This window comes from Pseudomonas sp. (genome assembly GCF_030698175.1).
Lineage (GTDB): Bacteria > Pseudomonadota > Gammaproteobacteria > Pseudomonadales > Pseudomonadaceae > Aquipseudomonas.
In genome coordinates this window covers 1-56,544 of record NZ_JAUYNT010000022.1, presented here as the reverse complement: position 1 = coordinate 56,544, position 56,544 = coordinate 1, and the positions used below count along the sequence as shown (strand labels likewise).

At 60.0% G+C, this 56,544-nt stretch carries 52 protein-coding genes, 1 pseudogene and 1 riboswitch; of the genes and pseudogenes, 22 read left to right on the top strand and 31 right to left on the bottom strand.

The features are described 5' to 3' along the window. Positions 1-110: 110 nt before the first annotated feature. Entirely contained in the window at positions 111-1,454 is a 1,344-nt protein-coding gene (locus Q8R10_RS11760; RefSeq protein WP_305653969.1) for a DUF1329 domain-containing protein, read from the top strand. Positions 1,455-1,512: 58 nt separating this feature from the next. On the opposite strand, the gene Q8R10_RS11755 is transcribed toward Q8R10_RS11760, so the two are convergent. The 12 genes from Q8R10_RS11755 to Q8R10_RS11700 all read right to left on the bottom strand — a co-directional run bounded on the left by Q8R10_RS11755 (position 1,513) and on the right by Q8R10_RS11700 (position 10,913). Further along, the gene (locus Q8R10_RS11755) at positions 1,513-1,767 is read right to left on the bottom strand and encodes a hypothetical protein (RefSeq protein WP_305653968.1); all 255 of its coding nucleotides are present in this window, start codon (positions 1,765-1,767) and stop codon (positions 1,513-1,515) included. A 55-nt stretch (positions 1,768-1,822) separates the two neighbouring features. Then, positions 1,823-2,146, bottom strand: coding sequence for a DUF3392 domain-containing protein (locus Q8R10_RS11750; RefSeq protein WP_305653966.1), 324 nt, complete (start codon positions 2,144-2,146; stop codon positions 1,823-1,825). A gap of 32 nt (positions 2,147-2,178) precedes the next feature. Further along, a complete protein-coding gene (gene hemW, locus Q8R10_RS11745; protein WP_305653964.1) occupies positions 2,179-3,357 on the bottom strand; it encodes a radical SAM family heme chaperone HemW in 1,179 nt (392 codons plus the stop codon). After that, positions 3,354-3,947: an RdgB/HAM1 family non-canonical purine NTP pyrophosphatase gene (gene rdgB / locus Q8R10_RS11740; RefSeq protein ID WP_305653963.1), complete on the bottom strand. Its 594-nt coding sequence runs from the start codon at positions 3,945-3,947 to the stop codon at positions 3,354-3,356. The genes hemW and rdgB overlap by 4 nt, the downstream gene beginning before the upstream one ends. Beyond that, positions 3,944-4,363, bottom strand: a complete 420-nt coding sequence (locus Q8R10_RS11735; protein ID WP_305653962.1) for a DUF4426 domain-containing protein — start codon at positions 4,361-4,363, stop codon at positions 3,944-3,946. Before Q8R10_RS11735 ends, rdgB begins: the two co-directional genes overlap by 4 nt. Before the next feature lie 25 nt (positions 4,364-4,388). Then, complete coding sequence (gene metW / locus Q8R10_RS11730; RefSeq protein WP_305653960.1) at positions 4,389-5,012, bottom strand: methionine biosynthesis protein MetW; 624 nt, start codon at positions 5,010-5,012, stop codon at positions 4,389-4,391. A gap of 12 nt (positions 5,013-5,024) precedes the next feature. Further along, the gene (locus tag Q8R10_RS11725) at positions 5,025-6,164 is read right to left on the bottom strand and encodes a homoserine O-acetyltransferase (protein WP_305653959.1); all 1,140 of its coding nucleotides are present in this window, start codon (positions 6,162-6,164) and stop codon (positions 5,025-5,027) included. A gap of 111 nt (positions 6,165-6,275) precedes the next feature. Then, a complete protein-coding gene (locus tag Q8R10_RS11720; protein WP_305653957.1) occupies positions 6,276-8,258 on the bottom strand; it encodes a dynamin-like GTPase family protein in 1,983 nt (660 codons plus the stop codon). Positions 8,259-8,445: 187 nt separating this feature from the next. Next, on the bottom strand, positions 8,446-8,742 hold the full coding sequence (locus tag Q8R10_RS11715) for a DUF167 domain-containing protein (protein ID WP_305653955.1): 297 nt from the start codon (positions 8,740-8,742) through the stop codon (positions 8,446-8,448). Beyond that, a complete protein-coding gene (locus tag Q8R10_RS11710; RefSeq protein WP_305653953.1) occupies positions 8,742-9,332 on the bottom strand; it encodes a YggT family protein in 591 nt (196 codons plus the stop codon). The genes Q8R10_RS11715 and Q8R10_RS11710 overlap by 1 nt, the downstream gene beginning before the upstream one ends. Before the next feature lie 10 nt (positions 9,333-9,342). Continuing rightward, positions 9,343-10,161, bottom strand: a complete 819-nt coding sequence (proC, locus tag Q8R10_RS11705) for a pyrroline-5-carboxylate reductase (protein WP_305653951.1) — start codon at positions 10,159-10,161, stop codon at positions 9,343-9,345. Then, the gene (locus Q8R10_RS11700; protein WP_305653949.1) at positions 10,158-10,913 is read right to left on the bottom strand and encodes a YggS family pyridoxal phosphate-dependent enzyme; all 756 of its coding nucleotides are present in this window, start codon (positions 10,911-10,913) and stop codon (positions 10,158-10,160) included. Before Q8R10_RS11700 ends, proC begins: the two co-directional genes overlap by 4 nt. A gap of 63 nt (positions 10,914-10,976) precedes the next feature. On the opposite strand from Q8R10_RS11700, the gene pilT reads away from it, so the two are divergent. From pilT to Q8R10_RS11680, 4 genes are all read left to right on the top strand, one after another. Continuing rightward, a complete protein-coding gene (gene pilT / locus Q8R10_RS11695; RefSeq protein ID WP_305653948.1) occupies positions 10,977-12,011 on the top strand; it encodes a type IV pilus twitching motility protein PilT in 1,035 nt (344 codons plus the stop codon). Positions 12,012-12,059: 48 nt separating this feature from the next. After that, a complete protein-coding gene (locus Q8R10_RS11690) occupies positions 12,060-13,205 on the top strand; it encodes a PilT/PilU family type 4a pilus ATPase (RefSeq protein ID WP_305653946.1) in 1,146 nt (381 codons plus the stop codon). Continuing rightward, complete coding sequence (locus Q8R10_RS11685) at positions 13,177-13,404, top strand: hypothetical protein (protein ID WP_305654060.1); 228 nt, start codon at positions 13,177-13,179, stop codon at positions 13,402-13,404. Before Q8R10_RS11690 ends, Q8R10_RS11685 begins: the two co-directional genes overlap by 29 nt. A 110-nt stretch (positions 13,405-13,514) precedes the next feature. Continuing rightward, positions 13,515-13,928, top strand: a complete 414-nt coding sequence (locus Q8R10_RS11680; protein WP_305653944.1) for a TM2 domain-containing protein — start codon at positions 13,515-13,517, stop codon at positions 13,926-13,928. Between the two features lie 78 nt (positions 13,929-14,006). Here the strand turns inward: Q8R10_RS11680 and Q8R10_RS11675 are convergent, their stop codons facing one another. The 7 genes from Q8R10_RS11675 to gshB form a co-directional block, all read right to left on the bottom strand. Further along, positions 14,007-15,278, bottom strand: a complete 1,272-nt coding sequence (locus Q8R10_RS11675) for a dihydroorotase (protein ID WP_305653943.1) — start codon at positions 15,276-15,278, stop codon at positions 14,007-14,009. Further along, complete coding sequence (locus Q8R10_RS11670; RefSeq protein WP_305653942.1) at positions 15,278-16,288, bottom strand: aspartate carbamoyltransferase catalytic subunit; 1,011 nt, start codon at positions 16,286-16,288, stop codon at positions 15,278-15,280. The genes Q8R10_RS11675 and Q8R10_RS11670 overlap by 1 nt, the downstream gene beginning before the upstream one ends. Positions 16,289-16,299: 11 nt before the next feature. Next, the gene (pyrR, locus tag Q8R10_RS11665; protein ID WP_305653941.1) at positions 16,300-16,809 is read right to left on the bottom strand and encodes a bifunctional pyr operon transcriptional regulator/uracil phosphoribosyltransferase PyrR; all 510 of its coding nucleotides are present in this window, start codon (positions 16,807-16,809) and stop codon (positions 16,300-16,302) included. Next, positions 16,806-17,258 carry a Holliday junction resolvase RuvX gene (gene ruvX, locus Q8R10_RS11660; protein WP_305653939.1) on the bottom strand — a complete coding sequence of 151 codons (453 nt, stop codon included), beginning with the start codon at positions 17,256-17,258 and terminating at the stop codon, positions 16,806-16,808. Before ruvX ends, pyrR begins: the two co-directional genes overlap by 4 nt. Then, positions 17,258-17,827 carry a YqgE/AlgH family protein gene (locus Q8R10_RS11655; RefSeq protein ID WP_305654055.1) on the bottom strand — a complete coding sequence of 190 codons (570 nt, stop codon included), beginning with the start codon at positions 17,825-17,827 and terminating at the stop codon, positions 17,258-17,260. Before Q8R10_RS11655 ends, ruvX begins: the two co-directional genes overlap by 1 nt. 41 nt (positions 17,828-17,868) lie before the next feature. Beyond that, positions 17,869-18,765, bottom strand: coding sequence for an energy transducer TonB (locus tag Q8R10_RS11650; protein WP_305653937.1), 897 nt, complete (start codon positions 18,763-18,765; stop codon positions 17,869-17,871). 73 nt (positions 18,766-18,838) lie between these two features. Further along, positions 18,839-19,801 carry a glutathione synthase gene (gene gshB, locus Q8R10_RS11645; RefSeq protein WP_305653935.1) on the bottom strand — a complete coding sequence of 321 codons (963 nt, stop codon included), beginning with the start codon at positions 19,799-19,801 and terminating at the stop codon, positions 18,839-18,841. A 241-nt stretch (positions 19,802-20,042) separates the two neighbouring features. On the opposite strand from gshB, the gene pilG reads away from it, so the two are divergent. From pilG to Q8R10_RS11605, 8 genes are all read left to right on the top strand, one after another. Further along, complete coding sequence (gene pilG, locus Q8R10_RS11640; protein WP_305653933.1) at positions 20,043-20,450, top strand: twitching motility response regulator PilG; 408 nt, start codon at positions 20,043-20,045, stop codon at positions 20,448-20,450. 46 nt (positions 20,451-20,496) lie between these two features. After that, positions 20,497-20,862 carry a twitching motility response regulator PilH gene (gene pilH / locus Q8R10_RS11635; protein ID WP_305653931.1) on the top strand — a complete coding sequence of 122 codons (366 nt, stop codon included), beginning with the start codon at positions 20,497-20,499 and terminating at the stop codon, positions 20,860-20,862. 44 nt (positions 20,863-20,906) lie between these two features. Next, the gene (locus Q8R10_RS11630; protein WP_305653929.1) at positions 20,907-21,443 is read left to right on the top strand and encodes a chemotaxis protein CheW; all 537 of its coding nucleotides are present in this window, start codon (positions 20,907-20,909) and stop codon (positions 21,441-21,443) included. Positions 21,444-21,527: 84 nt separating this feature from the next. After that, positions 21,528-23,576 (top strand): methyl-accepting chemotaxis protein, encoded by a 2,049-nt coding sequence (locus tag Q8R10_RS11625; protein WP_305653927.1) that lies wholly within the window; start codon positions 21,528-21,530, stop codon positions 23,574-23,576. 60 nt (positions 23,577-23,636) lie between these two features. Beyond that, positions 23,637-24,503: a protein-glutamate O-methyltransferase gene (locus Q8R10_RS11620; protein ID WP_305654054.1), complete on the top strand. Its 867-nt coding sequence runs from the start codon at positions 23,637-23,639 to the stop codon at positions 24,501-24,503. Between the two features lie 11 nt (positions 24,504-24,514). Continuing rightward, entirely contained in the window at positions 24,515-32,128 is a 7,614-nt protein-coding gene (locus Q8R10_RS11615; RefSeq protein WP_305654053.1) for an Hpt domain-containing protein, read from the top strand. Next, positions 32,121-33,140 (top strand): chemotaxis protein CheB, encoded by a 1,020-nt coding sequence (locus Q8R10_RS11610; protein WP_305653925.1) that lies wholly within the window; start codon positions 32,121-32,123, stop codon positions 33,138-33,140. The genes Q8R10_RS11615 and Q8R10_RS11610 overlap by 8 nt, the downstream gene beginning before the upstream one ends. Positions 33,141-33,162: 22 nt before the next feature. Then, on the top strand, positions 33,163-33,642 hold the full coding sequence (locus Q8R10_RS11605; RefSeq protein WP_305653924.1) for a chemotaxis protein CheW: 480 nt from the start codon (positions 33,163-33,165) through the stop codon (positions 33,640-33,642). Between the two features lie 76 nt (positions 33,643-33,718). Here the strand turns inward: Q8R10_RS11605 and Q8R10_RS11600 are convergent, their stop codons facing one another. Both Q8R10_RS11600 and Q8R10_RS11595 read right to left on the bottom strand, forming a co-directional pair. Beyond that, the gene (locus tag Q8R10_RS11600) at positions 33,719-34,438 is read right to left on the bottom strand and encodes a 16S rRNA (uracil(1498)-N(3))-methyltransferase (protein WP_305653922.1); all 720 of its coding nucleotides are present in this window, start codon (positions 34,436-34,438) and stop codon (positions 33,719-33,721) included. A gap of 192 nt (positions 34,439-34,630) precedes the next feature. Beyond that, a complete protein-coding gene (locus tag Q8R10_RS11595) occupies positions 34,631-36,037 on the bottom strand; it encodes an adenosylmethionine--8-amino-7-oxononanoate transaminase (RefSeq protein WP_305653920.1) in 1,407 nt (468 codons plus the stop codon). Between the two features lie 154 nt (positions 36,038-36,191). Here Q8R10_RS11595 and Q8R10_RS11590 point away from each other — a divergent pair. Next, positions 36,192-37,652 (top strand): annotated as a pseudogene (locus tag Q8R10_RS11590) (flavin monoamine oxidase family protein); the annotation flags it as partial. A gap of 9 nt (positions 37,653-37,661) precedes the next feature. On the opposite strand, the gene Q8R10_RS11585 reads toward Q8R10_RS11590, so the two are convergent. Next, positions 37,662-39,320, bottom strand: coding sequence for a SulP family inorganic anion transporter (locus Q8R10_RS11585; RefSeq protein ID WP_305653918.1), 1,659 nt, complete (start codon positions 39,318-39,320; stop codon positions 37,662-37,664). A 240-nt stretch (positions 39,321-39,560) separates the two neighbouring features. On the opposite strand from Q8R10_RS11585, the gene Q8R10_RS11580 reads away from it, so the two are divergent. Further along, positions 39,561-40,133 (top strand): cytochrome b, encoded by a 573-nt coding sequence (locus Q8R10_RS11580; RefSeq protein ID WP_305653916.1) that lies wholly within the window; start codon positions 39,561-39,563, stop codon positions 40,131-40,133. 12 nt (positions 40,134-40,145) lie between these two features. Then, entirely contained in the window at positions 40,146-40,724 is a 579-nt protein-coding gene (locus Q8R10_RS11575) for a YceI family protein (protein WP_305653915.1), read from the top strand. Between the two features lie 77 nt (positions 40,725-40,801). On the opposite strand, the gene Q8R10_RS11570 is transcribed toward Q8R10_RS11575, so the two are convergent. From Q8R10_RS11570 to ahcY, 5 genes are all read right to left on the bottom strand, one after another. Then, positions 40,802-42,712, bottom strand: coding sequence for a DEAD/DEAH box helicase (locus Q8R10_RS11570; RefSeq protein ID WP_305653914.1), 1,911 nt, complete (start codon positions 42,710-42,712; stop codon positions 40,802-40,804). 219 nt (positions 42,713-42,931) lie between these two features. Beyond that, a complete protein-coding gene (locus tag Q8R10_RS11565) occupies positions 42,932-43,651 on the bottom strand; it encodes a DUF3142 domain-containing protein (RefSeq protein WP_305653913.1) in 720 nt (239 codons plus the stop codon). 2 nt (positions 43,652-43,653) lie between these two features. Next, on the bottom strand, positions 43,654-45,930 hold the full coding sequence (locus Q8R10_RS11560) for an outer membrane assembly lipoprotein YfiO (RefSeq protein WP_305653911.1): 2,277 nt from the start codon (positions 45,928-45,930) through the stop codon (positions 43,654-43,656). A 35-nt stretch (positions 45,931-45,965) separates the two neighbouring features. Further along, positions 45,966-46,811 (bottom strand): methylenetetrahydrofolate reductase [NAD(P)H], encoded by an 846-nt coding sequence (gene metF / locus Q8R10_RS11555; protein ID WP_305653909.1) that lies wholly within the window; start codon positions 46,809-46,811, stop codon positions 45,966-45,968. Positions 46,812-46,964: 153 nt separating this feature from the next. Further along, entirely contained in the window at positions 46,965-48,371 is a 1,407-nt protein-coding gene (ahcY, locus tag Q8R10_RS11550) for an adenosylhomocysteinase (RefSeq protein WP_305653908.1), read from the bottom strand. Positions 48,372-48,396: 25 nt separating this feature from the next. After that, positions 48,397-48,531, bottom strand: a riboswitch (S-adenosyl-L-homocysteine riboswitch). A 191-nt stretch (positions 48,532-48,722) separates the two neighbouring features. Here ahcY and Q8R10_RS11545 point away from each other — a divergent pair. The 3 genes from Q8R10_RS11545 (at position 48,723) to Q8R10_RS11535 (ending at position 50,328) form a co-directional block, all read left to right on the top strand. After that, positions 48,723-49,109 carry an MAPEG family protein gene (locus Q8R10_RS11545; RefSeq protein ID WP_305653906.1) on the top strand — a complete coding sequence of 129 codons (387 nt, stop codon included), beginning with the start codon at positions 48,723-48,725 and terminating at the stop codon, positions 49,107-49,109. A gap of 225 nt (positions 49,110-49,334) precedes the next feature. After that, on the top strand, positions 49,335-49,784 hold the full coding sequence (locus Q8R10_RS11540) for a cytochrome c (protein ID WP_305654052.1): 450 nt from the start codon (positions 49,335-49,337) through the stop codon (positions 49,782-49,784). 58 nt (positions 49,785-49,842) lie between these two features. After that, complete coding sequence (locus Q8R10_RS11535; protein WP_305653904.1) at positions 49,843-50,328, top strand: GNAT family N-acetyltransferase; 486 nt, start codon at positions 49,843-49,845, stop codon at positions 50,326-50,328. 57 nt (positions 50,329-50,385) lie between these two features. Here the strand turns inward: Q8R10_RS11535 and Q8R10_RS11530 are convergent, their stop codons facing one another. From Q8R10_RS11530 to Q8R10_RS11515, 4 genes are all read right to left on the bottom strand, one after another. After that, positions 50,386-51,189, bottom strand: coding sequence for an ABC transporter substrate-binding protein (locus Q8R10_RS11530; RefSeq protein WP_305653902.1), 804 nt, complete (start codon positions 51,187-51,189; stop codon positions 50,386-50,388). A gap of 102 nt (positions 51,190-51,291) precedes the next feature. Beyond that, on the bottom strand, positions 51,292-52,968 hold the full coding sequence (gene ligB / locus Q8R10_RS11525) for an NAD-dependent DNA ligase LigB (protein WP_305653900.1): 1,677 nt from the start codon (positions 52,966-52,968) through the stop codon (positions 51,292-51,294). A 664-nt stretch (positions 52,969-53,632) separates the two neighbouring features. After that, positions 53,633-53,914, bottom strand: a complete 282-nt coding sequence (locus Q8R10_RS11520) for a pyrimidine/purine nucleoside phosphorylase (RefSeq protein ID WP_305653898.1) — start codon at positions 53,912-53,914, stop codon at positions 53,633-53,635. 138 nt (positions 53,915-54,052) lie between these two features. Continuing rightward, complete coding sequence (locus Q8R10_RS11515; protein ID WP_305653897.1) at positions 54,053-54,604, bottom strand: exonuclease domain-containing protein; 552 nt, start codon at positions 54,602-54,604, stop codon at positions 54,053-54,055. Between the two features lie 93 nt (positions 54,605-54,697). Between Q8R10_RS11515 and Q8R10_RS11510 the strand changes: the two genes are divergently transcribed. The 3 genes from Q8R10_RS11510 to Q8R10_RS11500 all read left to right on the top strand — a co-directional run. Further along, positions 54,698-55,570, top strand: coding sequence for an NAD(P)-dependent oxidoreductase (locus Q8R10_RS11510; protein WP_305653895.1), 873 nt, complete (start codon positions 54,698-54,700; stop codon positions 55,568-55,570). Between the two features lie 124 nt (positions 55,571-55,694). Then, positions 55,695-55,955, top strand: a complete 261-nt coding sequence (locus Q8R10_RS11505; protein ID WP_305653893.1) for a YkgJ family cysteine cluster protein — start codon at positions 55,695-55,697, stop codon at positions 55,953-55,955. Between the two features lie 76 nt (positions 55,956-56,031). Next, positions 56,032-56,544 (top strand): START domain-containing protein (locus tag Q8R10_RS11500; RefSeq protein ID WP_305653891.1); only part of this gene is annotated, 513 nt, incomplete at its 3' end.

Here is a 56,544-nt window from a genome sequence, read left to right as displayed (position 1 = left end):
AACTCGGCACAAGAATGGACTCTTGCTTTGGCATTGATTAATGCTCGACCGGAAACGGTTGTCGGCATTCACGGAGTGTTGCAGTGCTTGCGCGTTGCGAGGAGATAACTGTGTTGAGAAAGTTTGCAATTCTGCTGCTAGCCGGTTGTGCGTTACAGGCACAAGCGAAGGTTGATGCGATTCAGGCTGCGCGCCTAGGCGTCGAGTTGACACCGTTTGGCGGTGAGCGTGCCGGTAATGCGGCAGGCACTATCCCGGCCTGGGATGGCGGTATTACCACGGCCCCTGCGGGTTATCAGCCGGGCATGCATCACCCCGATCCCTATGCCGGCGATGCGGTGCAGTATGTGATCAACAGCAAGAACCTTGGGCAATACCAAGCGTTGTTGCCCGAAGGCGTGCAAGCCTTGCTGAAAAAGCAGCCCGAGTACTTCTTGCGAGTGTTTCCGACCCATCGCAGCGCCTCGGCGCCGCAGCGGCTCTATGACGCGGCCAAGCAAAACGCGCAAAGCGCCGAGTTGATTGCCGACGGTAATGGGGTTGATGGCGTGGCCGTAGGCACGCCTTTTCCGATCCCCAAGGATGGCCTGGAAGCCATCTGGAACCACATCATGCGTTACCGTGGCGACCAGATTCACTTCGTCACCAATCAAGCGGCGGTGCTTAGCAACGGCAGTTACAACCTGCTCAAACTTGATCGCAATATTTACTTTGTCTACGGCCGTGACGGCATGACGACCAAGGATCTGTCCAACACGTTGTTCTACTACAAGTACCAGGTGGTAGCGCCGGCCAAGCTCGCCGGCTCCGCATTGGTGGTGCAGGAAACCCTTGATCAGGTCTTGGCGATTCGCAAGGCCTGGCGCTTTAACCGTGGCGAGCGCCGGGTGCGACGTTTGCCAATGCTGGCCTTCGACACCCTGCAGCCGGACACTAATGGCATGGCCACCGCCGACATGGTCGACAGTTTCAACGGTGCGCCAGAGCGTTACGAGTGGAAGTTGCTCGGCAAGAAAGAAATGTTGGTGCCGTACAACAGCTATGCCGTGCACCAGGAAGGTATCCCCTACGAGACCATCCTCAAGGATAAAACCGTTAACCCTGAGCTGCTGCGCTACGAGCTGCACCGGGTTTGGATTGTCGAAGCGAGTGTGCGCAAAGGCTTTAGTCACCCTTATAGCAAGCGCCGGTTTTACCTCGACGAGGACAGCTGGCAAATCCTGGCGGCCGACCTGTATGACAAGAACGGCGCCTTGATTGGTCTGCAAGAAAGCCATGCGATCAATTATTACGACGTGCCGATGTTTGGCAGCACCCTGGAAACCGTTTACGACTTCCCTGGTGATCGTTATTTTGCCGATGGTCTGGACAACAACGAACCGATGTACGACTTCAAGGCCAAACTGGCGCCAGTGGACTTCACGCCACAGGCACTGCGCCGCGAAGGTAACTAACGGGTTTCGGACGCGCATAAAAAAACTGCTTTCGAGCGGTTTTTTTATGCGCGGCGAGTCAGTCGATTAATTCGGCGCCAAGAATGGTGGTTTCCGGTATGGACTGCGGCGCCGGGCAGACCTGCAGGTACTTGATGCTCTCGCGCGGGATCAGTAGCAGATCGCCATCCACTTCGATGCTAATAAAAGGCGACTCCAGCTGCATGCGCAACAAGCGGGCAATCTGTGCCGGGTCACCCTGCTGTTGCGGGAAGCGCATGGCCAGGCGCTGGCCATCTTGAAAGTACAGGTACAGATGCTTGGTCGGTTTCATCGGCTCTTCTCGGCGTTATGGCAAGGCTGCCGGCGCGCCGTGAAGACCGCAGCACTCAGCTACGGTCGGCCAGTACACCGATCACGAAGAAGACTAGTAGCAATACCGGCGCCAGGGTGTAGTTATTGAAAGAGCCCAGCGCCTGGGTCAGATAAGGCGTTAAGAAAATAATCGCCAGGCCGTAGACCACCGCGCAGAGCAACACGAATATCAGGGTGCGAAACACAAAGTTCAGGCTGCCAATCGAGCGTTGCACCCAGGCATTCAGGCCGGGGCCGAACAACACGAACAGGGTCGCCATCAAGGCCAGGGAAATGTCGCCCAGATGGCTGCGGCTCCAGCGCGACAGGGTGGCGATTAGGTCGAGAACTAAATCCATGAAAGGTCCTTAGGCGTGGTGCGTGGCGGGGCTCAGGGCAGAAAATACTGCAGCAGATCGTTAAGAAACAGTTGGCCTTCGCGGCTGGCGGTCAGTCGCGCCGGGTCTTGCAGCAGCAAGCCACGCTGCTCGGCTTGGCTGCGCGCCCCGGCCAGCAAGCTCAGCGGCAGGCCGGTGCGTTGCGTAAACAACTGGCTGGCGGCGCCATCGTTGAGGCGTAGCACGTTGATCAAAAACTCAAAGGGCAGCTCGCCGGGCGTGAGGTTTTTTTGCCCCGCGAGAAAGTTTTTGCTGGGGTCGAGATAGTCTTTCGGCAACCGGGTTTTCCAGCTGCGGATGATCTGCCCGCTGGGGCTACTGAGCTTGGCGTGGGCGCCGGCGCCGATGCCGAGAAAGTCGCCAAAGCTCCAGTAATTGAGGTTGTGCCGCGCCTGCCGACCGTCGCGGGCGTATGCCGAGACTTCGTACTGGGCGTAACCGTGCTCGGTCAGCAGTTGCAGGCCGGCCTCCTGGATGTCCCAGAGAATGTCGTCTTCGGGCAATTGCGGTGGCTGGCTCCAGAACACCGTGTTCGGCTCCATGGTCAGCTGATACCAGGACAAATGGGTCGGCTGCTGGGCGATGGCGGTGCGCAGGTCGAACAAGGCGTCGTCGATGCTCTGATCGGGCAGGCCGTGCATCAGGTCGAGGTTGAAGTTATCGAAGCCGGCTTGACGCGCCATATCGGCGGCGCGGATCGCCTCGTCACCGTCGTGGATGCGGCCCAGCGCCGTGAGCTTTTGCTGCTGAAAGCTCTGCACGCCAATCGACAGGCGATTGATGCCCAGCTGGCGATAGGCGGAGAACTTGGCCTGCTCGAAGGTGCCGGGGTTGGCTTCCAGGGTGATCTCGATGTCGGCGGCAAAGCCGATGCGTTGTTCTACGCCGGCCAGGATGCGGCCCAAGGCCGGCGCGCTAAACAAGCTGGGCGTGCCGCCACCGAAGAAAATCGAACTCAGCTGGCGGCCATGCACATGCTGTAAATCGGCATCCAGATCGGCCAGCAAGGCGTCGACATAGGCGGCCTCCGGCAGATTTGGCCCGGCGGCATGGGAGTTAAAGTCGCAATAGGGGCATTTGCGCACGCACCAGGGAATGTGGATATACAGCGACAAAGGCGGTAACTCGAAACCGGCTGGGGCGATCTGCAGGTCGCTGTTTTGGCGACTCATAGCCCCAGGCGCTGCTTGAGCAAGCGCATGGCGATGGCGCGATGGCTCAGCTGGTTTTTCTCAGTGGCCGGCAGTTCGGCGCTGGCGCAGTTGCGTTCGGCCACCCAAAACAGCGGGTCGTAACCAAAGCCTTGGCTGCCGCGCGGTTCGCGCAAAATACTGCCGTGCCAGAGACCTTCGCAGACAATCGGTAGTGGGTCGTCGGCGTGCCGCACCAGCGCCACGGCGCAGACAAACTGCGCGCCGCGCTCGTCGTCCGGCACATCCTTGAGGGCTTCGAGCAGCTTGGCATTGTTGGCCGCATCGCCCTGACCCTCGGCGTAACGGGCCGAGCGGATGCCCGGTGCGCCGCCGAGGTAGTCGACCGCCAGGCCTGAGTCGTCGGCCAATGCCGGCAGGCCGGAAACACGCGCCGCATGGCGGGCCTTGAGAATTGCGTTCTCGATAAACGACAGGCCGGTTTCGTCTGGCTCCACCAAGCTGAAAGCGCTGACGGCCTGCACCTTGATGCTGTCGCCGAGCATGGCTTGCAGCTCTTTGAGTTTGCCGGCGTTATGGCTGGCCAATACCAGTTCGGTTAGGGCTTTCATTGGTCGGGGAAGAATTCTTGGCTGAAGTCGAAGCTGTGCGGCACGCCGTCAGCGCCTTTGACGTTAAGGGTGAAACGCAGCATTTCTTGTTGTTCGAAGGGAAACTGCGCCAGGTAGTAAATCGCCGTGCCTTCTTTGACTTGCTTGAAGGTCAGCGGGCTGATTTGCCCGAGCAGGTTTTTTACCTCGCCACTGACTTGGCCGGTGCTGGCTAAGCCTGCTTGCAGCAACGCGACATTGACCACGCCTTGGCTCTTGCTGCGCACCAGGCCGACTGCAGCGGCGACCTCGGGCTGCAAAAAGCCGGAGTTGAAGGCGCTGTAATGCACATCCAACTCGCCATAGCTTTGTTTCTGTTCGGCCATGGCGGGCAGTGCCAGGCAAAAAGCCAAAAGCAGTAGGGCTAAACGTTGCATGGTGATTCTCCTCTGGTTGCGCTGATTATTCAGTTCGCGCGGGCGGCTGCATGGGGCTCGGGCCGCTGACGCGATAGATACCAATCTCACCAAATAGATTAGGCCATATCTGATTGCTAAAGCTGTGTCGATGCAGGCGATCTACCGCTAGGCGGTCGAGCACCTGAACCTGGCGCTGGTGGCAAAGCTCCTCGAAGTCGAGGAAGGTGCAGAAGTGAATGTTTGGCGTGTTGTACCAGGTGTAAGGCAGGAACTCGGAGACCGGCATCTGACCTCTGCGCAGCAAGTCCCAGCGGCAACGCCAATGGCCGAAGTTGGGGAAAGTGATGATGCATTGACGGCCGATGCGCAACATCTCTTCCAGCAGCCGGTCGGGGTACTGCACGGCTTGCAGGGCCTGGGTCATCACCACTACATCGAAGCTGTTGCTGGCGAAGTTGCTCAGGCCCTGGTCGAGGTCTTGCTCGATCACGTTGATGCCCTTGTGCAGGCATTGGGCAATGTTGTCGGCGTCGATTTCCAGGCCATAACCGCTGACCTGTTTGTGGTCGCGCAGCCAGGCGAGCAGCTCGCCGTCGCCGCAGCCGAGGTCGAGCACCCGGCTGCCGGTCGGGATCCAGTCTTGAATGATGTCTAGGTCGGCTCTCATGTCAGGACGGCCTCAAACGCTAATGCGCTGCATATAGGCGTCGAAGGCCTGCAGGTAGCGTGGAATAGGGATCAGGAAGGCATCGTGGCCTTGCGGGGCGTCGATTTCCAGGTAGCTGACGTTTTTGCCGGCGGCCATCAGGGCATCGACCAGCTCGCGCGAGCGGGCCGGCGAGAAGCGCCAGTCGGTGGTAAAGGACATCACGCAAAAATCCGCATGAGCTGGCGCTAGTGCCTTGGCCAGATCTCCGCCTTGGCTGGCGGCGGGGTCGAAGTAATCGAGCGCCTTGGTCATCAGCAGATAGGTGTTGGCGTCGAAGCGTCCGGAAAACTCTTCGCCCTGATAGCGCAGGTAGCTTTCGACCTGAAATTCGACACTGTGAAAGTCGTAATTGAGCTTGTCGCTTTTCAGGTCGCGGCCGAATTTTTCGCCCATGGCGTCATCCGACAGGTAGGTGATATGGCCGACCATGCGCGCCAGTATCAGCCCGCGCTTGGGGATGACGCCGCGCTCCTGAAAGTGCCCGCCGTGAAAGTCCGGATCGGACAGAATCGCCTGGCGTGCCACCTCGTTAAAGGCAATATTTTGCGCCGACAGCTTGGGCGCGCAGGCAATGGCCAGGCAATGGCGCACGCGCTCGGGATAGCTGATGGTCCATTGCAGCGCCTGCATGCCGCCCAAGCTGCCGCCGACCACTGCCGCCCACTGACTAATGCCGAGGCGCTCGGCCAGCAGCGCTTGGCTATGGACCCAGTCTTCCACCGTCATCATCGGGAAGTCGGCGCCGTAAGGCTTGCCGGTTTCGGGGTTGAGGCTGGATGGCCCGGTCGAGCCATTGCAGCCGCCCAGATTGTTCAGGCTGACGACAAAGAATTTGCGCGTATCAATAGGTTTGCCTGGGCCGATACAGCTGTCCCACCAGCCCGGTTTGCGCTCGTCGACACTGTGATAACCGGCGGCATGATGATGGCCGGACAGTGCGTGGCAAATCAACACGGCGTTGCTGCCCGTGGCGTTTAGCTGGCCATAGGTTTCATACACCAGTTGGTAATTGGCCAGACTGCGCCCACAAGCCAGTTGTAAGGGCTCAAGGAACTGTTCGATCTGGGGGCTGACGAGGCCAACGGAATCTTCTGTAAAGACGCTGGGCATTGAGCCTGCTCGCACTTAAATAAGGTCGTCAGTCTAAAGAGCGAGGCCCCCTGCGGCAAGCGCAGGGGGCCTCGGGTGTGCCTAATTACTGCGCAGATCAAGCACTTGGGTTTATTCGACGGCGCTCAGGCCGCGCCCGGCGCCGGGCAGGCTGACGACTTTGCCTTGGCGCTGCACTGGCGCCGGACGGCGCAGTACGCGCAGCATGTCGTTGGCTTGGGCGAGCTGTTGCTCCAGCTCGCTGTTGTAACTGGCCAGGTGCTGGCTGCGCTGATGGCTTTGCTGGGTCTCTTGGGCCAGGGCTTTGAGGCGTAGCATATGGGTTTCGAGCAGTTGCTTATTCTCCAGGCAGTGCTGCATCAGTGGCGTCAGGGCATCGCTGGCCCATTGCTCGGTGTCTTGGCGCAGGCGCTGATGCAGGCCAATAACTTCCTGCACCAGGGTGGCGAAGAAACGTCGGCTGAGGGTGCTTTGATTGGTCAGGATGGTTTTTAGGTGCAGGCGAAATTGGTCGGCTTGCACTTGCAGTTGCTTCAGCTCGCGCAGCGGCCGCTTGAGGTTAAATAACGGTGCGTCGATGCCGTGCAGCGGATTGTCTTGGTTATGCCGGCGGTAGATGGCGGAAACCATTTTGTTGGCCAGCTCGGCTTCATGGCCGAGGTTGTGCAGGTCGGCTTCCAGCGAGCGGAAGAAGTGCAAAATGGTCTGGTTGATGCCGAAGGTGGTCCAGCTACCGGTGAGGTTTTTACCCAGCAGTTCGAGGTGTCTGTCGAGCTGCTCGCTGCGCACCGAATTGCGCAGCAGGTCGCCTTGGCGCTTGAGCAGGCGCTGGTTGGTTTTTAAACCGAGCAGGCGCTTGTGGTGCTGGCCGTGGTCTTCTTTGGTTTTGGCGGTCAGTTCAAGCAGCAACTGGCCGTTATCCTGCTGGTGGGTGGACAGTAGCTCATGCTGTTCGCGCACCTTGCCCAGGCGCAGGTTGAGTATGTGTTGACTGTTTTGCAGCAGGCCCAGCACCTGGCTGACCACCCGATCCTCGATCAAGCGTTCTTTCTGCGCAACTATGCGCTCACAGAGCAAGGTTTCCAGGTCGGCCAGCTGGCTGCGGTCGAGCAGCGCCTGGTCCTTGCGGACCTTGGCCAGCAGCGCTTGCTTGGCCGAGACCGGCAGCACGTTTTCGTTGGCAATACCCAGTTGCTTGGCGGTGGCGCTGCGGATTTTTTCGATGGCGTGCTGCACAAAAGTCTCGCCGGCGAGATCATCCCAGAGCACGTCAATCTTGTTCAGTACGGCCAGCAGGCAAACCGGATTTTCTTCATCCAAATGCAAAATGTGTTGCTGCCAAACGGCCATGTCGCTGGCGGTAACGCCGGTGTCGGCCGCGAGCAGAAAAATAATCGCCTGGGCGCTGGGCAGCATCGACAGGGTTAACTCAGGCTCGCTGCCCAGGGCGTTTAGCCCGGGCGTGTCGAGAATCCGCAGACCTTGGCGCAGCAAGGGGTGGTCGAAATTGACGATGGCATGGCGCCAGGCGGGTACCAGCACTATGCCGGGCTTGCCGGCGCTTTCGAGCATGTCCGGGTGAAAACCGAGCTGAATCGCCTGGGCGACCGGCATGGGCTTGGTTTTGGCCACTTGAGTGAAGGCCTGCACCATATTGTCGGGATCGCTGAGGTCCAGCGGGATATTCACCCAGTGGCTGGGGATGCGCTTGAACTGGGCCACGCTGGCTTGCGCTGCGCGGGTTTCAATCGGCAACAGGCGTATATAGGAGCGCTCGGAGCGCGGATCAAAAAACAACTCAGTCGGGCACATGGTGGTGCGCCCGGCGCGGGAGGGCAGCATGCGCTGGCCATACTCGGAGAAGAACAGGCTGTTGATCAGCTCGGTCTTGCCGCGTGAGTACTCACCCACGAATGCCAGGGTGATGTGGTCGGTGCGCAGCAGTTTCAGCGCGCGCTCAAGCTTGGCCTCGACGGCGTCAGAGCTTAGGTGGTTGTGCGCCAGCCAGCTGCGGTAGCGGGTGATCTCGCGCATTAACTGACGCTTCCAGGCAACGTAAGCCGTTACCTGTTGACTGAGACGCTCCATGCTCATGTTGTTGCTCCTCTGCTAACTGCATCCTGCTGGTTGGTCGGCAAGATCAATGGGGACAGCGGCTAATCTTAACGAGCTGTTAGTGGCGCACAGCGGCGGGCAGATAGTGTCCATTTGATAGCATGCATTATGACGAACTGGCCTTTAGCGTCAAACGGTTAGCGCCATAATCCCACCTTAAGGTCAGTCAAGGTGTCCGAGCGGTCAGTCCGGGTAATTCGGGCAGCTTTTTCGGTTGACGAATGCGTACCCGTTTTTGCCGATTGAGCTCGCCACTGAGCAGCTCGACCTGGCTTTTCGCTACCCCAAAAGCCGCGCCCAAAAAGGCCAGCAGGTGGGCGTTGGCTTTGCCTTCGACAGGGGGCGCGGTGAGGCGGATTTTCAACCGTTCACCGTGCAAGCCGGCAAACTCATCGCAGCTGGCCTTGGGTTGCAGGTGGCAGTCGAGGATCAGGTCTTCGCCGTCCCAGCGGAAATAGGTCATTACATCAGCATGCGCAGCACGTCAGGCATGCCAGTCATTTGCGCCAGGTTATTAATCACCAGCATGTCCAGCAGCTTGATCGCGATAAAGGCGAAGATCGGTGATAGATCCAGCCCGCCCATATTCGGCAAGAGCTTGCGGAACGGCATCAGCAAAGGCTCACAGAGCTGATTGACCAGCAGGGCGGCGGGATTGTGACTGCCTTGGGCGACCCAGGAGAGGATCACGCTGATGATCAGGGCATAGAAGAAGATATTGATAAACAGTGCGGTAATGCCAATCAGCGACCAGATCAGCAGCTGGATTGGGCTGCCGGTAGTGCCATAGGCCAGCAGCATGGTCAGTGCCATCAGCACCAGTTGCACCAGCAAAGCCAGCACCAGGGAGGCGATATCCAGCCCGGCGATGCTTGGGATAATGCGGCGCAGCGGCTTGAGCAACGGCTGGGTGGCACGCACGGCGAACTGGCTGAGCGGGTTGTAGAAATCGGCGCGCACCAATTGCAGGATAAAGCGCAGCAGCACGATCATCAGGTACAGGCTGCCGAGGGTTTGCAGGACGTAGAGTGCTGCTTGATTTAATTGATCCATGCTGTGCTCCTTATTGACCCAGTTCTTCGGCAAGTGTGGCCGAGCGTGCGGCGGCGGCGTTGAGCGCTTGCTCGACCAAGGCTTCGAAACCGCCGGCTTGGAAGGTGTTGATCGCCGCCTCGGTGGTGCCATTCGGCGAGGTCACGCGGCGGCGCAGTTCGCTGGCATCGACGTCGCTGGCCAGGGCCATGCGCGCGGCGCCGAGGGCGGTTTGCTGGGTGAGTTTGAGGGCGGTCGCGGGCGACAGACCGAGTTTTTCGCCGGCGGCGACCATCGCTTCGATCAGTAAAAAGAAATACGCCGGACCGCTGCCAGACACCGCAGTCACCGCATCGATCTGCTGCTCATTATCCAGCCATAGGGCCAAGCCGACGGCCGATAACAGCTGCTCGGCTTGCTGGCGTTGCGGGGCCGACACCTGGGCGTTGGCATACAAACCGCTGACGCCTTCGCGCAGCAAGGCCGGGGTGTTGGGCATGCAGCGCACGATGGCGCGGTTACCCAGCCAGCGTTCGAGGCTGGCGCAGCCGATGCCGGCGGCAATCGAGACAATCAACTGACCAGGCTTAAGGTTGTTGACCAGCTCCAGGCAGACGGTTTTCATCACCTGGGGCTTGACCGCCAGCACCACCAGATCGGCGCCCTGTATGGCGTCGGCGTTATGAGCAAAGACTTGGATGCCCAGTTCGGCGGCAACCTTGCCGCGTTGCTCGGCCCCAGGCTCGCTGGCGCAGAGGGCGCTGGCGGCCACGCCCTGTGCCCGTAGACCGCCAATCAGGCTGGCAGCCATGTTGCCGGCGCCAATAAAGGCAATACGTGTGCTGCTCATAACGGGGTTTCCTTAATAAATGCGGGGGCCGCGTCGGCGGTTGTCGAGGCTGGCGAGGACTGGCCGTAGTCGCGGGCGCCAAACAGCGCGCTGCCGATGCGAACCCAGGTCGAGCCTTGGCTGATCGCCGCTTCCAGGTCGTCGCTCATGCCCATGGAGAGGCTGTCGAGATCGAGCTTGAGGCTAATATTTAAACTGTCCTGCAGTTCGCGCAGGCGGGCAAAGGCGGCGCGCTGCGCGTTGACGTCGGCGGTTGGCTCGGGAATGGCCATCAGTCCGCGCAGCTTCAGGTGTGGCAGTTGCGCGATGGCGGCGGCCAGTAACGGCAATTCCTCGGCCGAGCAACCCGCCTTGCTGGGCTCGGCGCTGACATTGACCTGCAGGCAGATATTCAGCGCCGGCAGCTCGCTGGGGCGTTGCTCGGACAGGCGCTGGGCCACCTTCAAGCGCTCGACCGAATGCACCCAGTCGAAGTGCTCGGCAATCGCCTTGGTCTTGTTGGACTGAATCGGGCCGATGAAGTGCCAGGTCAGGGCTAAATCCGCCAGCTCGCGCTGTTTCTCCAGGGCCTCTTGCAGATAGTTCTCACCGAAGTCGCGCACGCCTGCCGCGCAGGCTTGACGCACGGCGCTGGCCGGCTTGGTTTTACTCACCGCCAGCAGGCCAATGCTGCTTATATCTCGCCTGGATGCTTGCGCCGCCGCACGGATGCGCGCACCGACCTTTGCAATATTCTCTGCTATCGTGGACATTACCTGCGCTCGCCGCTTAGGGTCTGCGGCATTCTACCTGCTTACTAGTTTTTGGGGAGTTCCATGGATATCACTGAGTTGCTTGCCTTCAGCGCCAAGCAAGGCGCTTCAGACCTGCATCTCTCGGCGGGCTTGCCGCCGATGATTCGCGTCGATGGCGATGTACGCCGGATCAACCTGCCGCCCTTGGATCACAAGCAAGTGCACGCGCTGATCTACGACATCATGAACGACAAGCAGCGCAAAGACTTCGAGGAATTTCTCGAAACCGATTTCTCCTTTGAAGTGCCCGGCGTGGCGCGTTTTCGGGTTAACGCCTTCAATCAGAATCGTGGCGCTGGCGCGGTGTTTCGGACCATTCCCTCCAAGGTCTTGAGCATGGAAGACCTAGGCATGGGCGAAATCTTCAAGAAGATTTCCGATGTGCCCCGTGGTTTGGTGTTGGTCACCGGACCGACCGGTTCGGGTAAGTCGACCACCCTGGCAGCGATGCTCGACTATATAAACAGTAACAAATATCACCACATTCTCACTGTGGAAGACCCGATCGAATTCGTCCATGAATCGAAAAAATGCCTGATCAACCAGCGTGAAGTGCATCGCGATACTCTGGGCTTCTCGGAAGCCTTGCGCTCGGCCTTGCGGGAAGACCCGGACATCATTCTGGTCGGCGAAATGCGCGACCTGGAGACCATTCGTTTGGCCCTGACCGCGGCGGAAACCGGGCACTTGGTGTTCGGCACCTTGCACACCACCTCTGCGGCGAAAACCATCGATCGGGTGGTCGACGTGTTCCCGGCCGAAGAGAAATCCATGGTCCGCTCGATGCTGTCGGAGTCGTTGCAGTCGGTGATTTCCCAGACCCTGATCAAGAAAGTCGGTGGCGGCCGGGTGGCGGCCCACGAAATCATGATCGGCACAGCGGCGATTCGTAACCTGATCCGTGAAGACAAGGTGGCGCAGATGTATTCGGCGATTCAAACCGGCGGTTCGCTCGGCATGCAGACCCTCGACTCGTGCCTCAAGGGCCTGGTTGCCAAGGGTGTGATTACCCGCGAGAACGCCCGCGAAAAATCCAAGACCCCAGAAAACTTCTGATTACGGCCAGCGTCGTTATTGCACTGCCATTAATAGGCGAGAGAGCACATGGAATTCGAAAAGCTGTTGCGTTTAATGGTCGAAAAAGGCGCCTCGGACCTGTTTATTACCGCCGGTGTACCGCCATCGATGAAGGTCAACGGCAAAATCATGCCGGTGACCAAAACCGCCATGTCGCCGGAGCAAACCCGTGAAACCGTGCATTCGGTGATGAACGAGCAGCAGCGCCGCGATTTTGCCGAAAGCCATGAGTGCAACTTCGCCATCAGCGCCCGCGGCGTTGGGCGCTTCCGGGTTAGTGCCTTCTATCAGCGCAACCTGGCTGGCATGGTGCTGCGGCGGATCGAAACCAATATTCCAACGCTCGAAGACCTGAAGCTGCCGGAAATACTCAAGCAGCTGTCGCTGACCAAACGCGGCCTGGTGTTGTTTGTTGGGGCCACCGGTACCGGTAAGTCGACCTCCCTGGCGGCGATGATTGGCTACCGCAACAAGAACAGCAGCGGCCACATCATTTCGATCGAAGATCCGATTGAATATATCCACCAGCACCAGAGTTGCATCGTCACCCAGCGTGAAGTGGGTATCGATACCGAGACGTTTGAGATCGCGTTGAAGAACACCCTACGCCAGGCGCCGGACGTGATCATGATCGGTGAGGTGCGCACCCGCGAGACCATGGATCACGCCGTGGTGTTCGCCGAAACCGGCCACCTGTGTTTGGCCACCTTGCACGCCAACAACGCCAACCAGGCGTTGGACCGGATCATCAACTTCTTCCCGGCCGACCGTCAGCAGCAGGTGTGGATGGATTTGTCGTTGAACCTTAAGGCCATCGTGGCCCAGCAATTGGTGCCAACCCCGGATGGCAAGGGCCGCCGTGCGGTGATTGAGGTGTTGATTAACACCCCGTTGGCCGCTGACTTGATTCGTAAGGGCGAGGTGCACGAACTCAAAGCCTTGATGAAGCGCTCCACCGAACTGGGCATGCAGACCTTCGATCAGGCGCTGTATAACCTCTACAGCCAGGGCGAGATAACCTATGAGGACGCCTTGTCCCATGCCGATTCGACTAACGATTTGCGCCTGATGATCAAGCTGGGTTCGGAAACCGATGGCGAGCACTTGAGCAGTTTGTCGCAAGGTTTGTCGCTGGAAGCGAATGATGATGGTCCAGGACGACGCTTTAGGTAAGCTTAAGCTGTTGCCAAAACCCGCCGCTGCAGGCCGTGTGAAAACTACTGCGCTCGGTTATGCGGCGTTAAAAACAGGCTCGGAATGCTCATTTACAACCCGTAAACTGCGCTTCCTCGCCTGTTTTGACTGCGCTTCGCTTGCCCTGCGGGCCAACCTTCGGTTGTTACTCTGCTTCGCTGCGTTGCGCCTTGCCTAACCTTCGCTCGCTACGTTTTCACGCGGTCTGGCTGTGCGGGTTTTTCATTTGCGCGGGTGGCTACGCAAGCCCGCTGGCATTGAATCGATATCAGTCTGCAGGAGTTCAGTATGCAAGTTGTTCAAGATACGCACAGCAAGGCCATTGGCTACCTGTTGTGGATTTTCGGTTTTCTCGGCGCTCATCGTTTTTATTACGGCAAGCCGGTGACCGGCACCCTGTGGTTCTTTACCCTGGGTTTGCTCGGGATTGGCTGGATCATCGACTTGTTTCTGATCCCCTCGATGGATCGCGAGGCGGATTTGCGCTTTAACGCAGGCCCCTTGGATTACAACCTGGCGTGGATTTTATTGGTGTTTCTTGGGCTGTTTGGTGTGCATCGGATGTATCAGGGCAAGTGGATCAGCGGGATTTTGTATTTGTTTACCGGCGGGTTTTTTCTGCTTGGGGTGCTCTATGACTTTTGGACACTGAACGATCAGCTTTCGGTCGGCAATGCCGAGAGTTCGCGCTTGGCGTTGTAAGTTTGCAGTTAGCAAGACAGCGCTGTTGTCTTTAGCAATCAGGCCCGCCCATTGGCGGGCCTGATCGTTTGTGGCGCTTTAACCTTGGAAGCTGATACGGCCATCGACCAAGGTGTAGCGCACCGCTCCTGGCAGGCAGTGACCGATAAAGGGGCAGTTGGCGCCTTTCGATAGCCAACGTTCACCGGCCAGGGTCGAGCCTTGTGGGTCGAACAACAGCAGGTCTGCCGGTGCTCCCACCGCGAGACGGCCGACCGGCAAGCGCAGGGCCTTGGCTGGGCCGGCACTGAGGCGGGCGAGCAGGGTGGGCAGGTCGAGCAGGCCGTCCTGCACCAGGGTCATGGCCAGCGGCAGCAGCAGCTCGACGCTGCTGATACCGGGTTCGGTGGCGGCAAAGGGCGCCAGTTTAGCGTCTGCTTCGTGGGGCTGGTGATGGCTGGCGATGGCTTTAATCACCCCTGACTTAACTGCGGCGCGCAAACCGTCGCGGTCGGCGTGGGTGCGCAGTGGCGGTTGCACATGATAGAGGCTGGAAAACTCGGTCAGCGCCTCATCGGTCAAAATCAGTTGATACAACGCAACGTCGGCAGTCACCGGCAGGCCGCGGGCCTGGGCCTCGGCGATCATCTGCGCGCCACGGGCGGTGCTGAGCTGGCTGAAGTGCGCGCGTACCCCGGATTGCTCAACCAGTAACAAATCGCGGGCCAGGGCTACGGTTTCGGCGCTCTCTGGAATCCCGGCCAGGCCAAGAAAACTGGCGGTCGGGCCTTCGTGAGCAATGCCTCCAGCGGCAAGGTCACGGTCTTGGGAGTGAAAAATCACCGTCAGGTTGAAGGTGGCGGCATATTCCAGCGCCCGGCACAGGGTGCGGTTGTTGCTGAAGCTCTGCAAGCCGTTGCCGAAGGCCACGCAGCCGGCGTCGCGCAGCGCCACCAGTTCGGCGAGCTGTTCGCCTTCGAGGTTTTTGCTCAGGGCGCCAATCGGAAAGACTTTGCAGTGCCCGGCTTCGCGGGCGCGATCGAGGATCAGTTCGGCCACCGCCGAGGTATCCAGCACCGGCTTGGTCTGCGGCGGGCAGCACAGGCTGGTAACGCCGCCGGCCGCGGCGGCGAGGGTTTCGCTGGCAATTGAGCCCTTGCGGCTGTAGCCCGGCTCGCGCAGGGCCACGGTCAGGTCGACCAGGCCTGGGCTGGCCACCAAACCCTTGGCGTCGATGCTGCGCTCAGGGACAAAACCGCTCGGTGCTTGGCCGAAGGCGGCGATCTTGCCGCCCTCCAGAAACAGGTCGGTGATCTGGTCCAGACCGCTGGCCGGATCTATCACTCGCGCGCCGATGATATGGGTACGCATCAGCGCTGCTCCTGGTTGTCTTGATTCAGTTGGCGCTGGGCGGCCTGGCCGCTCATGGCCATCGACAGCACGGCCATGCGAATCGCGATGCCATAGGTGACCTGATTGAGAATCACCGATTGCGGCCCGTCGGCGACGGCCGATTCGATTTCAACGCCGCGATTGATTGGCCCCGGATGCATCACCAGTGCGTCCGGTTTGGCCAGCGCCAGGCGCTGGGTGGTCAGGCCGTAGGTGCGGTAAAACTCGCCGGCGCTGGGCAGTAGGCCGCCGTGCATGCGTTCGGTTTGCAGGCGCAGCATTATGATGACGTCGACATCCTTGAGGCCTTCGGTCAGGTCGGTGTAAACGCTGACGCCGTATTGTTCGATGCCAACCGGCAGCAGGGTTTTCGGCGCAATCACGCGAATATCCGGGCAGCCAAGGGTTTTCAGCGCTTGCATATTGGAGCGGGCGACCCGCGAATGGAGGATGTCGCCGACAATCGCCACTGAGAGGTTCTCGAAGCCGCCCTTGTGCCGGCGGATGGTCAGCATGTCGAGCATGCCTTGGGTCGGATGCGCGTGGCGGCCGTCACCGCCGTTGATGATGGCGACGTTGGGGCAGACGTGTTCGGCAATAAAGTGCGCTGCGCCAGAGTCACCATGGCGGACCACGAACATGTCGGCGGCCATGGCCTCAAGGTTGCGCAAGGTGTCGAGCAGGGTTTCGCCCTTGCTGGTCGAGGAAGTCGAGACATTCAGGGTGATCACATCGGCCGACAGCCGCTGAGCGGCCAGTTCGAAGGTGGTGCGGGTGCGGGTGGAGTTCTCGAAGAACACATTGCAGACGGTCTTGCCGCGCAGCAGCGGGACTTTTTTCACGGCGCGGGCGCCGACTTCGAGAAAGGAGTCGGCGGTGTCGAGGATTTCCGTCAGTAACTCGCGGGATAGCCCGTCAATCGAGAGAAAGTGGCGCAGTTGGCCCAGGTCATTGAGTTGCAGCGGGCGCTTAGCGGCAGTCGGCGTCATCGCGATGGGTCTCAGTTGGGGGCAATAGTCTGGCGCTCAAGCATGAGCGGGGCCGGGCCGAGCAATTTTACCCGCTCGGTGGCGGTGAGCGACAGGCTGGCGCCGACCACGTCGGGGCGAATCGGCAATTCGCCGGCGTTCAGGTCCAGCAGGCAGACCAGGGTCACGCTGGCCGGGCGGCCATAGTCGAACAGTTCATTGAGGGCGGCGCGAATGGTTCGGCCGCTCATCAGCACGTCGTCAATCAGCACCAGGTGCTGGCCTTCGATCTCAAACGGCAAGGCCGAGGGGCGTACCTGCGGGTGCAGACCGCTTTGGCTGAAGTCGTCGCGGTAGAACGAGACGTCCAGAGTGCCCAGTGGCGCCTGCAGGCCGAGGTGTTGCAGCAGCGCCTCGGCAACCCAGATGCCGCCGGTGCGAATGCCGATAAAGCGCGGTTCGCTGATCTGCCGCTGTTGCAGGTGCGCCGTGAGGGCTGCGGCCATTTGTGGCAGTAGCGTGGCGGGGTCGGGCAGGTTCATTGGCGCTCCTCGTTGGTCTTGTTCTCGCTATAGGCGGCGAGCCAGCTTTCCAGCAGTAGCGCGGCGGCGAGCGCATCCACCGGGTTGTCGCGGTAATTGCCGCGTTGGCCTTCGCTTAAGCGTTGGCCCTTGGCCTCGTAGGTGGTCAGGCGTTCATCCTGCATGTGCACAGGTAGGTTGTAGCGGCCATTCAGGCGGCGGGCGAATTTCTCGGCGCGCTCGCTCATGGCGCTCGGCGTGCCATCCATGTTCAGCGGCAGGCCGACCACTATGGCGTCGGGTTGCCATTCGCGGATCAGCGCTTCGACCTTTTGCCAGTCGGGAACCCCATTTTGTGCCTTGAGAATGCACAGTTCGCGGGCCTGACCGGTGATGAGCTGGCCAACCGCGACGCCGATTTGCTTAGTGCCGTAGTCAAAGCCCAGCAGTAATTTCAGTGCTGCGGCCATTAGGCGTGGCCCACTTGGTTGCTCAGCAGGCTGAGGTTGACCCCCAGGCTGGCGGCGGCAGCGTCCAGCCGTTGTTCGGCTGGCAGGTCGAACAGAATCTGCGGGTCGGCCGGGCAGGTTAGCCAGGCATTGGCGGCCAGTTCGGCCTCCAGTTGGCCGGCGTCCCAGCCGGCATAGCCGAGGGCGATCAGGTGCTGACGGGGGCCATGGCCCTGGGCGATGGCGAACAACACGTCTTGGGAGGTCGAGAGCCCGAGCGGGCCCAGCTCCAGGGTGGCCTGAAATTGCGGGCCGCTGGGGTGCAGTACGAAGCCGCGTTCGGTCTGCACTGGGCCGCCAGAGAAAATCGGCAGGTCCTGGCAGGTGCTACTCGGCTCAAGCTCGGGATTAAGCTGCTCAATCACGTCAGCCAGGCTCAGGCCGCTGGGGCGATTGATAATCAGGCCCATGGCGCCGCCGGCATTGTGCTCAACCACGTAGGTGACGGTCTGCGCAAAGCTCGGATCGCTCATGTGCGGCATGGCAATCAGGAAATGGTGTTTGAGGTAGCTTGGGCTGGCATCTTTCATGGGCATAGTGTGTCGCTCGCGGGGCGCGCTGACAAGCCAGCTCACTGGCTGGAGAGGTGATCGCTGCGGTCAAAACGCCAGGTGCGGATGATTTCCAGACGGTCAAACTCGGCCAGGTCTTTATTAAATGGGGCGAAGGGGGCTGCGAGGCGAACGATGCGCAGGGCGGCTTGGTCGAGCGTGTCTTGGCCGGACGACTCAAGCAGTTGGACTTCGTAAAGGCTGCCGTCGCGATTGATCGAAACCAGCAAGCGCAGGCTGCCGTAGATGCGCTGTCGACGGGCTTCGTCGGGGTAATTAAGGTTGCCGATGCGTTCGACCTTTTTGCGCCACTCCTCTTTATACCAAGCGCCCTTGTCGCGCATGGTGGAGGCGGCATTAAGACGCTGAATTTTCGGGCGCTTGGCGTAGAGCTGTTGCTCTTGTGCCAGTTGCGCTTCGAGGCTGGCGATTTCGCTCGACAGCTGGCTGCTATCAAATACCGGGGCCGGACGTGATTGTTCTTCGGGCTTGGCCCGTGCGCTCTTGACTGGGGTCTTTTCGGTTTGCGGGGCTTTGGTGGCGACCGCAGCTTTCGGTGCTTCTTTTTTGCGGGTGCTGGCCGGTGGCGCGGCGGGCGGGGTAACCCGCTTGACTTGGGTGTCCTGGAACAGTGCGCGTTCAGTGGTTTTGGGCGCGGCTTTTTTGTCTAGGGTGCCGCTGCCTTGCTGGTTGTCTTGGGCAAGAAAGTCCGCCTGCTTGGGTTTCTCTGCGCTTTTAAAGGTCGATAAGGTGATTTCCAGGGTCTTACTGATTTGCCCGGGTTCGGCCAGGCTAAAGCTCAGGCCGAGAATCAGCGCCGCATGCAGGGTGGCGGCCAAAAACAAAGTAAAGCCCAGCCTGTCCGCCGGGCGTACTCCGGCGGCAACAAGCTGAGTGGGTTGGCTAGCAGTTTTCATAGTACGGCGCGACGCTCTGGAAACTCGAGGCGTTCAAAGTTGCGCGCAGTCTGCCCAGCACCAGAATAAAAGTCTATGAAGCACTGCGCGCTGTGAGTTGTTCGGTGATCGCTTGCATCAGTTGTTCGGCGATGCGAGTGCCAAAGGCATTGTCGATCTCGCGAATGCAGGTCGGGCTGGTGACGTTGATTTCGGTGAGGTAATCGCCAATCACGTCCAGGCCGACAAACAGCAAGCCTTTCTCACGCAGGGTGGGGCCAACTTGGGCGGCAATCCAACGGTCACGCTCGGTCAGTGGGCGGGCCTCGCCGCGTCCACCGGCGGCCAGGTTGCCGCGGGTTTCGCCGGCCGCCGGGATGCGCGCCAGGCAGTAAGGAATGGGTTCACCATTGATCATCAAGATGCGTTTGTCGCCCTCCTTGATCGCCGGTATATAGCCCTGTGCCATGATTTGCTGGGTGCCGTGGGCGGTTAAAGTCTCGAGAATAACCGAGAGATTCGGGTCGCCTTCGCGATGCCGAAAGATCGACGCTCCGCCCATGCCATCCAGCGGTTTGAGAATGATGTCACGCTGCTCAACGGCAAACTCGCGCAGAATGTCGGCCCGGCGACTGACCACTGTCGGCGGTGTGCACTGTGGAAATAACGTGGCAAACAACTTCTCGTTACAGTCGCGCAGGCTTTGTGGCCGATTGACTACCAGTACGCCGGCTTGCTCGGCTTGCTCAAGCAGATAGGTTGAGTAGACAAACTCATTGTCGAAGGGCGGGTCTTTACGCATCAGGATGACATCAAGCTCGCTGAGGGCGATGTCTTGCTCGTCTTGCAGTTCGAACCAGTGCTGGGGATCTTCGAACACTTTTAGCTGGCGAGTACGGGCGCGGGCGATGCTGGTTTTCTGGTAAAGGTCTTGTTGTTCCATATAGAACAACGACCAGCCACGGGCCTGCGCCGCCAGTAGCATGGCCAGCGAGCTGTCCTTTTTGAAGGCGATGCCCGCAATTGGATCCATGACAATTCCCAGGCGTATGCCCATGGTTGATACTCCGCATTAAAATCGGCAGCGCTAAGCTGGCGTGGCTAAACTACAAGGCTTAAGGGTGGCGTGAGCGTGGTTTGCGGTCAAGGCGCGCGTTGTGATCCTGGGGTTATAGATTGCGTTAGGAGAGTGTGCTAAAAAGGCCTGACGATTTGGGTGTAGCCCATCGGTGACAGGGCCTTTAGCGCGCTGGTAGAAAGCCAAAATAACGACTCACCGAAGCGATGGTAGGGCAAACATGGAACAGCATTCCGAAGGCTTGAGGGTGATGGTAATCGACGACTCGAAGACGATTCGTCGCACCGCCGAAACCTTACTGAAGAAAGTCGGTTGTAATGTCATTACGGCAGTCGATGGCTTTGATGCTTTGGCAAAAATTGCCGATACGCATCCCAGCATCATTTTTGTCGACATCATGATGCCGCGGCTCGATGGTTATCAAACCTGCGCCCTGATCAAGAACAACAGCGAATTTAAATCTACCCCGGTTATCATGCTGTCCTCAAAGGATGGTTTATTTGATAAGGCCAAGGGTCGTATCGTCGGTTCTGATCAGTACCTCACCAAGCCCTTCAGTAAAGAAGAGTTGCTTGGGGCGATAAAGACCCATGTGCCAGACTTTGTTCCGGTGGAACAAGCTTCTTGATGTCCGGCCGTCAGGCTGGTGATATCTATTGCGTATGGGGAACACCATGGCTCGTATTTTAATTGTTGATGACTCTCCGACTGAAATGTACAAATTGACGGCGATGCTGGAAAAGCATGGCCATCAGGTGCTCAAGGCGGAAAACGGTGCAGATGGTGTCGCTTTGGCGCGCCAAGAAAAGCCCGATGCAGTATTGATGGATATCGTTATGCCGGGTTTGAATGGTTTTCAGGCGACTCGTCAGTTGACCAAAGATGCAGATACCAGCCACATTCCGGTGATAATCGTGACCACCAAAGATCAGGAAACTGACAAGGTGTGGGGCAAGCGCCAGGGCGCCAAGGACTATCTGACCAAACCGGTTGATGAAGCTACCTTGCTGAAAACGTTGAATGCGGTGCTGGCCGGTTAATGCTGGGCTGTCTGTAACTCCATAATAATAAGACCAAGGTCGACATGTCTGACGTCCAATCCCCTTTTCAGCTTCTGTTTGATATCGATCAGCGTTGCCGGCGCCTGGCTGCCGGCTTGCCGTCGCAGAAAGAAGCGATACAGACATGGAGCGGCATTGGTTTTCGCATGGGTGAGCGCTTGTTTGTGGCGCCCATGGGCGAGATCGGTGAGGTGTTACATGAACCGCGTTATACCTTGTTGCCTGGTGTGAAAAGCTGGGTCAAGGGCGTGGCCAACGTTCGCGGTCGGTTGTTGCCAATCATGGACTTATGCGCCTTCTTCGGTGGTGAGTTATCGCCATTGCGCAAGAAGCGTCGCGTGTTGATTGTGGATCATCAAGAGATCTTCGCCGGGCTAACGGTCGACGAGGTCTTTGGCATGCAGCATTTTCCGGTGAGCGCCTTTTCCGAGCAGTTACCACCGCTCGAGGCGAGCATCCAGCCCTTCATTCATGGCGTTTTTCAACGTGAGCAGCCTTGGTTGGTGTTCAGTTCGCATGCGCTGGCGCAGGATCAGGGGTTTCTTGATGTGGCGTTTTAAAGCAGTTTCGGTTGGGTCAGCATTGCTGGCCTTTTGGCGTTACATAGGAATCGTAGTGCGGTCGGTCCGGGCGGGGGCCTAACAATGAAAAAACTAAATACAGGCAATTTTTTAGCGGGTGCGCGCAGTAGCACGATGATTGCGGGGCTGTTTATTGTCCTGATCGTTGCGATCGTGTTGCTGTTCGTGAACTTCGCGTACCTCAACACTCAGGCGGGTTACGACAAGCAGTACATCAGTAACGCCGGCGAGCTGCGGGTTCTGTCGCAACGTATCGCCAAGGCTGCGACTGAAGCCGCGGCCGGTAAGGCTGAGGCCTTTGCCTTGCTGAAAGATGCGCGTAATGACTACGCCAAACGTTGGGATCAGCTGGTTAAAGGTGATGACACCACCGGTTTGCCATCCGCCCCAGAATCCGTGCAAGCGGATATGGCGGCAGTGCAAAAAGAGTGGGACAGCATGCGGCAAAACGCCGATGCCATCTTGGCCAGCGAGCAAACGGTATTGTCCTTGCACCAGGTAGCGGCAACGCTGGCGGAAACTATTCCGCAGCTGCAGGTTGAGTATGATGAAGTTGTCGAGATTTTGCTGCAAAGCAAAGCACCGGCGATTCAGGTGTCTGTAGCTCAGCGCCAATCACTGTTGGCTGAACGGATTCTCGGCTCGGTAAACAAGGTACTGACCGGTGACGAAGACTCGGTGCAGGCCGCCGACATGTTTGGCCGTGACGCCAGCCTGTTTGGTCGTGTATTGAGCGCAATGCTGGAAGGCAATGCGGCCATGGAAGTGTCCATGGTGACCGATAAAGAAGCCTTGGATCGTCTGGCGGAAATTTCCGAGTTGTTCCAGTTCGTATCGGGCTCGGTAGATGAGATTCTGGAAACCTCGCCTGAGTTGTTCCAAGTGCGCGAATCGGCCGGCAGCATCTTCACCGGCTCGCAAATGCTCTTGGATAACGCTTCGCAGCTAACCGTTAGCTTTGAAAACCTGGCCGCCGGACGTGCGGCGAACACCTTGGCCGGTTATGTGTTGGGTGCCTTGGCGCTTGCCGCGATTATCCTTATCGGTCTGGTTATGGTGCGTGAGACTAACCGTCGTCTGGCCACAACGGCTGAGAAGAACGAGCGTAACCAAGTTGCAATTATGCGTTTGCTCGATGAGATCGGTGACCTTGCTGACGGTGACTTGACTGTGTCGGCGACGGTAACTGAGGACTTCACGGGTGCCATTGCTGACTCGATCAACTACTCGATTGACCAGTTGCGCGACCTGGTAGAAACCATTAACCAGACGGCCGTGCAGGTAGCTGGCGCCGCTCAAGAAACTCAGGCAACGGCGATGCACCTGGCCGAAGCTTCCGAGCACCAGGCCCAGGAAATTGCCGGAGCATCGGCGGCAATCAACGAAATGGCCGTGTCGATTGACCAAGTATCGGCGAACGCCTCGGAGTCCTCTGCGGTAGCGGAGCGTTCGGTAGCCATCGCCAACAAGGGTAACGAGGTGGTGCACAACACCATCACCGGCATGGATAACATTCGTGAGCAGATTCAGGACACCTCGAAGCGGATCAAGCGTCTCGGTGAGTCGTCGCAGGAGATTGGTGACATCGTTAGTTTGATTAACGACATTGCCGACCAAACCAACATTCTGGCACTGAACGCCGCGATCCAGGCCTCGATGGCCGGTGATGCTGGCCGAGGCTTCGCCGTGGTAGCGGACGAAGTACAGCGACTGGCTGAGCGTTCATCGGCGGCCACCAAACAGATCGAGGCGCTGGTAAAAACCATTCAGGCGGACACCAACGAAGCGGTAATTTCCATGGAGCAAACCACTTCCGAAGTGGTTCGCGGTGCGCGTTTGGCGCAGGACGCCGGGGTTTCCCTGGAAGAGATTGAAAAGGTATCCAAGACCCTGGCGGCCTTGATCCAGAACATCTCTAACGCTGCTCGCCAACAGGCATCCTCGGCGGGTCATATTTCCAACACGATGAACGTGATTCAGGAAATTACTTCGCAAACCTCCTCCGGCACCACGGCCACAGCGCGAAGCATTGGTAACTTGGCGAAAATGGCCAGTGAAATGCGTAAGTCGGTTTCCGGCTTTACGCTGCCGCAATCTCCAGACCAAGCCTAAGCAAGGGAGCGCGGCGACAGCTAAGGTCGTCGCCTAATGGCCATGAGCGAGGGCAGCGCAATGCAGCCAGACGGTGTCTGGGCTCTAAAGCCTGTGATAGAAATGTCTGCGGCAGAGTTTCATGTCTGGCAGGCATTACTGGAAGAGCGCACCGGGCTGGTAATTAACGAGCAGCGTCGGGCATTTCTGCAAACTAATTTAAGTGCGCGGATGCGTGAGTTGGGTGTTGTTGGTTACGCAAATTACTTCCGGCAGGTAACCGATGGGCCAAGCGGCGCAGTCGAATGGTCAACCTTGCTTGATCGCTTGACGGTGCAGGAGACGCGTTTTTTTCGTCATCAGCCGTCGTTCGATTTGCTTGAGCGTTATTTGGCTGAGCGTTTGCTGCTGGGGCCAATGAGTAGCCCTTGGTCGCTTTGGAGTGTGGGTTGCTCCAGCGGTGAAGAGCCCTACTCGATGGCAATCAGTGCCGCTCAGGTACTGCGCGAGACCGCGCAGCCTGAGTATTTTGGTGTGACGGGCACGGATATTAGCCTGAGTGTGCTCGGTAAGGCGCGCGAGGGACTGTATGCCGCGCGCAAGTTAGAGCAGATGAATACCGAGCTGCGCGAGCGCTATTTCCTCGCGCAGGATGATGGTCGCTACAAGGTGGTACCGAGTCTGGCTGCGCAAGTGTGCTGCGCCCGACTCAATGTGTTGGAATTGGCGAAAGCGCCGATGTCCGGTATGGACGTAATTTTCTGTCAGAACTTGCTGATTTATTTTCGTCGCTGGCGCCGCCGCGAGATCCTTAATCGTCTAGCTGAACGCTTGGCGCCGGGTGGTCTGCTGGTGGTGGGAGTTGGTGAAATAGTCGGTTGGCAGCACCCGGAACTGCAACCGGTGGCGGACGAGCAAGTGCTGGCATTTACCCGGAACAGTTTATGAGCGGAGTCGTTATGGGTGATCGGCACGACTATGTCGCTCTTGAGTGGGTTAAAGGCGAGATCGCCGAAACCCTGAAGCAGGCGCGGCAATCCCTTGAGGCATTCGTCGAGAATCCGCAGGATTTGACCCGCATGCGCTTTTGTCTGACCTATCTGCACCAGGTCCAAGGCACTCTGCAAATGGTGGAGTTCTATGGCGCCGCGCTGCTGGCGGAGGAGATGGAACATCTCGCCCAGGCCCTGCTGGAAAGCCGGGTAAGCAATCAGATCGAAGCTCTCGAAGTGCTGATGCAGGCCATCCTGCAATTGCCGGTTTACCTTGACCGGACCCAGAGCGCCCGCCGCGACCTGCCGATGGTGGTGTTGCCGCTGTTAAACGACCTGCGCGCCTCGCGTGGGGAGAAGTTCCTGTCTGAAACCAGCCTGTTTTTGCCTGACCTGGCCAATCAGTTGCCGGCGCTGTCCCATGAGTCGCTAGCGCAGTTACGCACCGCCGAATTACCGGTGCTGTTGCGTAAATTGCGCCAGATGCTGCAGATGGCTCTGGTCGGAGTGATCCGCAATCAGGACCTGGCGACCAACCTGGGCTATATGGCGCGGGTGTTTGCCCGGCTCGAGACCCTGTGTAAGGACGCCCCGCTTGGCTCTTTGTGGCAAATGGCCTCGGGCATCATTGAAGGTCTGGCCAATGGCAGTGTGGTTAACGGCACTTCGGTGCGCACGCTGCTGCGTCAGGTTGATAAAGAACTCAAGCGTCTGGTTGAGCAAGGTGCCGATGGGATTAACCAGGCCGCGCCGGAAGACCTGGCCAAGAATCTGCTGTTCTATATAGCCAAGGCCGCTACCCAGTCACCGCGCATTCGGGTACTGAAAGAGCGTTATCGCCTCGACGATGCCTTGCCGGATACCGATTTAGTCGATCAGGAGCGTGCCCGCCTGGCCGGCCCAGATCGGGATGCCATGCGTTCGGTGGTAGCCGCGCTCTGCGAAGAGTTGGTGCGGGTCAAAGACAGCCTCGATTTGTTCGTGCGCAGTGATAGGCAACAGGTCGCTGAGCTGGAAGCCTTAATGGCACCGCTCAAGCAGATCGCCGACACCCTCGCGGTGCTGGGTTTCGGCCAGCCGCGTAAAGTCATTGTCGATCAGATCGATGTGGTCCACAGCTTGTCGATTGGCAGCATTCAGCCAAGCGATGCGGTGTTGATGGATGTCGCCGGCGCCTTGCTGTATGTCGAAGCCACCCTGGCGGGCATGGTCGGCCCGGCGGATGACGGCAGTCATGAACAGAGTCATCTGCCGACTACCGATGTGGCGCAAATCCACCAGTTGGTCATTAAAGAAGCACGTACTGGGCTTGAGCAGGCGAAAGACGCCATTATCGAGTTCATTGCCTCGCAATGGGATCACGAGCATCTGGCGCGGGTGCCTGAGCTGTTGACGCAGGTGCGTGGCGGCTTGGCGATGATTCCATTGGCGCGGGCCGCGGACTTGCTACGGGCCTGTAATCTCTATATTCAAGAGCAGCTGTTGGTGCGTAAAGCGGTGCCCAACTGGCAAGATCTCGACACCCTGGCCGATGCCATTACCAGTGTCGAATACTACCTGGAGCGTCTGTCGGAAGATCATGCCGCGCAAGGTGATCTGATTCTCGATGTCGCCGAGGAAAGCCTCGAGGCCTTGGGTTACCCGCTGAAAGAAAAACCGTCAATCCTCGATTGGCCCGCCGAGCGCACTGCGCCGGCGCCGTTGGACGATCCGCTGCACGAAATTGAAGTGCTGGCGGATGAGCCGGCTGAAGAGTTGCTGCTCGAACTGCCCGCTGACGAGGTGCCGGCCGCGTTCAGTGCCGAGTCAGAAAACACCGCACTGAGTTTTGAGCTACTTCCCGAGTTTCTCGAGCCGGTAAGTGACGATGCTGAGCTGTTGCTCGATGAGCCGCAGCTGTTGGACCTCGAAGTCGCCGAGCAAGAGACTGAAACCATTGAGTTCAGCTTGCCTGAGTCAGGCGATTGGCAACCCTCTGCAGCGATTGAATCGCCAGAGCTGGATGAGTTCGCCGAGCCACAAGAGTTGCTCCTGCTGCCTGTTGCAGATAACAGCTTTGATCTCGACGAATTAAGCCTCGATGACAGTCCCGCACACTGGAATGCCGCGGAACTGGCCGAGTTAGACTTGCCCGAAGTGGATCTGCCCGGCGCCCCGCAAGAGCCTGAGCTGGGTGCGCCGCTCGAGCCGAAAGCCATGTCGATGGCCGATGTGATGGCCGCGCCCGTACAGGCGACCAATCCGCCTGCGCAAAATGTACCGCCAAGCTTGTTACCGCCGCCAGCCGATGAAGAGCCGGTCGATGATGAGCTGCTGGAAGTCTTCGTTGAAGAAGCCGGTGAAGTATTGGAAACCATTGCCGAGTACTTACCGCAATGGCGCGCCGATACTCAAAACAAAGATGCTTTAAGTGAGATCCGTCGCGCCTTCCACACCCTCAAAGGCAGTGGTCGGATGGTGCGCGCCCTGGTGATTGGTGAGCTGGCATGGTCGATTGAAAACCTGCTTAATCGGGTTCTCGAGCGCAGCGTGCAGCCCGGCGACGCCGTACAGCAGGTGATTGCTGATGTGGTCGAGTTGCTGCCCGAGCTGGTCGATGAATACGCAGCCAAGGCGCAATGTCAGCGCGATGATGTCGATCTTCTAGCGGCCACCGCCCATGCCATCGCCAAAGGCCAACTGCCGGCTAGCGCGCCGGCTGAGGTTGCGACTGAATCGCTCAGCGAGGTAAACGAGCCGTTGCAGCTAACCGCGCCAGTAATCGCTGCCGCTGACGAGGGGTTGGACGAGCAACTGCTCGAAATCTTTCGAAATGAAGCCGAAACCCACCTCGATACTCTGGTGGCGTTCTTAGCCGATTGCGCGCAGCTGTTGCCGCAGCCGGTCACTGACGATTTACAACGGGCTCTGCACACGCTGAAAGGCAGTGCCTATATGGCCGGCATTCTGCCGATCGCAGAAATTGCCGCGCCCTTGGAAAAACTGGTTAAAGAGTGCAAGTCCCACCTGATCCCAATGGACTTGGCCGAGGCTGAGTTGCTCAGCAGTGGCGAACAGTTATTCCGCTTGGGCCTTGAACAGCTTGAAAGCCAACCCTTGGCGCCGATTGCCGGTGCCCAGGCGTTTGTCGCACGGGTCCAGACGCTGCATCAAGAGCGCTTGGCCGCAGCAGAAAACCTGCGAAAAGGCGAGTCGGGTGAAAGCCGCGATCCGCAGCTGATCAATATCTTCCTCGCAGAAGGCATGGATATCCTGCTGGATGCCGAAGACCTGCTGCGCCGCTGGCGTGAGCATCCCTGCGAGCAACAAGAGCTCGGCGCTCTGCTCAATGAGTTAAACACCCTTGAACGCGGCGCGCAGATGGCCGAGTTGGGGCAGATTGAACAGATTTGTCAGGCCCTGGTGGAGGTTTACGGCGCCGCGCAAGAGGGTCGCCTGGCCGTCAGCGAACGGTTCTTCGATGGTGCAGAAAATGCCCACGAAGCCCTGGTGCATATGATGGATCAGGTCGCCGCAGGTCTGCAGGTTAGCGTGCAGCCCGAGCCGCTCGCCGCGCTCAAGCTGCTGCTGACGCAAACCTTAGAGCCCGAGACTCTGGCATTACTCGAGTCGCCTGAGCTGGGCGGACTTGAGGTGCTTGAGTTGGATGCCGAGCAGGCGTCAGTCGAACTGCCCGAACTGCACTCGCAGGCGGCAGACGAAGACTTCGACGAAGCTGAGCTAAGTTCTGAGCTTGAGTTTGATGTCGCCGAATTTGAGTCGCTGATTGACGCCGAAACCCCTGAGTCGCCGGTCGACAGCGCTGCATCGCTAGACGCTGCGCCAGCACCGGTTCAGGTGCCGGCGGAAGCTTTTCTGGACGAGGAAATGGTCGCCATTTTCCTCGAAGAAGCGGTGGATCTGCTGGAAAGCGCCAGCCAGTCGCTTGAGCGTTGGTTGCTTGAGCCGGAAAATCAGCGCGCCTTGTCGTCGCTGCTACGCGACCTGCACACCCTTAAAGGTGGCGCGCGGATGGCCGAAATTCGGCCCATTGGCGATTTGGCCCATGAGCTGGAATCCCTTTATGAAGGCCTGGTTGATCGGCGTTACAGTTTCTCGCCGGCGTTAACCGGCTTGTTGCAGCAGAGTCATGACCGTTTGGCGGTATTGCTTGAGGAGCTGCAGGCGCACCGGCCGATGGTCGAGCCGCTCGAACTTATCGAGGCGATCCGCTATTTCCGGCAAACCGGTAGCACCCAAGACTTGCCAGCGCTAACAGCCGCGCAACCATCTGTCGCCGAAGCCGAAGCCGAAGCCGAAGCCGAGCTGCAGGCTGCTGAGCCCCTGGATGATGAGTCCATCGAGCTTATTGAACTAGAAAATCCAGAGCGAAGTGCGTTTGCCGACGAGGTTGTGGCTGCAGACGACTTAATGATCGAGTTGCCAGCCTTTGATCTTGATGCAGTCGCCGAAACCGTTGAAGTTGAAGATTTAACCTCAGGTTCTGCGGTGGAAGAGTTCGACGACACTGAGCTGCTGGTTGCTGAAACAGAGGCTGATGTCGAGCCACTGCTAAGCGACGAGCAAGCCGAGACTGAGTCCATGCTCGAGCCAGTTGCCGATGAGGTTCTGGCCGTAGAACTCGACGCACCAACGTTGGACGCCGCCGCTGAGCCGCTTGGCATCGATGACGCGCCGCAGGTACTTGAAGCCGCCGTACCTGAGCTTATCGACGAAGTTGAGGCCGCACCTGTCACTGCTCAAACTCTGGTCGAGGATGAGCGCGATCCGGAGTTGGTCGAAATATTCCTCGAGGAAGGTTTCGACATCGTCGACAGCTCGTCGACGTCTTTGCAGCGCTGGATGGACGACGTTAATAACAGCCTTGAATTGGAAGCTCTGCAGCGCGATTTACACACCCTCAAGGGTGGTGCGCGGATGGCTGAAATTCGTGAGATCGGTGATCTCGCCCATGAGCTGGAATTTCTTTATGAAGGCCTGGGCGATGGTCGCCTGCGCGCCAGCCCTGAGCTGTTTAATCTGCTGCAGAGCTGCCACGACCGGCTCGCGCACATGCTTGAGGCCGTGCGTGACAAGCGCGCGGTGCCATCTGGCACGGACTTGATTGAAACCATTCAGCGGTTTCGCGCCAATCCCGAGCAGCACCTGAGCATGCCCGCTAGCGTCCATCTAAAAGCGGTGGTTGCAGAGCACGACGACAGTCCGGAAGCCGATATTCTCGATATCTTTCTGGAAGAAGCCGACGACCTGCTGGAAGGCTTGGAAAGCGCCGCCGGACGGCTGGAAAGCTCTGCTGACGATGCCGCCCCGATTGACGACATGCTGCGGATTTTGCACACCCTCAAAGGCGGTGCACGCCTGGCTGGGCAGAAACGTCTCGGCGACTTGAGTCACGATCTCGAACAACACTTGAGCGAGGCGCAGCAGCAAGGCACGCCTTGGCCAGAGAGTTTGTTCGTCGATGTGCAGTCGGGTTTCGAGGGTTTGCAGGTCGAAATCGAGCTATTGCGCCAGCAACTCTATAGCAGCAGTGAGGCGGCGCCTGTTGCGCCAGCGGCCGCAGCGAGTCTCGAAGAGATCGAAGCTCCGCTCAGCGTCGCGGTGCCGCGTGCCGAACTCAGCCTGCCGATCATCGCCGCCAGCGCCATGCCGGTTAAAGTCGAAGTGGCCAAGGTGTTGCCCTTTGTGCGGCGCGCCCAAGAGGCGGCGCTGGAAGCTGCATCCCGACGGGCTCCGCAAGAGTTGGTCAAGGTGCCGGCCGATCTGCTCGAAGGCTTGGTTAACTTGGCGGGGGAAACCTCGATCTTCCGCGGTCGGGTTGAGCAACAGGTCAGCGATGTCAGCTTCACCCTCGGTGAAATGGAAGCCACCATCGACCGGGTGCGCGACCAGTTGCGTCGCCTCGATACCGAAACCCAGGCGCAGATTCTCAGCCGTTATCAGGAAGAAGCCGAACGGGTCGGTTATGAAGACTTTGACCCGCTGGAAATGGACCGTCACTCGCAGCTACAACAGCTGTCGCGGGCGCTGTTCGAGTCGGCTTCCGACTTGCTAGACCTGAAGGAAACCCTGGCCGCGCGCAACCGCGATGCGGAAACCCTGTTGCTGCAACAGGCGCGGGTCAACACCGAATTGCAGGAAGGTCTGATGCGCACCCGCATGGTCCCTTTCGACCGGCTGGTGCCACGGCTGCGGCGCATCGTGCGCCAGGTGGCTGGTGAGCTGAACAAGCAAGTCGACTTCGTGGTCGGTAACGCCGACGGCGAAATGGACCGTGCCGTGCTGGAGCGGATCGTTGCGCCGCTGGAACATATGCTGCGCAACGCCGTCGACCACGGCATTGAGTCGGCCGAGGTGCGCCGCGTCGCGGGCAAATCCGAGGTCGGCAATATTCGCCTGACCCTGGGTCGTGAGGGCGGCGATATTCTGCTCACGTTGGCCGATGACGGCGGCGGCATTCGCCTCGAGGCGGTGCGGCGTAAAGCCATTGAGCGCGGCATGCTGGATGCCGACTCAGACCTGACCGATCATGAGATTTTGCAATTTATTCTTGAGGCTGGCTTCAGCACGGCGGAGAAGGTCACGCAGATTTCCGGACGTGGCGTCGGCATGGACGTGGTCCACTCGGAGGTTAAACAACTCGGCGGCTCGATGAGTATCGAGTCGACCCCGGGCGAGGGCACCCGCTTCCTGATTCGCCTGCCCTTTACCGTGTCGGTCAACCGCGCCTTGATGGTGTTGTCCGGTGAAGACCTGTACGCCATCCCGCTGAACACCATCGAAGGTATCGTGCGGGTTTCGCCTTACGAGCTGGAAGCCTACTACGGCCCAGATGCGCCGCGGTTCGAATACGCCGGGCAAACCTATGAATTGAAGTACCTGGGTGACTTGCTTAATAACGGTCAGCAGCCCAAGTTGATCGGTCAAAGCCTGCCGTTGCCGGTGATTCTGGTGCGTTCTAACGAGCACGCGGTGGCGGTGCAAGTGGACAGTTTGGCCGGCTCGCGGGAAATCGTGGTGAAGAGCCTCGGTCCGCAGTTCGCCGGGGTGCACGGGGTTTCCGGTGCGACCATCCTTGGTGACGGGCGGGTGGTGATCATTCTCGATCTGCTGGCGACTATTCGGGTCTTGCATGCTCATCTGTTATCGCAACTGCAGCCACGTTTGGCTGGGGCTTCCACTGCAACCCCTGAGGTTGAAGCGGATCGGCCGATGCTGGTGATGGTGGTCGATGACTCGGTCACGGTACGTAAAGTGACCAGTCGCTTGCTTGAGCGTAATGGCATGAACGTGATGACCGCCAAAGATGGCGTCGATGCCATCGCGCAATTGCAGGAGCGCAAGCCGGACATCATGTTGCTGGACATCGAAATGCCGCGCATGGACGGTTTCGAAGTGGCCACCCTGGTGCGTCACGATGAACGTCTTAAAGACCTGCCAATCATCATGATTACCTCGCGTACCGGTAGTAAACACCGGGATCGAGCCATGTCGATTGGCGTCAACGAGTACTTGGGTAAGCCGTATCAGGAATCCTTGTTGCTCGAAACGATTCAGCAGCTGGTTAACAAACATGACTGAGCGAGCCGCCGCACGTATCGCGGTACTGGCCGATACCTCGCTGCAGCGCCATGTGCTGCAACAGGCGTTAGTGGCTAACGGTTATACCGTGGTGCTGAACACCGATCCGGCGCGTCTCGACGAGGCGGCGTTGGCCGAGTGTGAGACCGATTTGTGGTTGGTCGATTTAGCCCAGACCGAAGACTCGCCATTGGTCGATCACTTGCTTGAACGAGCCAGTGCGCCGGTGTTGTTTGGCGAGGGCCATGCGCCGGAGCGCCACTCTGAGAACTACCCGCGCTGGGAGCGGCGCCTGTTCGGTAAGCTTAAAAAGTTGGTCGGCGATCCGTCGCAAGGGGTTGGCCGTAGCCTTGAGACGCTGATGCTCGACACCCAGCGCCCAGCTCGCCTGGAACTGCCGCAGGCGCTGGCCAACACCCCGCTGATTGCCGGTGCACGAGCCAAGCAAGTGTGGCTGCTGGCGGCCTCGATGGGCGGTCCGGTGGCGGTTAAAGAGTTTCTCGACGCGTTGCCCGGTGGCTTGCCGGTGGGCTTTATCTACGCCCAGCATATCGACGCCAGTTTTGAGGCGAAGTTGCCGCAAGCGGTTGGTCGGCATAGCCAATGGCAGGTCAATCTGGCTCGTCATGGCGATTTCGTGCGTTGCGGCGAAGTGGTGGTGGCGCCGATTAGTTTTGAGCTGGGCTTTGCCGACGATGGTGCCATGCAGATTGCCGATCGCGGTTGGCCGGAACCCTATAGCCCGTCGATTGACCAGATGATGCTGAATCTGGCTCAGCATTTTGGCCAGCTGAGCGGCGTTATTGTGTTTAGTGGCATGGGCAGCGATGGCAGTGCCGCCGCCGCTTACGTGCGTCGCCAAGGCAGCGAAATCTGGACTCAGCGGGCGGACAGTTGCGCCTCTTCGAGCATGCCCGACAGCTTGCGCGAAGGTGGCTACAGCGCTTTCACTGGCGCGCCCCGTGAACTGGCCGAAGCGCTGGTTAATCGGCTAGTCGGTCAGTGCAGTTAAATACCCGAATCAGGAAGGTCACATGAGCCAAGCCGTAGCCAACGCCACTCCAGCCGCTGCCACCAGCACCCTGACCGGGTTGATGGTGCCGTTGACGGATCGCACCCTGTTGCTGCCTAACGTCGCGGTGGCGGAATTACTGCCCTACCGTGCGCCGCAAGCCACTCCAGGCATGCCCGCATGGATGCTGGGGCAGATCGCTTGGCGTGACCTGCGCTTGCCATTGTTGTCGTTTGAGGCCGCCTCCAACGGGCAGCCGGCAGTCGGCGCCAATACCCGCATCGCGGTGATCAATGCCCTGGGCGGGCGTCCGCAGGTGAAATTTTTGGCGCTGTTGGTGCAGGGTATCCCGCGTTCGATCAAGCTGGAAAGCAACCTGGCCCGCGCCAATGTGCACTTGGCGCCGCTGGAGTTGGATGCAGTCAGCATCGGCGATGGCGTGTTAAAGATCCCTGATCTGATTGGACTGGAGCAGTTGCTGGCCGATGCTGGTTTGATTTAAACCTGACAGTTTCTTGCGGCATCAAGGTGGGCAATGCTTCGCAGTTGCCCACCCTGCAGCCCCCAGCCTACATCTCTCACATATCTCCCCACAGATGCTGTGCCACTGCCAGTGCCACCACCGGCGCGGTCTCGGTGCGCAAGACCCGTGGCCCCAAGCGTGCAGAATGAAAACCGGCGCCTTGCGCCTGCAGCACTTCGGCGTCATTCAGGCCGCCTTCAGGGCCGATCAAGAAAGCCAGTGATTGCGGTTTCTCATGGCTGGCCAAGGGCTCGGCCACCGGGTGCAATACCAGCTTGAGGTCGGCTTCAACGCTGTGCAGCCATTCGCTCAAACTCAGCGGCGGATGAATCACCGGCACAGTCGAACGGCCGCATTGTTCGCTGGCGCTGATGGCGATTTGTCGCCAGTGGACCAAGCGCTTGTCGGCTCGCTCATCGCTTAAGCGCACTTCGCAGCGCTCGCTGATGATTGGGGTGATGGCGTTAACCCCAAGCTCCGTGGCTTTTTGAATCGCCCAATCCATCCGCTCGCCGCGTGACAGCCCTTGGCCGAGATGAATGCTCAGGCTTGAATCCGGCTGGCCGGGCAGGCATTGAGTGAGCTGCACGCGCACCTGTTTTTTGCCGACTTCAGTCAGCTCGCCCTGGTACTCCAGGCCCGAGCCGTCGAACAGTTGCACGCCGGCGCCGACATTCAAGCGCAGCACGCGGCTGAGGTAATGCGCCTGGGCTTCGGGCAGGGCGTGTTCGCCCAGGCTTAGGGGGGCGTCGATAAACAAGCGTGACAGTCTCATTGGCGGTAGCTTCAAGTGGGAAGTGGGAAGTGGGGCTTGCCGTTGTGCTTAGCAGGCCGTTGAAAAATGTAGCGAGCGACGGCTAGGCAAGGCGAAATCGGCCGAAAAAGCGCAGTTTACGTGTTGTAAGTGAGCATTTTGAGGCCGGTTTCAACGCTGCATAGCCTAGCGCAGTAGTTTTTCAATGGCCTGTTAGCCCGGGTCTCGGTGGTTGGGGTGCAGGTTCGACAGTACTGAAACGCTGATGCTGTCGCGGCAGGCCAGGTCGATGCCCTCGCTGGCCACCTCGGCCAGAAAATCGATTTGCTCCGGGGTGATCACGTAGGGCGGCAGAAAATACACCACATTGCCCAGTGGCCGCAGCAACGCGCCACGTTCCAGTGCATGTTGATAGACCTTCAGGCCGCGTCGTTCTTGCCAGGCATAGGGGGTTTTGCTGGCTTTGTCTTGCACCATCTCGATGGCCAGGGCCATGCCGGTCTGACGTACTTCGGCCACATTGGGGTGGTCAACCAGATGGGCGGTGGCGCTGGCCATGCGGTTGGCCAGGGCCTTATTGGCTTCGATGATGTTGTCGTCGCGGAAGATATCCAGGGTCGCCAAGGCTGCGGCGCAGGCCAGCGGGTTGCCGGTGTAGGTGTGGGAATGCAGGAAGGCGCGCAAGGTGGCGTAGTCGGCGTAAAAGGCCTGGTAGATATCGTCGGTGGTCAGCACCGCCGCCATCGGCAAGTAGCCGCCGGTGAGCGCCTTGGACAGCACTAAAAAGTCCGGGGTAATGCCGGCTTGCTCGCAGGCGAACATGCTGCCGGTGCGGCCGAAGCCGACGGCAATTTCATCGTGAATCAGGTGCACGCCGTAGCGGTCGCAGGCCTCGCGCAGCAAGGTCAGGTAGATCGGGTGATACATGCGCATGCCGCCGGCGCCCTGGATCAACGGCTCGACTATCACCGCAGCAACCTCGTGGTGATGCTCGGCCAAGGTTTGTTCCATGGCGGCAAACATGGTGCGCGAGTGCGCTTCCCAGCTGACGCCTTCGGGGCGCAGGTAGCAGTCCGGGCTCGGTACTTTAATGGTGTCGAGCAGCAGGGATTTGTAGGTTTCGGTAAACAGCGAGACATCGCCCACCGACATCGCCGCGATGGTTTCGCCGTGGTAACTGTTGGTCAGGGTGACGAAGCGTTGCTTGGCCGTTTTGCCGCTGTTGAGCCAGTAGTGGAAACTCATCTTCAGCGCGACTTCGATGCCGGAGGAGCCGTTGTCGGCATAAAACACCCGGTTCAGTCCGGCCGGTGTGATCTGTACCAGTCGCTCCGACAACTCGATCACCGGTTGATGGCTGAAGCCGGCCAGCATCACATGCTCGAGGTTATCCAGCTGGTCCTTGATGCGCTGATTGATCCGTGGATTGCCGTGGCCAAATACGTTGACCCACCAGGAGCTGACCGCGTCCAGGTACCGCTTGCCGTTAAAGTCTTCCAGCCACACGCCATCACCGCGTTTGATCGGAATCACCGGCAGGCGTTCGTGGTCTTTCATCTGGGTGCAGGGATGCCAAAGCACGGCCAAATCCCGTTGCATCCACTGATCATTGAGGTTCATCGGCGTGTGCTCCTTTTGCAATCGGCCAAGCCTATCAGATGCGCGCGGGCGGGTTCGCGCCACGGCGTCGGATACGTCTGGCCCGCGTATCGGTGCAGGGGTATCCTGCGCGCCGTTGATTTTAATTGAGCTTTGGCTCTGCAGGGGTTTGTACATGGTGGCCGGTTGGTTGCGCGCATCAGCGCTAGTGGTAGTGGGTTTGTTCGGCGTCCAGGCGCACGCTCAAGATAAACCGCCGGTGGCGATTGTGGTGGGTGGCGGTTTGTCTGGGCTGTCGGCGGCCTATGAACTGCAGCAGGCCGGTTGGCAGGTGACTCTGCTGGAAGCCAAAGCCTCCATTGGCGGCCGCTCGGGCCTGGCGGCCAGCGAGTGGATTGGCAGCGCCAAGGCGCAGCCGACCCTGAATGGCTACCTCGAACGCTTCAAGTTAAAGACCCAGGACGCCCCGGATTTCGTGCGGGTGCCGGGTTATCTGATCAATGGTCAGTATTTCAATTTTGCCGATCTGGAAAAAACCAAGCCGACCACTGCGGCGGGCCTCAAGGCGTATGAGAAAGCCTTGGATCAGCTGGCCGCGTCCATGGACGACCCGCTCAAGCCCACTGTCAACAACGCGCTGGTGGCGCTCGATCAGCGTAACGTCGCCGTTTGGCTCGACCAGCTGAAGCTTGACCCTACGGCGCGGCAGTTGGTTAACCAGCGCATTCGCGCCCGCTACGACGAGCCTTCGCGGCTGTCCTTGCTGTATCTGGTGCAGCAGGCGCGGGTTAATCGCGGCGTCGATGAGCGCGACCAACGCGCCGCCCGTTTGCCCGGCGGCAGCCAGGTGTTGGCTCAGGCCTTTCTTAAGCAGCTGAAGGTGATTAAGACCAATTCGGCGGTGTCGGCGATCATTCAGGACAAAGATGGCGTAACCGTGAAGGCCGGCGCCGTTGGTTACCATGCCGACTACGTGGTGATGGCCGTGCCGCTGCGGGCCTTGGCGAAGATTCAGCTGCAGCCGGCTTTGGATGCGCCGCGTCAGGCCGCGCTGCAAGGCACCAACTACGGTTGGCGTGACCAGATTCTGCTGAAGTTCAAAACTCCGGTGTGGGACAGCAAGGCGCGCCTGACCGGCGAGATTTACAGTGACCAAGGTCTGGGCATGCTTTGGATCGAGCCGGCGATTAAAGGTGGCGCCAATGTGCTGATCAACCTGTCCGGCGACAACGCCCGTTTACTGAAGAGCTTTGGCGACCGGCAAGTGGCCGATCAGGTATTGATCCGGCTGCATTCCTTTTATCCGAAGGCGCGCGGTGCTTACAGTGGCTATGAGATGCGCCGTTACAGCGCCGACGCCGGTATCGGCGGGGCGTATCTGGCCTTTGGTCCGGGGCAAATGAGCCGCTTCTGGCAACTATGGGCGCAACCGCAGCAACGCCTGGCCTTTGCCGGTGAACATACCGATGCGCTCTATCCAGGCACCCTGGAAGGCGCCCTGCGCAGTGGCAAGCGCGCCGCCGAGCAGCTGCAAGCGCTCAGCAGCGGCAAAAACGCCGAGCCGGCAACCGTGCCAACGGTGGCCGACAAGGGCAAGCCCGCGGTTAAACAGCCAGGATTCTTCTCCAGGTTTTTTAACTAAAACCTAGCCTTTAGCTCCGTGGCCTTGCAGCTCTGCGTGCAGGCTGTCGAAGGCTATGGCGGCGCTAAGGAACACCTGGCCGCTGAGGGGTTTGAGTAATAAATCACTCTGCTGCAGGCGGTCCATCAGCGGCCCTTTGACCTCGGCCAGATGCAACTTAATCGAACGGTTGAGCAGGTTGCGATTGAGTTCGGCCAGGCTGTAGAGCGCGCTGGTGTCGATCAGATTGACTGCCGACAGCACCAGCACCACATGCTTGGTTTCAGTTTGCAGCGATTCCAGCACGCGGTCGCTGATCAGTTCGGCGTTGCCAAAAAACATCCCCGAATCGATCCGCAGCAGCAGAATCTGCGGATGGGTTTGCGCCGTGTGGCGTTTGATATTGCGAAAGTGCTCACTGCCGGCAATCCGCCCGAGCACCGCAATGTGTGGCCGGCTGGCCCGCCAAATCAGGCTGCCCAGCGACAGCATCACGCCAATAATCACCCCGCTTTCGACCCCCAGCAGCAACACCCCGGCCAAGGTGGCCAGCCAGGCCACGGCATCGCTGCGATCAAAGCGCCAGGCTTGCCGTGGGGTGTCGAAGTCGAGCATGCCGAGCACCGCAATAATGATGCTGGCGGCCAACGCCGGCAGCGGCAGCAAGGCCAGCCAGCCGGTGGGCACGCACAGCAGCAGCGCCATCAGGCCGGCGCTGATCACACTGGCCAGCGGCGTATTGGCGCCGGCGGCGTAGTTAACCGCCGAGCGGGAAATACTGCCGGTCACCGCAAAGCTGCCGGAAAACGCGCTGGCCAAGTTGGCAGCGCCCAGGCCCAGCAGCTCACTGTTGCTGTTGATCCGCTCGCCGCGTTTTTGCGCCAGCGCCACCGAGGCCGATTGACCGGACAGAAAAATAATAAAACCAATCAGCAGCGCAGGCGCCAGCAAGCTTTGCAGTTGCGCGAACTCTAGGTTCGGCAGGCCTAAACTGGGCAGCCCTTGCGCCACCGGGCCGAGCACCACCACGCCGGCATGCTGCAGGCCCAGTTGCCAGACGCTCAGGGTCGCTACGGCCAGCACCAGCACCGGCGCCAACTTGCTCAGCATGGCGGCGCGATTGAGGCTGAAGCCGAGTTTGCCGAGCAGCGGCGCCAGCTGCTCCTTGCCCAGCCACAGGGCCAGCAAGGACAGCAGGCCGATGCTGGCGCCGGGCAGGTTCAGCTCGCTCAGGGAACCGCCCATTAGCGCCTTGAACTGGCTGGCGCCAATCAATAGCGCCGCGCCGGTGGTAAAGCCGCTTAACACCGGCCGGCTCAGGAAGTGCGCCAAAAACCCCAGGCGCAACACGCCGCAGAGCAGCAAGACCAAACCGGCGATCAACGCCATTTGCGCGGCCATCGCCACATACAGGTCTGAGCCGCTGGGGGCCAGCGCCGCCAGGGAGGTGGCGGTCATCAGCGAGGTGATCGCCATGGGCCCAACCGACTGCACCCTGCTGCTGCCAAAGAGCGCATAGGCCAGCGCCGGTAAAATGCTGGCATACAGGCCAATGATCGGTGGCAAACCGGCCACCACGGCATAGGCCATGCCCTGTGGCACCATCATCAGCACCACGATGATGCCGGCGCTGATGTCGCCGGCCAGCAACTGCGCGCGGTAAGTTCTAAGCCAAAGCAGCATTTGCGGGGTCCTTGCTGAGTCTTTGTTGTGGACAGGGTCATCGTTGGTTGCACCGGGCAAACCTGGGCCGCGCACAGTTTAGCGTCGTCCCGCTGAACCGCGCCTGCTGGGTTTAGGCTGAGGCTCAAGACCGGTGGGTTAACTATCGTTTTTCTTGATGTTTCTGAACAATAATTTGTGCTTTTAATCGATGGTTTTATCTCTAATCTGTACACAATCAGTTTTCTGGACGTTTTGGCAATGCAGTGGCGTAACTCTCCTAATGGCTATGGTCTGGTCAGTCTCTCGGTGCATTGGCTGGTGGCGCTGGTGTTCTTCGGCTTGTTTGGGCTGGGTCTGTGGATGGTCGAGCTGGACTACTACAGTGCTTGGCGGCAAACCGGCCCAGAGCTGCACAAGAGTATTGGCCTGCTGCTGCTCGCGGTGATGTTGCTGCGGCTGCTGTGGCGTTTTCTCAGCCCGTTGCCCTTGCCGCTGAGTAGCTACAGTCGGCTGACCCGGCTGGGCGCCAAGCTCGGCCATGGCCTGCTGTACCTGGGCCTGTTTGCAATGATGATTGCCGGCTACCTGATCTCTACCGCCGATGGCCAGGGCATCAGTGTATTCGACTGGTTCGAGGTGCCGGCGCTGCTCAGCGGCCTGCCGAATCAGGAAGACCTGGCCGGGCTGGTGCATGAATACCTGGCCTGGGTGCTGGTCGTTTTGGCGGTATTGCATGGGCTGGCCGCTTTGAAACACCACTATTTTGACCGTGATCTGACCCTGCTGCGCATGCTTGGGCGCGCCGCAACTAATTCTCAACCCGATAAGTAAGGAAGCGTAACCATGTTGAAAAAAACTCTCGCTGCTCTGGCGCTTGGCTCTGCTTTGTTCAGTGCCACTCAAGCCATGGCGGCGGATTATGTGATTGATAAGAAGGGCCAGCACGCCTTCGTCAATTTCAAGATCAGCCATCTGGGCTATAGCTGGCTGTATGGCACTTTTAAAGACTTTGATGGCAGTTTCAGCTTTGATGCCGGCCAACCCGAGGCCAGTAAGGTTAAGGTCAATCTGAACACGGCCAGCCTGGATAGCAACCATGCCGAGCGCGACAAGCACCTGCGCAGCGATGACTTCCTGAATGTCAGCAAGTATCCGAGCGCCAGCTTTGAGTCGACGGCGGTGAAGTCCACCGGCACTGGCACTGCCGATATCAGCGGTAATCTGACCCTGAACGGGGTGACCAAGCCGGTAGTGATCGCCGCCAAGTTCATCGGTGAAGGCAAGGATCCTTGGGGCGGCTACCGCGCCGGTTTCGAAGGCAGCACCAGCTTGCACCTGAAAGACTTCGATATTCAGAAGGATCTCGGCCCGGTGTCCCAGGACGTGCAGCTGATCATCTCGTTCGAAGGCGTGCGTCAGTAAGAGCTACGGCTTTACGCAACACCATAAAAAACGCCGGCCCGATTAAGTGATGGGGCCGGCGTTTTTTATTGCCTGAACTACTGGCTGTCGCGGTTACGCGTCAGCAGTGCCGGGCGCTCGCTGCGTGGACGGCTGGGCAGTTGATCGAGCTGCTCGGGAGTGGGCAAGCGATCACGCTTGGACTCTTTGTGCACAATCACCGGCTGGCTGTCGCGGCTGCTTCTAACTGCGGGCTCTTGGCGCTGTGGCTCACCGCGAGAGGAGTCGCCACGGGATGAATCACGTGCCGCGCCACTGCTGCGCGATTGACCGCCCCGCCCGCCGCCACCGCTACGTGGCTGGCCGCCAGCGCTGGCGCCGCCGCCAGTACGACCACCGGCAGCGGCCGGACGACGACCTTGAGCGGGTTTGCCGTCTTGGCTGCGCGCTGGCTGACCAACCCCATTGCTCGCACTTGGACCGCTGGCGGCGGGGCGCCGACCACGGTTTTGCTGCTTGTTCTGGTTCGGGCTGACGTAGTCGGCGCGGTTGCCGAAGTTGTCCACTTCGTCATCACGGAACTCGTCCGGTGCGCGATCATCACTCGGGCGCGGCGCCGGAGTTGGCCGTGGCGCTGCCGCCGAGGCGTTGCTGCGCGGTTGGCGTGGCTCGCGCGAGGCTGGTTGGCTGCGGCCCTGGCTGGCGGGTTTGTCCTTGCCGGTGTCTTTGCCTTTGTCTTTACGGCCGCCGCCATGCCGCTCGCCGCCACCGTTGGGGGTGTTCGGGTCGCGCGGTTCGCGACTGCCACGGCCACGCACGTCTGGACGTTCGCGCACTTCTGGGCGTTCGGCTTCCACGGTGCTGGAGTCAAAACCGAGCAGGTCGCCGTCGGCGATTTTCTGCTTGGTCATCCGCTCGATGCCCTTGAGCAGCTTCTCTTCGTCCGGCGCGACCAGGGAGATCGCCTCACCACTGCGCCCGGCCCGGCCGGTACGGCCAATGCGGTGCACGTAATCTTCTTCGATATTGGGCAGTTCGAAGTTAACCACGTGGGGCAACTGATCGATATCCAGGCCGCGGGCGGCGATATCGGTGGCCACCAAAATCCGGACCTGGTTGCTTTTAAAGTCAGCCAGGGCCTTGGTGCGGGCGTTCTGGCTCTTGTTACCGTGGATCGCCACCGACGACAGGCCGTGCTTGTCGAGGAACTCGGCCAAGCGGTTGGCGCCGTGTTTGGTGCGGGTAAACACCAGCACCTGTTCCCAGGCGCCAGCGGTAATCAAGTGCGCCAACAATGCGCGCTTGTGACTGGCGGGTAGGCGGTACACCCGTTGCTCGATGCGCTCAACCGTGGTGTTCGGCGGCGTGACTTCGATGCGTTCTGGGTTGTGCAGTAATTTGCCGGCCAGATCGGTGATGTCTTTCGAGAAGGTCGCCGAGAACAGCAGGTTCTGGCGTTTGGCCGGCAGACGAGCCAGGACCTTTTTCACGTCATGCACGAAGCCCATGTCGAGCATGCGGTCGGCTTCGTCGAGGATCAGAGTTTCGACCCGCGACAGGTCGACGCTGCCCTTGCTGGCCAGGTCGAGCAAGCGGCCAGGGCAGGCGACCAGAACGTCGACGCCACGGGCCATGGCTTGCACTTGCGGGTTCATGCCGACGCCGCCAAAGATGCAGGCGCTGACAAACTTAAGATCACGGGCATACAGCTTAAAGCTGTCGTGCACCTGGGCGGCCAGTTCGCGGGTCGGTGTTAGCACCAGTACCCGGGGTTGGCGTGGGCCGTGGCGATGTTCGCGGTCCGGGTGGCCGCCTGGGAACAGGCGCTCCAATACGGGCAGGGCGAAGCCGCCCGTTTTACCGGTACCAGTCTGGGCCGCTACCATCAGGTCGCGACCTTGCAATACCGCAGGGATGGCCCGCAATTGCACTGGGGTAGGTTCGGTGTAGCCGGCAGCCTCGACGGCGCGGACTAAAGCCTCGGAGAGACCGAGGGAAGCAAAGGACATGAGTAATCCTGTCTGAGTAACGAGCTGAGCTCGAGAGGGCGATGGTGTCTGGCATGAGGCGCTCTGGCAGAGCACTCCCGACCGGTCCTACTGGGCAAAGGTGCCGAGTGTCCGGGCGCAAGCCTGACGGGAGCCCGGAGTATAACAGAGCAAGGTGGCTGTGCGACTAGTGGGCAAATGCCGGCTTGGCGACCAGTGGCCCGTGGTCCAGGCCAGCACTTATGGGTTTTGCAAAAACACCACATAGCCACGAAACCACGGTGAATCGGCCAGATACGCCGGTGCCTGCCATTCGCCGTGCTGCAGCAGGCCGATTTTGAACGGCAGTTGCAGGCGGCTGACTTGCGGCAGGTAGGCTGGGTAGTTGGCGATTGTCTGGCGGCCTTGGTAGGTCTGGATGACGATTTCATCGACCACGCCGCGCAGTTGGTTGAGCACCTGTGGGTCGGCGTGGGCGCTCCAGTCGAGCAGGCCGGTGATGCTCAGGCGGTACTCTTTGGGCAGTCGTTGGCGTAAATCGCGCAGGAAAACCAGGTATTCATCCAGGTGGCGGGTGCGTGCGTCAAAGTCGATTTGAATGCCGTGCAGGGCATTGCCGCCGCGTTGCCAGCGTTGCAGTTGCGCCAGCAGGCTGGCGTATACCTGCGGGTTCCAGGCGAGGGTTTGCGCGCGGTAGCTAAGCCAGATCTGCCCTTGCTTGCCCTTGGGGACTGCCGGCCCTTGGGCGATAAAGCGTGCCGTTGGGTCGTGGGAATAACGCTGTTGGCTGATCTGCCCCTGCAATATATACAGGCTGCGTGCCTGGGCGAGCACCGGCTGCGGGCGCACGCCGCTCCATAACCAGAAGGCGTCGTACTGGCTGGCATCCACCGTAGCCGCCAGTGCCGGCGTGGCCGGCAGTGTCAGCAGGCAGAGCAGCGCGGCGGCGTAGCGGCGCACGCTTACCAGTAGTACTTGAGTGATTGCGCCCAAGGGCTTTTTGGGTATTGGCTCTTGAGGCTTTGAAACCACTGTTTGCGCTGCGCCTGGGCGATTTCCTGCGGGCCGCAACCGTTGTAACCGCTGGGGGCGAAGCAATTGATGGCGCGGTACAGGGCGTAGGCGCGCTCGTCATTGGCTGCGGTTGGCGCGGCGAGCACCTGCAGATAACCGTCCAGGCGCGAGTAACGTTTGCCGCCGAACTGCGACCGGCTGCCGCCCAATTCATCGGCTGGCGGCTGCTGGTCGAGGGGGAAGCTGTCGAGGCCATTGCTGCGGATAAATTCGCCTAAACAGTTCAAGCCTTTAGCGTCTTGCGGATTGCTGGCCAGCAGCGTTGCCACATCGCGCAGGGCCGGGCAGTTATAGCCGGCGTCGCCGCTGCCGCCGGGCCACTGGAACAGCGCCAGGGACGGCGCCTCGCCGTACCAGAGGTCCAGGCGATTGGTCAGCTTCGCGGCCGGCAGGGGTTGCGGCAGCAGGGCCAGGTCCTTGAGGAAATCTTGGTAGTGGCCGCGCAGCAAATCCTTGTAGAGCAGGCTAAACAGCGCCAGTTGTGATTCTTCGCTGCTGCTGGCAGCACTGCTACGGGCGCGCAGCAACTCGGGGCCGGCGACGTTGCGCAGCAAAATGTCGCGCAGTTGTTGGGTCTGAATCGGCGAGTCGTTGGCGAATACCTTGTCGAGCTGCTGGGCGCGCTCGTAGTTGAACGCCAGGGCCAACTCCAGTTGTGCGTGCTGTAAAGGTTGTTTGGCCAGCGGCAAGAGTTGCAGCCACAGCGCCTGGGCGCCGGCCCAATCCTGCTGCGCCTCCAGAGCAAAGCCGCGCAGGCTCTGCTGGCTAAAACTCAGGTAAGTCAGTGGTTGGCTGGCATCCAGTGGCGGCAGGCTGCTGAGGGTTTTGGCCGGGTCCTGGTCGAGATAAAAATACAGCGCACTTTGCAGGTAGTTGTAGAGCTGCGGCTGCGCGCTGAAGCGACTCTGTTGGGCGCTCAGGCGCGCCTGGGTGAAGTTGTCTGCGGGTTTGCTGTGGGGTGCCAGCTCGCCGAGGATCAGGGTCGCCAGTAATAACGGGTCGCTGATGTTTTCTGGCTGGCCGTTGAGCAGCAGCTTGTCATCCACCTCTAAGGTCAGCTCGGTCAGGCGGCCATCTTGCGCGCCAGTGTTGGCGGCGAACTGCTCGGCGTATTCGGCGGCCAGTCGTGACTGATCGTCCTGCAACCAGTAGACCTTGCGCAGCAAACCCTTGGCCGACTGGGCATAGCTGCCCTGGGGGTAGGCGCTGAGGTAGGTGCGGAACGCCATGTCGGTATTGTTCAGCGCGGCCTGATCGAGCAGCTTGCTCTCAAGCATGCCCCACTCATCGAAAGCCTGGGCTTGGGCGGCGTTCAGCTCGGTGCGCGCCAACATATACAGCGCCGCCTGCTTGAGCCAGGGTTGTGGGCTGTCGCGCAGGGCCTGAAAGTCTGCCAAGGCAGCGCTGAAGTCGCCGGTGTAGAAGGCGCTGGCGCCGTGTAGATAGGTGGCAAATTGTTGGCCGAGGGCCGAGGTGATGGGCGTTGCGGCAGCTGCGGCGCTTGCGGGCGCAGTGGCCGGCAGACTTTCACTTTGCTCGGCTGGTTCTGCTGGTTCTGCAGATTCTGCTGCTGCGGATTCAGCCTGCTCGGTGCGCCAGCTGTGTAGCAGTTGCAAGCGCTGCAAGGCCAGGGCTTGGCGTTCGGCGGCAGGCAGTTCACTGGCCAGTAGTTGGCTGAGGAAGGCGTTGGCGTTTTCACGGTTGTTGCTGCGTTGGCGATTGCCCTCACCTTCGGCGAAGGGTTGGTCGTCGCCGAGCAGGGCTTCGTCGCGGGGTAAACCGAGCTGCTCAAGCAGGCCGATCAGCTTTTGCAACTGCGGGTCGACGGGGGCTGCAGTCGTGGCATCCGGCTCGCTAACCGCAGAGTTGTTGGTGCTCGGTGGCAGTAGCAAGCGACTGACATCGAACGGCACTTGGGCGTAGCCAAACACCAGCTCGTCGTCACTCGGCGCTTGGTTGCTGAGCTGCAAGCGCCCGGCATCCGCCAGTAACAGTTGCAGGTTGACCCGGCTGTCATTGGCCGGGCTGAGAAACGCCAGGCTGCTGCAGGGGTTGGGCTGCTTGGCCGTCAACACCCAGCTGGGGCTGCAGAAGTTATCCGAACTGGCCTGCGCCGTGTGAGTGCAGGCCAGTAGCAGAAGGGGTATGAAACGTGGCAGGCGCATGGTCATCCTTGAGCAATTATTGACTGCCGGCTGAGTTAGTTCGACAGTTTGAGGTTGTGCCAGATCGCCAGGCTAGGCTCGGCCTGGTTGAGGGTATAGAAGTGCAAGCCCGGTGCGCCACCGGCCAACAGTCGTTCGCACATCTGGCTGATGACCTGCTCACCGAAGGCCTGAATGCTCTCCATGTCGTCCGCGTAGGCTTCCAGCTGCTTGCGAATCCAGCGGGGAATCTCGGCGCCGCAGGCGTCAGAGAAACGCGCCAACTTGCTGTAGTTGGTGATCGGCATGATGCCCGGCACTATCGGGATGTCGACGCCCATCTGGCGTACCCGCTCGACAAAATAGAAGTAGCTGTCGGCATTGAAGAAATACTGGGTGATGGCGCTGTCGGCGCCGGCGCGGGCCTTGCGCACAAAATTTGCCAGGTCATCTTCAAAATTGCGCGCCTGCGGATGCATCTCCGGGTAGGCGGCGACTTCGATATGAAAATGCTCGCCGGTTTCCGTGCGGATAAATTCCACCAGCTCATTGGCGTAACGCATCTCGCCGCTGGCCATGCCCATGCCGGAGGGCAAGTCGCCACGCAATGCGACGATGCGCTTGATACCGTTGCTTTGATACAGCTTGAGCAGGCTGCGCAGATCTTCTGCGCTGTCGCCCACGCAAGATAGGTGCGGTGCGGTCGGCACCTTCACTTCGCTATCCAATTGCAGCACGGTGTTTACCGTGCGGTCACGGGTGGAGCCACCGGCACCATAGGTGCAGGAGAAGAAATCGGGGTTGTAGCCCGCCAGTTGACGCGCCACGGCCATGAGTTTCTCATGGCCGGCGTCGGTCTTGGTCGGGAAGAACTCGAAGCTGTAACGGCGTTCTTGTGACATTAAAAAATCCCTTCAAGGCATCGGGCGTAGGGCGGGTTAGCGCCGCATGCCACCTGAGCAAAAGCTCGCGGTGGTATTTGCGCGGCGCGTAACCCGCCGAAGTGATCGGTGGATTACGCAGCGAAGCGGCCCACCCTACGGCTTGGCGTTTTATTAGTAGCGATACGCGTGTGGCTTGAACGGGCCTTGCTGCGGCACGCCGATGTATTCGGCTTGCTTGCTGGTCAGTTGGGTGACGACACCACCAAAGCCTTTAACCATTTCCAGCGCGACTTCTTCGTCGAGCTTTTTCGGCAGCACTTCCACGGTCAAACGTGCGGTCTTCTCGCCGGCTGGCAGGTCAGCGAATTTGGCGCCGAACAGCAGGATCTGCGCGAGCACTTGGTTGGCAAACGAGCCATCCATGATCCGGCTTGGGTGGCCAGTGGCGTTGCCCAGGTTAACCAGGCGGCCTTCCGATAGCAGAATCAGGTAGTCATCGTTGTGCGCGTCGAAATCGTTCGGGCCGGTGCGATGCACCTTGTGCACTTGTGGCTTAACTTCTTCCCAGGCCCAGTTTTTGCGCATGAAGGCGGTGTCGATTTCGTTGTCGAAGTGGCCGATGTTGCACACCACGGCACGCTTTTTCAGCGCCTTGAGCATGTTCGAGTCGCACACGTTGTAGTTGCCGGTGGTGGTCACGAGCAGGTCGATCTTGCCCAGCAAAGCGGCGTCCACGCAGCCTTCGCTGCCGTCGTTGATGCCGTCTTTGAATGCCGAGACCAGCTCAAAACCGTCCATGCAGGCCTGCATGGCGCAGATTGGATCCACTTCGGTGACCTTAACGATCATGCCTTCCTGGCGCAGCGACTGGGCCGAGCCCTTGCCGACGTCGCCGTAACCGATCACCAACGCTTGCTTGCCGGACAGCAAGTGGTCGGTGCCGCGCTTGATGGCGTCGTTCAGGCTGTGACGGCAGCCGTACTTGTTGTCGTTCTTGCTCTTGGTCACCGAGTCGTTGACGTTGATGGCCGGGATTTTCAGCTCGCCGCGAGCGAGCATTTCCAGCAGACGGTGTACGCCGGTGGTGGTTTCTTCGGTCACGCCGTGGATCTTGTCGAGCATGGCCGGGTATTTCTTGTGGATGATTTCGGTCAGGTCGCCGCCATCATCGAGAATCATATTGGCATCCCACGGCTGGCCATCTTTGAGGATGGTTTGCTCGATGCACCACTCGTACTCGGCCTCAGTTTCGCCCTTCCAGGCAAATACCGGGATACCGGCGGCGGCGATGGCGGCAGCGGCTTGGTCTTGGGTGGAGAAAATATTGCAGCTCGACCAGCGCACTTCGGCGCCCAGGGCCACCAGGGTTTCGATCAGTACGGCAGTTTGGATGGTCATGTGGATGCAGCCGATGACCTTGGCGCCTTTGAGCGGTTGCTCGCCGGCATATTTGCGCCGTAGGCCCATCAGGGCCGGCATTTCGGATTCGGCGATGATGGTTTCGCGGCGGCCCCAAGCAGCCAGGCTGATGTCAGCAACTTTAAAATCGGTAAAACCGGCAGGCGTAACAGCACTCATTGTGAGTCTCCATTCGTTCGTAAGATTCGAATGGGCGCCGTTGATGCGTCTAAGAAGCCGCTCGGTTGAGCAGCTTCAAGCCCTGGTGAGCAGGGCAACGCCCCATCCGAGCCTGACAGTTCATGGGAGGCATGAAGCTGCTGCAGCGCCCCTCGGACAGGTGGCGGGAGCGTGCAGGCAGAGCCTGCACGCAGAAAACTTGGCAATTATAGCCAAGCGTCGCGCCTTAGCCCAAGGTTTTCTGCTGTTCATGCTGAGCTATTTGCCATGCCCATAAGGCGCTTGGGTCATGGTATTGCGCGGCGCTTTTGGGCAGTCTGTGGGCTCTAATAACCAATAAATGGAGTTGCCATGACAATTGCTTACTGGTGTGTGCTGATCGCCTTGTGTCTGCCGTATCTGGCCACCGGCTATGCCAAATTTGCCGGCGGTGGTTTTGGTCCTGAGGCGAATCGCGACCCGCGGGCCTTTCTGGCCACCCTCGACGGTGCCCGCAAGCGTGCCGCCAGTGCTCAGCTAAACGGTTTTGAGGTGACCCCAGCCTTCGCCGCCGCGGTGATTATTGCCCATCTGGCCGGCGGCGCCGAGCAGTCAACCCTGAATGCCCTGGCCATCGCTTTTGTGATTAGCCGCGTGCTGTTCACTGTTTGCTACATCCGCGATCTGGGCCCGTTGCGCAGCCTGGTGTGGGCTGTTGGCATGGGCATTATTGTCAGCCTGTTTGTGGTTGCTGCTTAAGAACCTGTGCAGGGTCTGCTGCGGGCTTCGCGCACCCTGCGGCGTTGCGCCTTGTGACCCGCATGGATGCGGGAAATGCAGCAGGCCAGCAGGAGCTGGCGCTGCCCTGACCTGCGCTCGCGACGACCTTGCGCAGGTTCTGCCTCGCTGTCAAAGACGCGTCGAAGCGCGGATACTGGCGGCCATTTTGGTTCCCCGACAGTATCCGCCATGTCCCGTAGCTCTTTGTTTGCCTCTAGGTTGTTTGTTGTTCTGCTGGCCTGTTTGAGTCTGACCGCGTGCGAGCCGGTCGATCCGAACTCGCCGCTGGGCAAGCGCAAAACCCTCTTCAAGCAAATGCTCAAGACCAGCGAACAGCTCGGTGGCATGTTGCGTGGCCGGGTTAAGTTCGACGAGCCAGCGTTTGCCGCCGGGGCGAGCAGTTTGGCGACTTTGTCGCAGCAGCCTTGGCAGCACTTTCCCAAGGTCAAGGATGAAGGCAAAAGTAGCGCCAAAGATGAAGTTTGGGTTAATCAGCAGCGCTTCGATGAACTGGCCAAGCAACTGCAAAGCGCCACCGCCAATCTGGCGCTGGTCAGCAGCCAAAAACCGCTAACCCCAGCCAATTTGGCCAAGCCGTTCAAGCAAGTCGAGAACGCCTGCGAGGCCTGCCATAACGAGTTTCGCGATTATTGAGGTGTCTGCGCGGCATAAGCCGTGCTAAGGAAGGTTTAAGCGTCAGGGAGACGGACTCATGCAATTAACTCGGCGCCCGGTAACCGAGCCAGACCTCGCGGCCATCTGTACTTTTGCGCCCAGCGCGCAGGAGCTGTTTTTCTTCTATCCCAAGGCCAGTCACCCGCTGACGCCTGCGCAGTTGCAGGCGGCGATTGACCTGCGCAGCGATTCCACGGTGGTCGAACTCAATGGCGAGGTGGTGGCGTTTGCCAATTTCTATCGCTGGGAAACCGGCGGCAGCTGTGCCATTGGCAATGTGATAGTCGCGCCACATGCCCGTGGCTGTGGAGTGGCGCGTTATCTGATTGAGCAGATGATCGTTATTGCCTTTACCAGGCATCAGGCCGGCGAGGTGACAGTCTCGTGCTTTAACCAGAACGTCGCCGGCCTGCTGCTGTATTCCACGCTGGGCTTTACGGCCTATGGGATTGAGGCGCGGCAAGATAAAAGTGGCCAGCGCGTTGCGCTGATTCATTTGCGGCTGACGCGGTCAGTAAGTTAGCACGGGGTTACCCAGTCATTTGTAGCCGGACCGTGCCTGTTTGTTGCGGGGGCTCGATCAGTCGGGATCTGACAAATAGCGGCGGGTCAGTTCCTCTGCGCGCAGTTCACGCTGATCACTGAGCGCCTGCCAGAAACGCTGCGCCAGTTCTGGATGGTCGCGGTAAAACTGATGAGACAGCGGCAGATACCAGTCGGCTTTTAACAGCGGCTCAGGCAAAAAGCCTAGCTGTGTCTGCAGGCCCAATTTGCGCAAGTATGTGCGGGCGGTTTGGCGCTCCAATACGTAGCCGTCAAGACGATCAGCCGCCACCATTTTGAGTGCGACGTCCACTTTGTAGGAGGATTTTGCCAATGCGCCCAAGCTCTCTAGGCGCTGGTTGGCGATATAGCCGAGCGGGGCGCTTAAACCATTTTTCAGGCCGCTAAATTGCGTGCCATTCCACGCCAGCGTGCCGCCGTTGCGACTGATGATTGGGTAGTCAACTTGCCAGAGCCGATAGCCGGGCTGTACCGGCGCATTGGTCTGGGGGTCACGTCCGGGGAACTGTCCCCATGAATCACGGCTGGCCTGCCAGATGACGGCAAAGATGCCATCGGATTGACCTTGCTCTAGTTGCAGGATGCAGCGTTTCCACGGTTGGCGTTGGAACTCAATGCGCAGCTCAGCCTGTTGTGCCGCTGACTGAATAAGCTCGAGCAGTAAGCCATGTCCGGGCTCTCCATGGTCTGCTACTGCGGCGAAGAATGGCATTAAGTCCTGATTTTCATAGCAAATGCGTAGCACCGCGGGCGGCTCTGCCTGCGCCGCTGCAGACGTCAGTAGGGCAATAGCAAGAGCGGTGCGATGCGTTTTGGTCATGGTGACCTTGCAGTAATTAAGCGCAGCGACGTAGATATTTCAGGTTAGCTCAGATGATTAAGTTGCGCTTTGCTACTGGCTTGTGGATTCGCCCTGACACGCTTAAAAACCTGCCACCCCCGCCGCCTGCAATTGCCTGCGCAAGGCCAGCACTTGCGGCTGCCGAAAGAAGGCGTTGAGTTGCTGGGCGCGGCGGGCGCTGATGCCGGGTTCGGTTTGCCATTGTTGCGGGCTGCGCTGGGCCAGTTGCTCCCAGCTGTTGGGCAGCTTGGCGTTGCCGACCGACGGTAGGCCGAGGGCGCGTAGCCAGCTCAAAAAGGGCCGCCGGGTGGCGATTTGCAAGCTGTGGCTGAGGTTGCTGGCGCTGCGGGGGCCGAAACCTGGGGTGCTACTAAGCTGCTCTGGGCTCAGGCTTAGCCAATCGAGCAGGCCGTTGAGCTGTTGGGCTTTGAGCAGTTTGTCCCAGCTGCCGGGGCCGACACCGGGCAGCGCCAAGCCATGCTTGCCGCTTAACCAAACCAAGCGGGCGCGAAACTGGCTGGCGCAGGCGGGGCTGGTTTGCCAGCAACTGCCGGCGTGGTAATCGGCGGGGTTGGGCACGACCAGTTCAAGCCGTTGCGGATTGCGTGTCACCACGCTGTCAAGGCGCGGGATGGTCAGGCCGGCGAGGGCGATGGCGACTCGATCGCCGGGGCGGATGTCCAGTTGTTGCCAGCGTTGCAGGGAGCCGAGGCTGACGCGGCTAATGCTGCGATCATCCAGGCGCAGCGGTTGTAGGCTCAACACCGGGGTGATGCGGCCGGTACGGCCGATATTGAAGTGCACCGCGCGCACGTGCGCCAAGGCTTGGGTTGCTGGGTATTTCCAGGCGGCCGCCCAGCCCGGTGGCGTGGCTTGCCAGCGCTCGGCGGCGGGACGCGCGTTTTGTTTGAGTACCACGCCGTCGCTGGCAAACGGCAGTGCGCTGCGATACCAGCTGTCGCGCCAGTGCTGGGCTTGTTCGAAGCTGCTGATCGGCTGGCTAAGTTGCTGCGGCTGCTCAAAACCCAGGGCGCGCAGGCCTTCGAGGCGCTCGGTCATGCTGGCCGGGCCCGCGGGCCAGTCCCAAATAAACAGGTCGATTTGCGCGGCGTCGTTTGCGCTGAGCTGCTGCCTGGCCATTAATCCGGCGACTTTGCCGCGGGCACCAAGGCTGCCGTCTTTGGCCTGAATATGCCCAGGTAAGCGCCAGTAGAGTTCGCCTTGCAAAACCAGTTTGCCAGTGCTGGCCAGCGGCCGCGCCAGTGCGGGTATTTGCCGGGCATTGCGCGTCCAGTCTTGCCCGCTGTTGCCGTCGCCACGGCTGATGGCCTGTTGCAGGCGGCCGTCTTGAAACACCAGGGTCACCGCGACGCCGTCGACCTTGGGTTGAATCCACAGCTCTTTATGCGTGCTTATCCATTGGCGCACGGCGGACTCATCGGCGAGCTTACTCAGGCCGGTTTGTGCGACGGGATGCTTTAGCGGACCGCCACTGCTGGCCAGCGGATTATCGGCGCTGTTGCTGGCAAAGCAGCTGCGCAACAGTTCTAACTGGCTGCGGGCTTGGTCGTAGAGTTCGTCGGCGATCAGCGCGATGCCTTGGTGATGGTAGGCGTCGTCCCATCGCGCGATTTGCTGGCTGCGCTCGGCCAGCTCGGCTTGTGCCTGAGCTGGGCTTAGGTCGGGGCAGTCGGCGGCGACTGTGAGTTGGGTCAGCAGGCAAAGGGGTAAGGCAATCCAGCGTGGCATCGAGAGCATCCTTGCTCGGGGAGTGATGCTTGCAGCCTAGACGTTGGCCAATAAAAAGGCTCTGTCCCAGTTATGCGTTGCGAGGGACCTAAATTGGCGCGAGAGGGAATTAGCTTTGATACCTGTGCTGTCTGCACCGGCCAATCGCGGATAAATCCGCTCCTACAGGGTTGGTCAGCCGATGAAGTTATTGCAGGTGCCGGGTTTGTGTAGGAGCGGATTCATCCGCGAAGCGAGCGCGAGCACACTGGCTATCCTGCAGGACCATAAGCGCTCTTTGTCCCACCTTCATCAGGGTCACGAACCAGGTGAAGGTGGGACTTGCGTGTTGCAACACGTAACTGGGACATAGCCAATAAAAAGGCTATGTATCCGTTATGTGTTGAAACGTGTGGGCCCGCTAGATGATGCCTGGGGCGCGGTAATCCGTAGGGTGGGTTAGGCGCATGACCACGAGCTATCTGCTGATGCGTAGTCAGTTGCGCCGTAACCCACCAGAGGGGACAGGCCGATTAGCGCTTGGTGGGTTACGTGGCGCACCAATTGCGCAGTTGCTTTGCCAACCCGCCTCTGCGCCACTAACCCACCCTACGAAAGCTGCGTGCAACACGTAATTTTGACATAGCCAATAAAAAACCGGCCACTTGGGCCGGTTTCTATGGCGCCGCCGAACTCAGCGGTATTCGCACAGGTAAGCGGTATCGACTGCAACCTTGAGCTGGAACTTGCTGTTGGCCGGCACGGTGAACTGGCTGCCGCTGGCGAAGGTTTCCCAGCTGTCGCTGCCCGGCAGCTTGACGGTCAGGGCGCCGGCGACCACGTGCATCACTTCCAGCTGGTTGGTGCCGAATTCGTATTCGCCTGCCGCCATCACGCCAATGGTGGCGGGGCCTTCAGCCATGCCGAAGGCGATGGATTTGACGGTGCCGTCGAAGTATTCATTGACCTTGAACATCTGCAATTCCTCGAAAAGGGGGTTAAAAAATTGCCTGGAGCCATTTTTAACGTCGCGTAGCGATGGCCCGAAGGGTGGCCGCCATGGATGGCAGGCCATAAAAAAGGTCCGCCAGTATGCCCAAGCGCATTTTGCCCGTCATCTGCTTTGCACCGGCAGCACCAGGGGCAGCAGCCGGGCGGTATTGCGCGCATCTGTCAGGGCGCGGTGTTGCTGGCCAGTGAAGGACAGGCCGGCTAACTGCAAGGCGGCCTTCAGGCCGACCTGGCGCGGCAATTGGCGGGCCTCGGCGAAGCTTTGCTTGAGATTGAGGTGGGGCAGCCGACTGAGCTGGCTGAGCAGTTGCTGGCTGCGCCACTCGTGCTCGAGCTGGCGGCGGTCGTAGTCGCCCCAGCTGGCCCAGGCGCTCAGGTGCGCCCGATGGCTGTGCAGCCAGTGTTCGAATTGCGCCCAGACGCTGGCCATGGGCGCCGCGGCATCGACATCGGCCTGGCTGATCTGGGTCAGTTCGCGGCAGAAGTGGGTCAGCTGCGGGCGCCGCAGTGGCCGCACGAAACGCTGGAAATGCTCGACCTCATGCCCGGCGACGTTGACCAGGCTGGCGCCGATTTCGATGATCTCCATCTCCTGTAGAGGCCAGCCCCCTTCTTCGGTGGTGGCCTCCAGATCTATCACTAGCCAGTATTTCATCGGCACTCCATTGCGCAGGGTTTGAGTCGGCTGGGCTTGTCTGGCCCGGCGAAGCCCATGTTAGGCTGTTTTCCCTGTTATTCGGAGGTGAGTATGGCGAAGGTGGCCTTTATTGGGCTGGGTGTGATGGGTTACCCGATGGCGGGGCATCTGGCCCGCGCCGGGCATAGTGTCTGTGTCTACAACCGCACGCCGGCCAAGGCGGCGCAATGGCTGGCCGAGTTTGCCGGCACATCCGCCGCGACGCCGCGCGAGGCGGCCGCCGGGGCTGAGTGGGTGCTGGTCTGCGTGGGTAACGACGAGGATCTGCGCGGCGTGGTCTTGGGCGCCGACGGGGCTTTTGCCGGTATGACGGCGGGGGCGGTGCTGGTCGACCACACCACGGCCTCGGCGCAGCTTGCCCGTGAACTGGCGGAGCTGGCGGGCGAACGTCAGCTGGGCTTTCTCGATGCGCCGGTGTCGGGCGGCCAGGCCGGTGCGCAAAGTGGCGCATTGACCATCATGCTGGGCGGCGATACCGCGACCTATGCGCGTGCCGAACCGGTGATCCAGGCCTACGCGCGCATGACGCGGCTGATGGGCCCAGCCGGCAGCGGTCAATTGACCAAGATGGTCAACCAGATCTGCGTCGCCGGGCTGCTCCAGGGGCTCGCCGAAGCCTTGCACTTCGCCCAGTGCGCGGGCCTCGACGGGCAGGCGGCCATGGCGGTGATCAGCCAGGGCGCGGCGCAGTCCTGGCAGCTGGATAACCGCCACAAGAGCATGCTGGCGGGTGAATTCGAGTTAGGCTTCGCGGTGGACTGGATGCGCAAGGACTTGGCGATGCTGCTCGACGAGGCGCGCCACAACGGTGCCCAGCTGCCGGTGACGGCGCTGGTCGATCAGTTCTATGCCGAGGTCCAGAGCATGGGCGGTGGCCGCTGGGACACCTCCAGCCTGTTGCGTCGCTTGCAAGCACCCGAGTAACCCGGCTATCCACTTCCCGTCTGGCGCTGGTCTGAATCTGCCTGGGGCGACTGCTCAAGCGGGCTCGCACGACGTAAAATCGCTACCTGGTTCCATTGGTCTATGTGCTTGAGGTTGTCTTGCCATGAAGTGCCGCGCCGGCTGTGGTGCCTGTTGCATCGCCCCTTCGATCAGTTCGCCTATTCCCGGTATGCCCCAGGGCAAGCCGGCGGGGGTGCGTTGCATGCAGTTAACCGCGGAAAACCATTGCGCGATCTTCGGCCAGCCGGAGCGCCCGGCGGTGTGCGCCGCCTTTAGCGCCGACCCGGAGGTCTGCGGTGCGAGCACGGCCGAGGCGCTTCACCTGCTGGGCTGGTTGGAGCAGAGCACTGCCGCCGCGGTCTGATACTGTGCAGCATTGCAGGCATGGAGCTGGAGACGGGATGAGAAGGCTGGTGTGGTGGCTGTTGAGCGCTGTGCTCATGCTGGGCTGGGTCCAGGTGCAGGCGGCTGAATGGCGCCTGGTCAAGGATGAGGACGGTATCCAGGTCTATTTGCAGCGGGTGGCGGGCTCCAGCTACCAGGCGTTTCGCGGTGTCACCCGCATGCGCGCGGAGATGCCCAGGTTATTGGCCCTGCAGGAGGATGTCAGCGCGGCCTGCGCCTGGATTCATGCCTGCATCGAGCAGAAGTTGCTCAAGCAGCAGGGCAACTTGAGCTGGACCTACAGTCGTTTTTATAGCCCCTGGCCGGTGCAACCGCGCGATTCGGTGCTGCAGATCACCACCCAACGTGGCGCCGACGGCAGCGTCAGGCGGATTCTGCGGGGGGTTGCCGACTACCTGCCGCCGCAGCGAGGTTTCGTGCGGGTCAGCAAGGTGGAAGGCCAGTGGATCTTGACGCCGCAACAGGGCGGTGAGGTCGAGGTGGTCTATCAGCTGTATTCGGAGCCGGGCGGCAGCGTGCCGTCCTGGCTGGCCAACAGCTTTGTGGTG

Coding starts and splice junctions, on each gene's coding strand:
- Q8R10_RS11755 (WP_305653968.1), bottom strand. CDS start 1,767: ATGAAACCGACCAAGCATCTGTACCTGTACTTTCAAGATGGCCAGCGC.
- Q8R10_RS11750 (WP_305653966.1), bottom strand. CDS start 2,146: ATGGATTTAGTTCTCGACCTAATCGCCACCCTGTCGCGCTGGAGCCGC.
- hemW (WP_305653964.1), bottom strand. CDS start 3,357: ATGAGTCGCCAAAACAGCGACCTGCAGATCGCCCCAGCCGGTTTCGAG.
- rdgB (WP_305653963.1), bottom strand. CDS start 3,947: ATGAAAGCCCTAACCGAACTGGTATTGGCCAGCCATAACGCCGGCAAA.
- Q8R10_RS11735 (WP_305653962.1), bottom strand. CDS start 4,363: ATGCAACGTTTAGCCCTACTGCTTTTGGCTTTTTGCCTGGCACTGCCC.
- metW (WP_305653960.1), bottom strand. CDS start 5,012: ATGAGAGCCGACCTAGACATCATTCAAGACTGGATCCCGACCGGCAGC.
- Q8R10_RS11725 (WP_305653959.1), bottom strand. CDS start 6,164: ATGCCCAGCGTCTTTACAGAAGATTCCGTTGGCCTCGTCAGCCCCCAG.
- Q8R10_RS11720 (WP_305653957.1), bottom strand. CDS start 8,258: ATGAGCATGGAGCGTCTCAGTCAACAGGTAACGGCTTACGTTGCCTGG.
- Q8R10_RS11715 (WP_305653955.1), bottom strand. CDS start 8,742: ATGACCTATTTCCGCTGGGACGGCGAAGACCTGATCCTCGACTGCCAC.
- Q8R10_RS11710 (WP_305653953.1), bottom strand. CDS start 9,332: ATGGATCAATTAAATCAAGCAGCACTCTACGTCCTGCAAACCCTCGGC.
- proC (WP_305653951.1), bottom strand. CDS start 10,161: ATGAGCAGCACACGTATTGCCTTTATTGGCGCCGGCAACATGGCTGCC.
- Q8R10_RS11700 (WP_305653949.1), bottom strand. CDS start 10,913: ATGTCCACGATAGCAGAGAATATTGCAAAGGTCGGTGCGCGCATCCGT.
- pilT (WP_305653948.1), top strand. CDS start 10,977: ATGGATATCACTGAGTTGCTTGCCTTCAGCGCCAAGCAAGGCGCTTCA.
- Q8R10_RS11690 (WP_305653946.1), top strand. CDS start 12,060: ATGGAATTCGAAAAGCTGTTGCGTTTAATGGTCGAAAAAGGCGCCTCG.
- Q8R10_RS11685 (WP_305654060.1), top strand. CDS start 13,177: ATGATGGTCCAGGACGACGCTTTAGGTAAGCTTAAGCTGTTGCCAAAA.
- Q8R10_RS11680 (WP_305653944.1), top strand. CDS start 13,515: ATGCAAGTTGTTCAAGATACGCACAGCAAGGCCATTGGCTACCTGTTG.
- Q8R10_RS11675 (WP_305653943.1), bottom strand. CDS start 15,278: ATGCGTACCCATATCATCGGCGCGCGAGTGATAGATCCGGCCAGCGGT.
- Q8R10_RS11670 (WP_305653942.1), bottom strand. CDS start 16,288: ATGACGCCGACTGCCGCTAAGCGCCCGCTGCAACTCAATGACCTGGGC.
- pyrR (WP_305653941.1), bottom strand. CDS start 16,809: ATGAACCTGCCCGACCCCGCCACGCTACTGCCACAAATGGCCGCAGCC.
- ruvX (WP_305653939.1), bottom strand. CDS start 17,258: ATGGCCGCAGCACTGAAATTACTGCTGGGCTTTGACTACGGCACTAAG.
- Q8R10_RS11655 (WP_305654055.1), bottom strand. CDS start 17,827: ATGAAAGATGCCAGCCCAAGCTACCTCAAACACCATTTCCTGATTGCC.
- Q8R10_RS11650 (WP_305653937.1), bottom strand. CDS start 18,765: ATGAAAACTGCTAGCCAACCCACTCAGCTTGTTGCCGCCGGAGTACGC.
- gshB (WP_305653935.1), bottom strand. CDS start 19,801: ATGGGCATACGCCTGGGAATTGTCATGGATCCAATTGCGGGCATCGCC.
- pilG (WP_305653933.1), top strand. CDS start 20,043: ATGGAACAGCATTCCGAAGGCTTGAGGGTGATGGTAATCGACGACTCG.
- pilH (WP_305653931.1), top strand. CDS start 20,497: ATGGCTCGTATTTTAATTGTTGATGACTCTCCGACTGAAATGTACAAA.
- Q8R10_RS11630 (WP_305653929.1), top strand. CDS start 20,907: ATGTCTGACGTCCAATCCCCTTTTCAGCTTCTGTTTGATATCGATCAG.
- Q8R10_RS11625 (WP_305653927.1), top strand. CDS start 21,528: ATGAAAAAACTAAATACAGGCAATTTTTTAGCGGGTGCGCGCAGTAGC.
- Q8R10_RS11620 (WP_305654054.1), top strand. CDS start 23,637: ATGCAGCCAGACGGTGTCTGGGCTCTAAAGCCTGTGATAGAAATGTCT.
- Q8R10_RS11615 (WP_305654053.1), top strand. CDS start 24,515: ATGGGTGATCGGCACGACTATGTCGCTCTTGAGTGGGTTAAAGGCGAG.
- Q8R10_RS11610 (WP_305653925.1), top strand. CDS start 32,121: ATGACTGAGCGAGCCGCCGCACGTATCGCGGTACTGGCCGATACCTCG.
- Q8R10_RS11605 (WP_305653924.1), top strand. CDS start 33,163: ATGAGCCAAGCCGTAGCCAACGCCACTCCAGCCGCTGCCACCAGCACC.
- Q8R10_RS11600 (WP_305653922.1), bottom strand. CDS start 34,438: ATGAGACTGTCACGCTTGTTTATCGACGCCCCCCTAAGCCTGGGCGAA.
- Q8R10_RS11595 (WP_305653920.1), bottom strand. CDS start 36,037: ATGAACCTCAATGATCAGTGGATGCAACGGGATTTGGCCGTGCTTTGG.
- Q8R10_RS11585 (WP_305653918.1), bottom strand. CDS start 39,320: ATGCTGCTTTGGCTTAGAACTTACCGCGCGCAGTTGCTGGCCGGCGAC.
- Q8R10_RS11580 (WP_305653916.1), top strand. CDS start 39,561: ATGCAGTGGCGTAACTCTCCTAATGGCTATGGTCTGGTCAGTCTCTCG.
- Q8R10_RS11575 (WP_305653915.1), top strand. CDS start 40,146: ATGTTGAAAAAAACTCTCGCTGCTCTGGCGCTTGGCTCTGCTTTGTTC.
- Q8R10_RS11570 (WP_305653914.1), bottom strand. CDS start 42,712: ATGTCCTTTGCTTCCCTCGGTCTCTCCGAGGCTTTAGTCCGCGCCGTC.
- Q8R10_RS11560 (WP_305653911.1), bottom strand. CDS start 45,930: ATGCGCCTGCCACGTTTCATACCCCTTCTGCTACTGGCCTGCACTCAC.
- metF (WP_305653909.1), bottom strand. CDS start 46,811: ATGTCACAAGAACGCCGTTACAGCTTCGAGTTCTTCCCGACCAAGACC.
- ahcY (WP_305653908.1), bottom strand. CDS start 48,371: ATGAGTGCTGTTACGCCTGCCGGTTTTACCGATTTTAAAGTTGCTGAC.
- Q8R10_RS11545 (WP_305653906.1), top strand. CDS start 48,723: ATGACAATTGCTTACTGGTGTGTGCTGATCGCCTTGTGTCTGCCGTAT.
- Q8R10_RS11535 (WP_305653904.1), top strand. CDS start 49,843: ATGCAATTAACTCGGCGCCCGGTAACCGAGCCAGACCTCGCGGCCATC.
- Q8R10_RS11530 (WP_305653902.1), bottom strand. CDS start 51,189: ATGACCAAAACGCATCGCACCGCTCTTGCTATTGCCCTACTGACGTCT.
- ligB (WP_305653900.1), bottom strand. CDS start 52,968: ATGCTCTCGATGCCACGCTGGATTGCCTTACCCCTTTGCCTGCTGACC.
- Q8R10_RS11520 (WP_305653898.1), bottom strand. CDS start 53,914: ATGTTCAAGGTCAATGAATACTTCGACGGCACCGTCAAATCCATCGCC.
- Q8R10_RS11515 (WP_305653897.1), bottom strand. CDS start 54,604: ATGAAATACTGGCTAGTGATAGATCTGGAGGCCACCACCGAAGAAGGG.
- Q8R10_RS11510 (WP_305653895.1), top strand. CDS start 54,698: ATGGCGAAGGTGGCCTTTATTGGGCTGGGTGTGATGGGTTACCCGATG.
- Q8R10_RS11505 (WP_305653893.1), top strand. CDS start 55,695: ATGAAGTGCCGCGCCGGCTGTGGTGCCTGTTGCATCGCCCCTTCGATC.